Annotated in this window: 58 protein-coding genes and 1 pseudogene (1 of these 59 cut by a window edge); 43 read left to right on the top strand and 16 right to left on the bottom strand. The window is 62.1% G+C overall.

Going from position 1 to position 54,793, the window contains the following annotated elements:
* The 7 genes from ACYQ3M_RS09960 to gatC form a co-directional block, all read right to left on the bottom strand.
* Positions 1-1,541, bottom strand: the 5' portion of a protein-coding gene (locus ACYQ3M_RS09960) for an Hsp70 family protein (RefSeq protein ID WP_460035935.1). 175 nt of this gene lie to the left of the window's left edge; the window shows 1,541 of its 1,716 coding nt (coding positions 1-1,541); the start codon lies at positions 1,539-1,541; the stop codon falls past the left edge of the window.
* On the bottom strand, positions 1,534-2,121 hold the full coding sequence (locus ACYQ3M_RS09955; RefSeq protein WP_460035934.1) for a nucleotide exchange factor GrpE: 588 nt from the start codon (positions 2,119-2,121) through the stop codon (positions 1,534-1,536). The genes ACYQ3M_RS09960 and ACYQ3M_RS09955 overlap by 8 nt, the downstream gene beginning before the upstream one ends.
* Complete coding sequence (locus ACYQ3M_RS09950) at positions 2,108-2,425, bottom strand: J domain-containing protein (protein ID WP_460035933.1); 318 nt, start codon at positions 2,423-2,425, stop codon at positions 2,108-2,110. The genes ACYQ3M_RS09955 and ACYQ3M_RS09950 overlap by 14 nt, the downstream gene beginning before the upstream one ends.
* A gap of 9 nt (positions 2,426-2,434) precedes the next feature.
* A complete protein-coding gene (locus ACYQ3M_RS09945; protein WP_460035932.1) occupies positions 2,435-4,105 on the bottom strand; it encodes a tetratricopeptide repeat protein in 1,671 nt (556 codons plus the stop codon).
* Between the two features lies 1 nt (position 4,106).
* Entirely contained in the window at positions 4,107-5,543 is a 1,437-nt protein-coding gene (gatB, locus tag ACYQ3M_RS09940) for an Asp-tRNA(Asn)/Glu-tRNA(Gln) amidotransferase subunit GatB (protein ID WP_460035931.1), read from the bottom strand.
* Between the two features lie 86 nt (positions 5,544-5,629).
* Entirely contained in the window at positions 5,630-7,081 is a 1,452-nt protein-coding gene (gene gatA / locus ACYQ3M_RS09935) for an Asp-tRNA(Asn)/Glu-tRNA(Gln) amidotransferase subunit GatA (protein ID WP_460035930.1), read from the bottom strand.
* A gap of 4 nt (positions 7,082-7,085) precedes the next feature.
* Complete coding sequence (gatC, locus tag ACYQ3M_RS09930; RefSeq protein WP_460035929.1) at positions 7,086-7,373, bottom strand: Asp-tRNA(Asn)/Glu-tRNA(Gln) amidotransferase subunit GatC; 288 nt, start codon at positions 7,371-7,373, stop codon at positions 7,086-7,088.
* A 112-nt stretch (positions 7,374-7,485) separates the two neighbouring features.
* Here gatC and ACYQ3M_RS09925 point away from each other — a divergent pair, with 112 nt between their 5' ends.
* Genes ACYQ3M_RS09925 through ACYQ3M_RS09865 form a run of 13 tightly spaced genes read left to right on the top strand, consistent with a single transcriptional unit; the run spans position 7,486 to position 18,889 of the window.
* Positions 7,486-8,529: a rod shape-determining protein gene (locus ACYQ3M_RS09925; RefSeq protein ID WP_460035928.1), complete on the top strand. Its 1,044-nt coding sequence runs from the start codon at positions 7,486-7,488 to the stop codon at positions 8,527-8,529.
* Positions 8,526-9,416: a rod shape-determining protein MreC gene (gene mreC, locus ACYQ3M_RS09920; RefSeq protein ID WP_460035927.1), complete on the top strand. Its 891-nt coding sequence runs from the start codon at positions 8,526-8,528 to the stop codon at positions 9,414-9,416. Before ACYQ3M_RS09925 ends, mreC begins: the two co-directional genes overlap by 4 nt.
* Positions 9,406-9,891, top strand: a complete 486-nt coding sequence (gene mreD, locus ACYQ3M_RS09915) for a rod shape-determining protein MreD (RefSeq protein ID WP_460035926.1) — start codon at positions 9,406-9,408, stop codon at positions 9,889-9,891. The genes mreC and mreD overlap by 11 nt, the downstream gene beginning before the upstream one ends.
* 14 nt (positions 9,892-9,905) lie before the next feature.
* Entirely contained in the window at positions 9,906-11,744 is a 1,839-nt protein-coding gene (gene mrdA / locus ACYQ3M_RS09910; RefSeq protein ID WP_460035925.1) for a penicillin-binding protein 2, read from the top strand.
* Positions 11,741-12,856 (top strand): rod shape-determining protein RodA, encoded by a 1,116-nt coding sequence (gene rodA / locus ACYQ3M_RS09905; RefSeq protein WP_460035924.1) that lies wholly within the window; start codon positions 11,741-11,743, stop codon positions 12,854-12,856. Before mrdA ends, rodA begins: the two co-directional genes overlap by 4 nt.
* Positions 12,856-13,839 carry a lytic murein transglycosylase B gene (mltB, locus tag ACYQ3M_RS09900; protein WP_460035923.1) on the top strand — a complete coding sequence of 328 codons (984 nt, stop codon included), beginning with the start codon at positions 12,856-12,858 and terminating at the stop codon, positions 13,837-13,839. The genes rodA and mltB overlap by 1 nt, the downstream gene beginning before the upstream one ends.
* Positions 13,823-14,245: a septal ring lytic transglycosylase RlpA family protein gene (locus ACYQ3M_RS09895; RefSeq protein ID WP_460035922.1), complete on the top strand. Its 423-nt coding sequence runs from the start codon at positions 13,823-13,825 to the stop codon at positions 14,243-14,245. The genes mltB and ACYQ3M_RS09895 overlap by 17 nt, the downstream gene beginning before the upstream one ends.
* Positions 14,246-14,261: 16 nt before the next feature.
* Positions 14,262-15,410, top strand: a complete 1,149-nt coding sequence (locus ACYQ3M_RS09890; protein ID WP_460035921.1) for a D-alanyl-D-alanine carboxypeptidase family protein — start codon at positions 14,262-14,264, stop codon at positions 15,408-15,410.
* Positions 15,403-16,248 carry a D-amino acid aminotransferase gene (locus tag ACYQ3M_RS09885; protein WP_460035920.1) on the top strand — a complete coding sequence of 282 codons (846 nt, stop codon included), beginning with the start codon at positions 15,403-15,405 and terminating at the stop codon, positions 16,246-16,248. Before ACYQ3M_RS09890 ends, ACYQ3M_RS09885 begins: the two co-directional genes overlap by 8 nt.
* On the top strand, positions 16,245-16,502 hold the full coding sequence (locus ACYQ3M_RS09880; RefSeq protein WP_460035919.1) for a YbeD family protein: 258 nt from the start codon (positions 16,245-16,247) through the stop codon (positions 16,500-16,502). The genes ACYQ3M_RS09885 and ACYQ3M_RS09880 overlap by 4 nt, the downstream gene beginning before the upstream one ends.
* Positions 16,499-17,170, top strand: a complete 672-nt coding sequence (gene lipB, locus ACYQ3M_RS09875) for a lipoyl(octanoyl) transferase LipB (protein ID WP_460035918.1) — start codon at positions 16,499-16,501, stop codon at positions 17,168-17,170. Before ACYQ3M_RS09880 ends, lipB begins: the two co-directional genes overlap by 4 nt.
* On the top strand, positions 17,157-18,125 hold the full coding sequence (gene lipA, locus ACYQ3M_RS09870; RefSeq protein WP_460035917.1) for a lipoyl synthase: 969 nt from the start codon (positions 17,157-17,159) through the stop codon (positions 18,123-18,125). The genes lipB and lipA overlap by 14 nt, the downstream gene beginning before the upstream one ends.
* A complete protein-coding gene (locus ACYQ3M_RS09865; RefSeq protein WP_460035916.1) occupies positions 18,122-18,889 on the top strand; it encodes a YdcF family protein in 768 nt (255 codons plus the stop codon). The genes lipA and ACYQ3M_RS09865 overlap by 4 nt, the downstream gene beginning before the upstream one ends.
* On the opposite strand, the gene corA is transcribed toward ACYQ3M_RS09865, so the two are convergent.
* Entirely contained in the window at positions 18,856-19,803 is a 948-nt protein-coding gene (gene corA, locus ACYQ3M_RS09860; protein ID WP_460035915.1) for a magnesium/cobalt transporter CorA, read from the bottom strand. The genes ACYQ3M_RS09865 and corA overlap by 34 nt on opposite strands.
* Positions 19,804-19,943: 140 nt before the next feature.
* On the opposite strand from corA, the gene ACYQ3M_RS09855 reads away from it, so the two are divergent.
* From ACYQ3M_RS09855 to ACYQ3M_RS09815, 9 genes are all read left to right on the top strand, one after another.
* The gene (locus tag ACYQ3M_RS09855) at positions 19,944-20,654 is read left to right on the top strand and encodes a CPBP family intramembrane glutamic endopeptidase (RefSeq protein WP_460035914.1); all 711 of its coding nucleotides are present in this window, start codon (positions 19,944-19,946) and stop codon (positions 20,652-20,654) included.
* An 82-nt stretch (positions 20,655-20,736) separates the two neighbouring features.
* Positions 20,737-22,467 (top strand): acetolactate synthase 3 large subunit, encoded by a 1,731-nt coding sequence (locus tag ACYQ3M_RS09850; RefSeq protein WP_460035913.1) that lies wholly within the window; start codon positions 20,737-20,739, stop codon positions 22,465-22,467.
* Positions 22,467-22,958, top strand: coding sequence for an acetolactate synthase small subunit (ilvN, locus tag ACYQ3M_RS09845; protein ID WP_460035912.1), 492 nt, complete (start codon positions 22,467-22,469; stop codon positions 22,956-22,958). Before ACYQ3M_RS09850 ends, ilvN begins: the two co-directional genes overlap by 1 nt.
* Before the next feature lie 27 nt (positions 22,959-22,985).
* Entirely contained in the window at positions 22,986-24,002 is a 1,017-nt protein-coding gene (ilvC, locus tag ACYQ3M_RS09840; RefSeq protein WP_460035911.1) for a ketol-acid reductoisomerase, read from the top strand.
* 6 nt (positions 24,003-24,008) lie between these two features.
* Entirely contained in the window at positions 24,009-24,755 is a 747-nt protein-coding gene (gene pssA, locus ACYQ3M_RS09835; protein WP_460035910.1) for a CDP-diacylglycerol--serine O-phosphatidyltransferase, read from the top strand.
* A 229-nt stretch (positions 24,756-24,984) separates the two neighbouring features.
* Entirely contained in the window at positions 24,985-26,529 is a 1,545-nt protein-coding gene (locus ACYQ3M_RS09830) for a 2-isopropylmalate synthase (protein ID WP_460035909.1), read from the top strand.
* A gap of 4 nt (positions 26,530-26,533) precedes the next feature.
* Complete coding sequence (locus tag ACYQ3M_RS09825; protein ID WP_460035908.1) at positions 26,534-27,217, top strand: uracil-DNA glycosylase; 684 nt, start codon at positions 26,534-26,536, stop codon at positions 27,215-27,217.
* Complete coding sequence (locus ACYQ3M_RS09820; RefSeq protein WP_460035907.1) at positions 27,210-28,127, top strand: LysR family transcriptional regulator; 918 nt, start codon at positions 27,210-27,212, stop codon at positions 28,125-28,127. Before ACYQ3M_RS09825 ends, ACYQ3M_RS09820 begins: the two co-directional genes overlap by 8 nt.
* A gap of 6 nt (positions 28,128-28,133) precedes the next feature.
* Entirely contained in the window at positions 28,134-28,487 is a 354-nt protein-coding gene (locus tag ACYQ3M_RS09815) for a PilZ domain-containing protein (RefSeq protein WP_460035906.1), read from the top strand.
* Here the strand turns inward: ACYQ3M_RS09815 and glnD are convergent.
* Positions 28,484-31,063, bottom strand: a complete 2,580-nt coding sequence (glnD, locus tag ACYQ3M_RS09810) for a [protein-PII] uridylyltransferase (protein ID WP_460035905.1) — start codon at positions 31,061-31,063, stop codon at positions 28,484-28,486. The genes ACYQ3M_RS09815 and glnD overlap by 4 nt on opposite strands.
* 3 nt (positions 31,064-31,066) lie before the next feature.
* The gene (map, locus tag ACYQ3M_RS09805; protein WP_460035904.1) at positions 31,067-31,885 is read right to left on the bottom strand and encodes a type I methionyl aminopeptidase; all 819 of its coding nucleotides are present in this window, start codon (positions 31,883-31,885) and stop codon (positions 31,067-31,069) included.
* 186 nt (positions 31,886-32,071) lie between these two features.
* Here map and rpsB point away from each other — a divergent pair, with 186 nt between their 5' ends.
* From rpsB to ACYQ3M_RS09760, 9 genes are read left to right on the top strand one after another with little or no spacing between them, the layout of a single operon-like run.
* Positions 32,072-32,818, top strand: a complete 747-nt coding sequence (rpsB, locus tag ACYQ3M_RS09800; protein WP_460035903.1) for a 30S ribosomal protein S2 — start codon at positions 32,072-32,074, stop codon at positions 32,816-32,818.
* Positions 32,819-32,848: 30 nt separating this feature from the next.
* Complete coding sequence (tsf, locus tag ACYQ3M_RS09795) at positions 32,849-33,733, top strand: translation elongation factor Ts (RefSeq protein WP_460035902.1); 885 nt, start codon at positions 32,849-32,851, stop codon at positions 33,731-33,733.
* A gap of 2 nt (positions 33,734-33,735) precedes the next feature.
* Positions 33,736-34,464 (top strand): UMP kinase, encoded by a 729-nt coding sequence (pyrH, locus tag ACYQ3M_RS09790; RefSeq protein WP_460035901.1) that lies wholly within the window; start codon positions 33,736-33,738, stop codon positions 34,462-34,464.
* Positions 34,461-35,018 (top strand): ribosome recycling factor, encoded by a 558-nt coding sequence (frr, locus tag ACYQ3M_RS09785; RefSeq protein ID WP_460035900.1) that lies wholly within the window; start codon positions 34,461-34,463, stop codon positions 35,016-35,018. The genes pyrH and frr overlap by 4 nt, the downstream gene beginning before the upstream one ends.
* 3 nt (positions 35,019-35,021) lie before the next feature.
* Positions 35,022-35,777, top strand: coding sequence for an undecaprenyl pyrophosphate synthase (gene uppS, locus ACYQ3M_RS09780; protein ID WP_460035899.1), 756 nt, complete (start codon positions 35,022-35,024; stop codon positions 35,775-35,777).
* Positions 35,770-36,684, top strand: coding sequence for a phosphatidate cytidylyltransferase (locus ACYQ3M_RS09775; protein ID WP_460035898.1), 915 nt, complete (start codon positions 35,770-35,772; stop codon positions 36,682-36,684). The genes uppS and ACYQ3M_RS09775 overlap by 8 nt, the downstream gene beginning before the upstream one ends.
* On the top strand, positions 36,681-37,868 hold the full coding sequence (gene ispC / locus ACYQ3M_RS09770; protein WP_460035897.1) for a 1-deoxy-D-xylulose-5-phosphate reductoisomerase: 1,188 nt from the start codon (positions 36,681-36,683) through the stop codon (positions 37,866-37,868). The genes ACYQ3M_RS09775 and ispC overlap by 4 nt, the downstream gene beginning before the upstream one ends.
* On the top strand, positions 37,865-39,214 hold the full coding sequence (gene rseP, locus ACYQ3M_RS09765) for an RIP metalloprotease RseP (RefSeq protein ID WP_460035896.1): 1,350 nt from the start codon (positions 37,865-37,867) through the stop codon (positions 39,212-39,214). Before ispC ends, rseP begins: the two co-directional genes overlap by 4 nt.
* Before the next feature lie 9 nt (positions 39,215-39,223).
* Positions 39,224-39,931 (top strand): DsbC family protein, encoded by a 708-nt coding sequence (locus ACYQ3M_RS09760; protein WP_460035895.1) that lies wholly within the window; start codon positions 39,224-39,226, stop codon positions 39,929-39,931.
* On the opposite strand, the gene ACYQ3M_RS09755 is transcribed toward ACYQ3M_RS09760, so the two are convergent.
* Both ACYQ3M_RS09755 and ACYQ3M_RS09750 read right to left on the bottom strand, forming a co-directional pair.
* On the bottom strand, positions 39,911-41,449 hold the full coding sequence (locus tag ACYQ3M_RS09755) for a methyl-accepting chemotaxis protein (RefSeq protein ID WP_460035894.1): 1,539 nt from the start codon (positions 41,447-41,449) through the stop codon (positions 39,911-39,913). The genes ACYQ3M_RS09760 and ACYQ3M_RS09755 overlap by 21 nt on opposite strands.
* Complete coding sequence (locus tag ACYQ3M_RS09750; protein ID WP_460035893.1) at positions 41,446-41,982, bottom strand: PAS domain-containing protein; 537 nt, start codon at positions 41,980-41,982, stop codon at positions 41,446-41,448. Before ACYQ3M_RS09750 ends, ACYQ3M_RS09755 begins: the two co-directional genes overlap by 4 nt.
* Before the next feature lie 112 nt (positions 41,983-42,094).
* Here ACYQ3M_RS09750 and ACYQ3M_RS09745 point away from each other — a divergent pair, with 112 nt between their 5' ends.
* Entirely contained in the window at positions 42,095-42,637 is a 543-nt protein-coding gene (locus ACYQ3M_RS09745) for a hypothetical protein (RefSeq protein WP_460035892.1), read from the top strand.
* Between the two features lie 4 nt (positions 42,638-42,641).
* On the opposite strand, the gene mutS is transcribed toward ACYQ3M_RS09745, so the two are convergent.
* On the bottom strand, positions 42,642-45,185 hold the full coding sequence (gene mutS, locus ACYQ3M_RS09740) for a DNA mismatch repair protein MutS (protein ID WP_460035891.1): 2,544 nt from the start codon (positions 45,183-45,185) through the stop codon (positions 42,642-42,644).
* A 7-nt stretch (positions 45,186-45,192) separates the two neighbouring features.
* Entirely contained in the window at positions 45,193-45,540 is a 348-nt protein-coding gene (locus ACYQ3M_RS09735; protein ID WP_460035890.1) for a hypothetical protein, read from the bottom strand.
* Between the two features lie 100 nt (positions 45,541-45,640).
* Here ACYQ3M_RS09735 and ACYQ3M_RS09730 point away from each other — a divergent pair, with 100 nt between their 5' ends.
* The 3 genes from ACYQ3M_RS09730 to ACYQ3M_RS09720 are packed head-to-tail and all read left to right on the top strand — an operon-like array spanning position 45,641 to position 47,910.
* Positions 45,641-46,780 carry a glycosyltransferase gene (locus ACYQ3M_RS09730; RefSeq protein ID WP_460035889.1) on the top strand — a complete coding sequence of 380 codons (1,140 nt, stop codon included), beginning with the start codon at positions 45,641-45,643 and terminating at the stop codon, positions 46,778-46,780.
* Positions 46,781-46,789: 9 nt separating this feature from the next.
* Complete coding sequence (locus tag ACYQ3M_RS09725; protein ID WP_460035888.1) at positions 46,790-47,551, top strand: glycosyltransferase family 2 protein; 762 nt, start codon at positions 46,790-46,792, stop codon at positions 47,549-47,551.
* Complete coding sequence (locus ACYQ3M_RS09720) at positions 47,548-47,910, top strand: DUF2304 domain-containing protein (protein WP_460035887.1); 363 nt, start codon at positions 47,548-47,550, stop codon at positions 47,908-47,910. Before ACYQ3M_RS09725 ends, ACYQ3M_RS09720 begins: the two co-directional genes overlap by 4 nt.
* A 9-nt stretch (positions 47,911-47,919) precedes the next feature.
* On the opposite strand, the gene ACYQ3M_RS09715 is transcribed toward ACYQ3M_RS09720, so the two are convergent.
* A complete protein-coding gene (locus ACYQ3M_RS09715) occupies positions 47,920-48,729 on the bottom strand; it encodes a UDP-2,3-diacylglucosamine diphosphatase (protein WP_460035886.1) in 810 nt (269 codons plus the stop codon).
* A gap of 80 nt (positions 48,730-48,809) precedes the next feature.
* Entirely contained in the window at positions 48,810-49,544 is a 735-nt protein-coding gene (locus ACYQ3M_RS09710) for a pentapeptide repeat-containing protein (protein ID WP_460035885.1), read from the bottom strand.
* Between the two features lie 96 nt (positions 49,545-49,640).
* On the opposite strand from ACYQ3M_RS09710, the gene ACYQ3M_RS09705 reads away from it, so the two are divergent.
* The 8 genes and pseudogenes from ACYQ3M_RS09705 to ACYQ3M_RS09670 form a co-directional block, all read left to right on the top strand.
* Positions 49,641-50,387, top strand: coding sequence for a YebC/PmpR family DNA-binding transcriptional regulator (locus ACYQ3M_RS09705; protein WP_460035884.1), 747 nt, complete (start codon positions 49,641-49,643; stop codon positions 50,385-50,387).
* A gap of 4 nt (positions 50,388-50,391) precedes the next feature.
* Complete coding sequence (gene ruvC / locus ACYQ3M_RS09700) at positions 50,392-50,889, top strand: crossover junction endodeoxyribonuclease RuvC (RefSeq protein WP_460035883.1); 498 nt, start codon at positions 50,392-50,394, stop codon at positions 50,887-50,889.
* Positions 50,886-51,467: a Holliday junction branch migration protein RuvA gene (ruvA, locus tag ACYQ3M_RS09695; RefSeq protein WP_460035882.1), complete on the top strand. Its 582-nt coding sequence runs from the start codon at positions 50,886-50,888 to the stop codon at positions 51,465-51,467. The genes ruvC and ruvA overlap by 4 nt, the downstream gene beginning before the upstream one ends.
* Positions 51,464-52,489, top strand: coding sequence for a Holliday junction branch migration DNA helicase RuvB (ruvB, locus tag ACYQ3M_RS09690; protein WP_460035881.1), 1,026 nt, complete (start codon positions 51,464-51,466; stop codon positions 52,487-52,489). Before ruvA ends, ruvB begins: the two co-directional genes overlap by 4 nt.
* Positions 52,490-52,543: 54 nt before the next feature.
* Positions 52,544-52,951 (top strand): tol-pal system-associated acyl-CoA thioesterase, encoded by a 408-nt coding sequence (gene ybgC / locus ACYQ3M_RS09685; protein ID WP_460035880.1) that lies wholly within the window; start codon positions 52,544-52,546, stop codon positions 52,949-52,951.
* The gene (tolQ, locus tag ACYQ3M_RS09680; protein ID WP_460035879.1) at positions 52,948-53,616 is read left to right on the top strand and encodes a protein TolQ; all 669 of its coding nucleotides are present in this window, start codon (positions 52,948-52,950) and stop codon (positions 53,614-53,616) included. Before ybgC ends, tolQ begins: the two co-directional genes overlap by 4 nt.
* Entirely contained in the window at positions 53,613-54,041 is a 429-nt protein-coding gene (gene tolR, locus ACYQ3M_RS09675) for a protein TolR (RefSeq protein ID WP_460035878.1), read from the top strand. The genes tolQ and tolR overlap by 4 nt, the downstream gene beginning before the upstream one ends.
* Positions 54,038-54,793, top strand: a pseudogene (locus tag ACYQ3M_RS09670) (hypothetical protein); the annotation flags it as partial. The gene tolR and the pseudogene ACYQ3M_RS09670, both read left to right, overlap by 4 nt.

Here is a 54,793-nt window from a genome sequence, read left to right as displayed (position 1 = left end):
GCGGCGGCATGCGGTTCCTCCTCGCTGCCGAACCAGGCCGAGATCTTGGCGCGGGCGCTTGTGATAGCCTCTGGGCCCAACCGACAAGCCGCAGGTTCGATGCGGACGCTCTTTTCCAGGCCGGTGGCCTTCTCGGTGGCAGTGACTTTGAGGATCCCATCCAGGTCGAGGTCAAAGCGGACCACGATGGGGTCCCCCGCCGGCGCTTTGCGCAGCCCCTCGACCGTGAATGCGCCGATCAGCACGTTGTTCTGGGCGTCTTCGTCTTCGCCCTGATAGACCTTGATTTCGACCTGCTCCTGCGCGTCTGTTAAAGTATAAAAGACCTCGGCTTTGGAGGCCGGCAAGGGCGTGTTCTTGCGGAGGATAGGAGCGAACACCCAGGGATGCAAGGCGCCGTCTCGCCGTTTCCCTAAGTAGCTGATGCCGAAGGTATAAGGAGTGACGTCCACGAGCACCGAACCAACCTTCTCCCCGGTGAGCACCCCCGCCTGCACCGCCGCTCCCAGCGCCACGCCCAAATCTGGATCGACCGCCGCGCAGGGGAAGCGGCCTAGTTCTTCGGCTAGGCGCTCTTGAACCAAAGGGGTGCGGGTCGCGCCGCCGACCAGCAGCACTTCGTCGATGTCGGAGACGGTCAAAGCCGCACTGCGCAGGGCGATGTAAAGAGCGTCCAAGGTACGATCGAGATAAGGGGAAATCAGCGCCTCGTACTCCTGCCGCGACAGCTCCAAATCCAAATGGATCGGCACGCCGTCTTGCTCGGTCAAGAACTCTTCCCGAATCCGCGCGTAGGGGCGGTCCGACAAACTCAGCTTCGCCGCCACCGCCGCCCGCCACAGGCGGGCCATGGCCCGCCGGTCGGAGCCAACGTCTACTCCGTAGGTTTCTTCAAGCCGTTCGCGCAACAGCTCGACGATCTCACGGTCGAAGTCGTCCCCGCCCAGGTGGTTGTCGCCGTGGCTGGCGATGACTTCGACCACCCCGGCCTCGACCTGAACCACCGAAACGTCGAAGGTCCCGCCCCCCAGATCGTACACGAGGATTTTTCTAGGACGGGTAAGATCGGCTTGATACACCAGCGCCGCCGCGGTCGGTTCATGCAGCAGGCGCACCACCTCGAGGCCGGCGATCTGCCCCGCCTCCCGGGTAGCCTGGCGCTGGGCGTCGTTAAAATACGCCGGCACCGTGATCACCGCCTTGCCAAACGGCCGGCCCAGATGGCGCTCGGCGCGCTCCTTCAAAGTTCTAAGCAAAATGGCCGCGATCTCCTGCGGGCTAAACTCGCGCTCGCCCAGCCGGACGGTTTCGCCGCTTCCCATCTTGCGTTTGATCGAGCGCACCGTGCGTTCTGGATAAAGAAGATGCTGGTTGAGCGCCGCCTCGCCCACCAACAACCGTCCCGCCGGGTCTATGCCCACTACCGAAGGCAGGATCCGGTTGCCGGACTCATCCGGGATGACTTCAGGCCTGCCCGCTTTAAGAACCGCCACCTCGGAGTTGGTGGTTCCAAGATCGATGCCGAGGATCGGTTCAGCCACGCTTGTTGACCCTCACTTCCGCCACTTTAAGCACCTCGCCGCGCCAACGCCAACCCCGCCTGAGCACCCCCACCACCTGCGCTTCGGGCAGGCGGCGCAGACAGACCACCTCCACCGCGCGCATCGTCACCGGATCGAACGGCCGATCTTGAGCTTCGATCGCTTCGACCCCCAAGGCCGCCAGCTGCTGGTCGAGGCGCAGCAAGATTAATTTAAACCCCGCCAAGACCGCCTGGAATCGTAAGCCTTTGCGCCGGCACATCAGGCGCGTCAGCCAGGTGGGGCGCAGCCGCGCCAATGCCTCAATGCCAGCCTCGAGCCGATCGCGCAGCTCGATTAGGTCCAAAAGCACCGGCCGCAGCCGTTCGCGTTCGATGCTCTGGAGACGGGCGGCGCGATCGGCTTGTTCCCGTTCGAGCAGATCGTTTAAGGTCCGTCCCAATTTTTGGGTTTCAATCCGCAGCGCGGTGAGCTCAACCAACACCTGCGCCGGCCCCACCGCAGGTCCCGCCTCGACCTGCGGGTTTGCGGCCAGAAACCGCTCGAACGCCGCCAGCAAAGCTTCCTTATCGCTCGCCATCGAGGCACTCGAGGAGCAGCTTGTGAAACTGGGCAAGGCTTGGCCGGCGCGGACTCAGGCGCCAAACCAAGCGCTCGACCTCCTCCCGCGAAGGGCAGTGAAACAGCGCGTACTCGATCCTGGCCCTTGGGTCGCGGATTTGTTCGTAGGCGCGGCGAATCGCCTGAAATTCGGCCGGGGCGCGCTCGGGGGGAAAAGCCCGGACTTTGGCCAAATAAGCGCGGCGGATCGTTTGGTCGTCGGCATCCGGGGACACGCCAAGGACGACAAACGGCGAAAAAGTCGTTAGCCGGGTTTCAACCATCTTGCCCTATCATCCGCTCAACGCGCGGTCGTATCCTGCCAAAAACTCGGCAATCCGCGCGGCCAAACGGTGTCTTCCGCCGGCTTGGGCCGCCCCAAGCGCTTGCTCCAAGACAAGCCAATCGCGCCAGCCAAGCGCAGCCGCCGCTCCTTGGCATTTGGCCACCACGTCGAAATAATACAACGCCGGCAGTTTGCGTCGCCACAGAGGTCCGCGCGCGTAATCGCGCACCCACTGGTATTGCTCCAGCGCCAACAGCCGCTCGCAGACGGCTTCGAGCTCCTCTTCGCGCCACTTTAGAAACACCCCGCGGCGCAGGAGCGGCCGCGCGGCCTTAAGCAGCGGCTCCTTGGGCGCGCCGGAAGATACTGCCTCCTGCGCCAAGTCGAGTACTCCGATGAGGTGGTCCGGATAAACCGACAGCGCAGCGACTTTAAAAACCTCGCGCAGCCGGCTCAAATAAGGTTTGGCGCGCTCAGGCGCCAGGCACAAAACTTCCGCGGTAAGCCAAAATTCCCCGAGCGGCGCCGGCAAAAGCGAAGGGAAGTGAGGTTCGGGCTCTCCCCGGCGCAAGGCCAAGACGACTTCCAGCGCGTTGAGTTTGGCCTGCTCTTTAGCAGTGGACACCCATTCGGCCGCTTTCCCGAGCTCTTTGGCCGCAAGCTGCAGCCTGCCGGAAGCGATCTGCTTGCGCGCGAGGCTTAAGGTGGCGGCAAAAAGGCGCTGCCGCGCGGCTCGATCGCGCGGATCGAGCGTAAGGTGCTTGGCCGTCAGGCGCGCGGCGTATTGGCAAGCGCCGCGCGCGAGGGCCACCGTGGCCGCCATCTCTAATACGGCCGGGTCGTCGGGAAAGCGGCTCAAGGCGCCCTTGAGCAATTTGCTTAGGGCTTTGAGGTTTCCGAGCCTTTGATACCACTCGGCCAGCTCAAGCCAGCTTTCCCGATGATCCGGGTCGAGGCGCACGGCGCGTTGCAGCATCTTTTCAACTTCTGCCGCCTGCGGTCCGAATAATTTGGCCGCCAAAGCGGCGCGATGGCGCGCGACCGCCGCCTCCAAGCGCTTGCCTGCCTGCTCATACCCGCAGCCGACCTCACCCCAGAGCTTGAAAGCGGTTTTGAAGTCTTCAGCGCGTTCGGCCGCAAGCGCCGCCAGGCGCTGTTCTTCCACCGCGGGCAAGGGAAAGCGCTCACGATAAGCCGCTTTGCCCTCGGGATAGTCCACAAGCAAGGCTTTGAGCGCTTCCTGCACCACCGGCGCGTGCGGCCCTTGCACTTGCGCCAGCAAGGCGGCAAACAATTCTGGAAGCGAAAGCTTAGGTCCCAAGATCGCATCGGCGAATTCGCGCGCCGCCGGCCGCAAAGCGCGCCTGTCCCCGGCAAAAATCGCATCCACCGCTTCGGCCACAGGAGCCAACGGGGAATCCGGCCCGATGCGGGCGAGCCAGCGTTTGCCCTCCTCGATCCGCTCCGGGAAAGCGGTCAAAGCGCCGAGCAAAAAGCGCAAATCCCGGTACGGGGAACGGAAAGGGATCGCTTGCAAGGCCTCGTGCATGGCCGCATCGTCCCCTTGGCAATAGGCCGCAATCGCCGCCTGCGCGGCGAGCAAATGCTTTCGGTCCGGCGCGTCTTCGGTCAGATCCTCATCACCGGCCAAGGCCCTGAGAACCTGCGCGCTTTCCATTTTAGGAGCCTTGCAGCTTGGCCTTGAGCAGCTCGTTGACCTTCTCAGGATTGGCCTTGCCGGAAGTGGCCTGCATGACCTTGCCGACGAAAAAGCCAAACAGCTTCTCCTTGCCAGCGCGGTATTGCGCCACCTGCTCGGGATTCTGGGCGAGGACCTGGTCGATGATCTGTTCGATCGCCTTCGGGTCGGTGATCTGCCTCAAGCCTTGCTCGGCGATCAGGGTATCGGCGTCTTTGCCGGTCCGCCACATCTGCTCGAACACCTGCTTGCCGAGCTTGCCGGAAAGGGTGCCGTCGGCGATGCGCCGGATCAGTCCGGCCAAGCGCTCGGCGGTCACCGGGCTTTGAGCGATTTCCAGACCATCCCGATTGAGCGCCCCGCCAAGTTCTACCATCACCCAGTTGGCGCACAGTTTAGGGTCGCTCTTGGAGAGGGCGACCACGGCCTCGTAGTAATCGGCCAGCGCGCGGGTGGCGGTCAGCACCTCGGCATCGTAGGGGGTCAGGCTATATTGATCGAGAAAGCGCCGGTATTTGGCTTCGGGAAGTTCCGGCAGCTGGCTCCGGATTGCTTCGATGAAGCCTTCGTCGAGCACCAGCGGCAAAAGATCCGGATCGGGGAAGTAGCGGTAATCCATCGCCTCTTCCTTGGTGCGCATCGAGCGCGTCTGGTCGCGCTCGGCGTCGTACAGGCGGGTTTCTTGCACCACCCTTCCGCCGGCTTCCAAAATCTCGATCTGCCGGGCGATTTCGTAGCCGATCGCGCGCTCCACAAAGCGAAACGAGTTGACGTTTTTGATCTCGGTGCGGGTGCCAAATCGGCTCTCTCCCTTGGGGCGCACCGACACGTTGGCGTCGCAGCGGAAGCTGCCTTCCTGCAGGTTGCCGTCGCAGATCCCAAGGTACACCACCAACTGGTGGAGCGCCTTCATATAGGCGACCGCCTCTTGCGGCGAGCGCAGGTCCGGCTCGGAGACGATCTCGAGCAAAGGCACGCCGGCGCGGTTGAGATCGATGCCGGTCATCCCGTGAAAATCCTCGTGCAGCGATTTGCCGGCGTCTTCTTCCAGGTGGGCGCGGGTGATGCCGACCTGCTTCTCCTTGCCATCCACGCGGATCGTCAATCGTCCGCCGCGGACGATAGGCAGCTCGTACTGGCTGATTTGGTAGCCCTTGGGCAGGTCGGGGTAAAAGTAATTTTTGCGCGCGAACACCGAACGCCTAGCGATCTCAGCGCCGATCGCCAGCCCGAACTTGACCGCCAGCCGCACCGCCTCCCGGTTGAGCACCGGCAGCGTTCCGGGCAGCCCCAGGTCAATCGCACACGCTTGGGTATTGGGCGGCGCGCCATAAGCCGTGGAAGCGCCGGAGAAAATCTTCGATCGGGTCAACAGCTGGACGTGAATCTCCAGCCCAATCACGGGTTCCCATTGCATATCGGCTCCTAATCAAATACTCACCACACAGCCGCACTCATCGGCAGGCCGTTGACCTAGTTCATCGGCAGGCAGCAGGCGGTCGATCATGCAAATCCCTCGGGGAAGCGTTTGTGCCAGTCGGTCACCTGCTGATAGCGGTGGGCCAGATTCAACAGCCGCGCCTCGTCGAAGTAATTGCCGATGAGCTGCATCCCCACCGGTTTGCCGTCGATGAACCCTGCCGGCACCGACATCGCCGGCAGCCCGGCTAGGTTGACGGCGATCGTGAAAATGTCGGACAGGTACATCGCGATCGGGTCGCCTAGCTTTTCGCCCAAGCGGAACGCCGGGGTGGGGGTGGTGGGCCCCAAAAGCACGTCCACGGTCTCAAAAGCGCGCTTGAAATCCAAAGCGATCAGCGCGCGGATTTTCTGCGCCTTAAGGTAATAGGCATCGTAATAGCCGGCCGACAAGGCGTAGGTGCCGATCAGGATGCGCCGTTTGACCTCCGCGCCAAAACCTTCCGCACGCGTGCGCAGGTACAGGTCGTTGAGGTCCTTAGGATTTTGGCAGCGGTAGCCATAGCGCACCCCGTCGTAGCGCGCCAGATTCGAAGAGCATTCGCACGGGGCGATGACGTAATACGCCGGCACCGAAAGCTGGATGTTGGGGAGCGAGACCTCGACGAATTCCACCCCCAACCTGCGGTACTCCGCGATGGCCGCTTCCAGCGCTTGCGCCATGGCCGCATCCAAATCGGCGAAGAACTCCTTGGGCAAGCCGATGCGCAAACCGGCCAGGTCTTGGTCCAAGGCCGCGGCGTAATCGGGAACCGGCGCATCCACGCTGGTCGAATCCTTTTCGTCAAAGCCGGCCATCACCTGAAGGAGCAAGGCGCAGTCTTCGGCGCTTCTGGCCATCGGCCCGCCTTGATCCAGGCTGGAGGCAAACGCGACCATCCCCCAGCGCGAGACCCGTCCGTAGGTGGGCTTTAAGCCCGTGATCCCGCACAGCGCCGCCGGCTGGCGAATGGAGCCGCCGGTGTCGGTGCCGGTCGCCGCCGGTGTCAATCCTGCCGCCACCGCCGCCGCCGATCCGCCGGAGGAGCCGCCGGGAACGCAAGCAAGATCCCAGGGATTTCGCACCGGCCCGTAAAAGCTGGTCTCGTTGGACGAGCCCATGGCGAACTCGTCCATGTTGAGCTTGCCCAGAAGCGGCATGCCGGCCCGCTTGCATTTTTCCACCACGGTCGCATCGTAAGGGGCGATAAAGTTGTCCAGCATCTTCGAGCCGCACGAAGTGCGAATCCCCAAAGTGCAGAAAATGTCCTTGTGCGCCAGCGGCACCCCGGTCAGCGGCTCGCTCTCGCCCTTGGCCAGCTTGGCGTCGGCGGCAGCGGCGGCTTGCAAAGCGGCCTCTTCGGTCACGGTGATAAACGCGTTCAAGGCCGGGTTGTAGCGGGCGATGCGGTCGAGAAAATGCCGGACCAGTTCGCGGCTGGAAAATTCCCGGGCACGCAGGCCTTGGGCAAGCTCTTTTAGGGTTTTGGTGTGCATAAGGCTACTCGATCACTTTGGGCACCAGGTACAATCCGGCCTCTGCCTGGGGGGCAATGGCCTGGAACAGGTCGCGCTGATTCTTTTCGGTGACCTTGTCCTCCCGCAGCCTTTGGGGAAGATCCAAAGGATGGGCCATGGGCGCCACCGCCGCGGTGTCCACGGCGTTCATCTGCGCCACAAATTCCAGAATGCTCGATAGATCCCGCACGTAGCGCTCCGCTTCGCCCGGGTCGATCTGGATGCGGGCGAGATAAGCGATCTTGGTGACTTCTTCCACAGTCAATGTCATACTAATTTTCCGGTTTGTTATGTTCCCCTCCCGCCATTGCGGGAGAAAACTTTTGCTCAAATTTATATCATAACCAATCATTCGCTTCCCCATCGAATTTAACCGACATCCTATGTTCAAACGCCTGCGCGGACTTTTTTCCAACGACCTTTCCATCGACCTTGGCACGGCCAACACGCTGATCTACATCCCCGGCAAGGGGATCGTGCTGAACGAACCTTCCGTGGTGGCGATCCGCGAAGACCGCCTGCGCGGCACCAAGCACATCGCCGCCGTAGGTCACGCCGCCAAGCAGATGCTCGGCCGCACCCCGGCCAACATCGTCGCCATCCGTCCGCTGAAAGAAGGGGTAATCGCCGATTTCACCGTGACGGAGAAGATGCTTCAGTATTTTATTAACAAGGTGCACGAGAACAAACTGCTCAAGCCTAGCCCCAGGGTATTGGTCTGCGTCCCCTGCGGCTCCACTCAGGTGGAGCGCCGCGCGATCCGCGAATCGGCGATGGGCGCCGGCGCCCGCGAGGTCTACCTGATCGAGGAGCCGATGGCGGCAGCGGTGGGCGCCGGTCTGCCGGTTGGGGAGGCGTGCGGTTCCATGGTGCTCGACATCGGGGGCGGAACCTCGGAAGTTGCAATCATCTCGCTCAACGGCATCGTTTATTCTTCCTCGGTGCGGATCGGCGGCGACCGCTTTGACGAAGCCATTATCAATTACGTGCGCCGCAATTACGGAACCTTGATCGGCGAGACCACCGCCGAGCGGATCAAGCACACCATAGGCAGCGCCTATCCCAGCGCTGAAGTCACGGAAATCGAAGTCCGCGGCCGCAACCTCGCCGAGGGCGTGCCGCGCAGCTTCACCTTAAACAGCAACGAAATCTTGGAGGCCTTGCAAGAACCTTTGTCTGGAATCGTCGGTGCGGTCCGGTCGGCGCTGGAGCAAATCCCCCCGGATTTGGGCGCCGATGTCGCCGAGCGGGGAATCGTCCTGACCGGCGGCGGGGCCTTGCTCAAAGACCTAGACCGCTTGATCGCCGAAGAAACCGGGCTGCCGGTGAGGATTGCCGAAGATCCTTTGACCTGCGTCGCCCGCGGCGGCGGCAAGATTCTCGAGATGCTCGACGCCAAAGGCCCTTGCCCCTTCTCGCTGGAATGAGTTCCGGCAAGCGGATTTTCACTCGCGGCCCGTCGCTCAACCTGCGGCTGGCGCTGTGCCTGGCCACCGCTTGCGCGTTGATGGTCGCCGACCACGCGCGCCGGTTGGAGCCGCTGCGTTCGGCGCTTGCGGTTGCCGTTTATCCGATGCAGTGGCTAGCGCATGCGCCGCGCGCCCTCGGGGGGCAATTTCTAACCTACCTCCATGATTGGGCCAACTTGCTGGAAGAAAACCGGCGCCTTAAAGAGGAGATCGCCCGGCTCAAGCGCCACACTTTGAAATACGAGGCGCTTCGAAAAGAAAACGACCGGCTGCGGGCGTTTCTCGATAATTCCTTCACCTTAGGCGAACAGATGCTGGTAGCCGAGCTGTTGGCGGTGAACCTAGCGCCGTACGAACACGTGGTGCTGGTCAACAAGGGCAGCCGGTTTGGCGTGCACGTAGGGCAACCGGTGCTGAGCGTGGAGGGGATCGTGGGGCAGGTGATCCGGGTGACTCCAATCAACGCCGAAGTGCTCTTGATCACCGACCCCAGCCACGCCATCCCGGTGCAAGTCAACCGCACGGGGCTACGCGCCATCGCGGTGGGCAGCGGTCGGCTGGATCGGCTGGAAGTTCCTAACCTCCCCAACAACGTCGACGTTCAACCCGGCGACCTTTTGGTCTCTTCAGGCCTAGGCGGGGTATTCCCGCAAGGGTATCCGGTGGCGACCGTCACCGCAGTCGCTCCCCAACCGGACAAGCCCTTTGCCAAAATCGAGGCCAAACCGGCAGCCGCCTTGGATCGCATCCGGGAAGTCCTGATCGTCTTCGGGCATCCCGAACCGGTGCCGTTTCTCCCTCCGGATGCCGCTTCCGCTGCGCCTGAAGCCGCCCATGCACCTTGACCGCGAACTGGTAGGCATTTTTCTGAGCCTCGCAGGCGCTCTTTGGCTGCGTCTATTTGCTTGGCCCGAGCTGTTGCTGCCGTTTAACCCCGATTGGGTGCTCCTGGTCCTCATCTATTGGTGCCTGGCGGCGCCGGATCGGTTTGGCATCGTGGCCGCGTGGCTGACCGGCCTTTGGGTCGATGCCGCCACCGGCAGGCTTCTCGGTCAACACGCCTTCGTCTATGCCTTGATCGCTTACCCTTGCGTGCGTTTCCACGCCCGGCTGCAGATTTTTCCCTTGAATCACCAATTGACTTTCGTACTCTTATTCTTGCTCTCAGCCCAATTTCTCAGCTTTTGGATCGAAGCTTTGCGCGGCAGAGCGTTTCTCACCTGGGAGTACTGGTTGCCGTCGCTGACCGGAACCTTGGTCTGGCCACTTGTCCTTGCTGTATGTCGCACGCTCAGGCAACGCTATCTGATCTTGTCGTAAAGCCACAGGCGCCCTTGAGGCTAAAGGACGCCGTGGGGGAAAATCGGCTGTTTTTGAGCCGCATCCTGACCGCCGCCGGGGTAATCGCGTTGTTGACCTTGGCGCTGATCGCCCGCCTGATCTACCTTCAGGTCCTCGGTCACGAACGCTACGCCACCCTGGCGCACGACAACCAGGTCAAAATCGCGCCGCTCATACCCACCCGCGGGCTGATCTACGACCGGCGCGGCGTGGTGTTGGCCGAAAACGTTCCGGTCTACAGCTTGGAGATCGTTCCCGAACAAGTTCAGGACCTCGACGCCACCTTGGCGACCTTAGCTCAGCTCATCGAGCTCTCCCCCGAAGAGATCGAGCAATTCAAGCAGCAATTGCGCCGCCGCAGGCGCTTTGAGAGCGTTCCGGTAAAACTTCGCCTGAGCGAAGTCGAAGTCGCCAAACTCGCGGTCCGCCGTCCATTCCTGCGCGGCGTTGAGGTTCAGGCGCGGCTCATCCGTCACTACCCTTATGGGGAGCTGGTCTCCCACTTGGTCGGCTACGTCGGCAGGATCAACGAGCAAGAATTGAAGCGCTTAGACCCCGCCGAATACCGGGGCGCGACCCACATCGGCAAGGTGGGCGTGGAGCAATCCTACGAAGCGTTGCTGCACGGTCATACCGGTTACGTAGAGATCGAAACCAACGCCCGCGGCCGCGAGCTTCGAGCATTGCAGGAATCGCCGCCGCGGGGTGGGGCGGATCTGTACCTCTCTATCGACCTCGAACTGCAGAAAATCGCCTATGAAGCTTTAGGCGAGCACAACGGCGCGGTGGTGGCGCTCGACCCCAAAACCGGCGAGGTCCTGGCGCTGGTGAGCAAGCCCGGGTTTGACCCCAACCCCTTTGTCTTAGGAATTAACCGCCAGGATTACCAGGCGCTGCTTAGCTCGCCCGAGCGCCCGCTGTTCGATCGCGCCTTGCGCGGCATCTATCCCCCGGGATCGACGATCAAGCCGTTCGTGGGACTGGCGGGTCTTCATTATGGCGTGATCAATCCCCTGCGCCGGCTTTATTGCCCTGGATTTTACCAACTCCCCGGAGTCAGCCACCGCTACCGCGACTGGCGCAAAGGCGGCCACGGGGGGGTGGACCTGAAAGCCGCCATCGTCCAATCGTGCGACGTGTATTTTTACGACCTCGCCCACCATTTGGGAATCGATAAGATGCACGCCTTTTTGCGCCAGTTTGGCTTTGGTCGCCCAAGCGGGATCGACCTGCCCGGAGAAAACCGCGGGATTTTGCCATCGAGCAAGTGGAAGCGCGAAACCTTAGGAAAACCTTGGTATCCAGGGGAAACGGTGATTGCCGGCATCGGCCAAGGCTACGTCAAGGTCACAGCGGTGCAACTGGCCAAAGCGGTTGCCATCTTGGCCAACCGGGGGACCGTGGTGACGCCGCACGTTGCGGCCCTTGAACGCTCGCCCGGAACGGAGCCGAAGCGCTTGTTCACGGACCCAGTGGAAGGCAAGCTCGAGATCGACGCGCGCTTTTTGGACAAAGTCATCGACGCCATGGTCGGCGTAGTCCACAGCCGCTCGGGCACCGCCTGGCGCATCAGCCTGGGGGCCGATTACACCATTGCCGGCAAGACCGGTACCGCCCAAGTGTTTAGCGTCAAGCAAAACCAAGACCACCGCAACCTCAAACTCAAAGACAAGAAATTGCAAGACCACGCCTTGTTCATCGCCTTTGCTCCGGCCGACGACCCGCGCATCGCGGTGGCGGTGATCGCTGAAAACGCCGGCCACGGCGGCTCGGAAGCGGCTCCCGTGGCGCGCCAGGTCATCGACTATTATTTAAAGCACAGCCTGCCATGAGCTTTATTGTCGTCCCTCCCCCTCACGCCAAAAGTCTCTGGCAACGCCTGCATTTAGATTCCTTTTTGGTGTCGAGCCTCGCGCTGCTTTCCGGGGTCGGGCTATTGATCTTGTACAGCGCCACCGGCGGAAATTGGTCCCTAGTCTATAAGCAACTGGTGCGTTTGGGCCTGGCGTTTGCCGCCATGCTCGGCCTGGCCCAGGTTCACCCGCGCACCCTGTACCGCTTAAGCCCGCTCTTGTACGGCCTCAGCCTATTTCTCCTGGTGGCGGTATTGCTGAAAGGAGATGTCGGCAAGGGCGCGCAACGCTGGCTGGATTTAGGCGTGCTGAGGTTCCAACCGTCTGAGTTCGTTAAGATCTTTACCCCGATGCTGTTGGCCTGGTTCCTGGCCAGGCACCCGCTTCCGCCCCGCCCAGGCGCAATCGCTCTGGGCGTTTTGTGGATCTTTTTGCCGGTAGGCCTTATCGCCAAACAGCCGGATCTGGGCACCGCGCTCTTGGTGCTGAGCTCTGGCTGCGCGGTGTTGTTCTTCGCCGGGATTTCTTGGCGCCTGTTGGCCGGTCTTGCCGGAAGCGCTGCCGCCGCCTTGCCGGTGATTTGGTCGTTTCTGCGCGATTATCAAAGAGACCGGATTTTGATGTTCTTGAATCCAGAAGCCGACCCCTTAGGGCGCGGCTACCACACCATTCAGGCCAAGATCGCGATCGGCTCGGGGGGGTTGACCGGCAAAGGCTGGCTGATGGGGACCCAGGCGCATCTTGAGTATCTGCCCGAACCGCATACCGATTTTATTTTCGCCGTGCTGGCCGAGGACTTCGGCTTCTTAGGCTGCCTTGGCCTCATCGCCCTGTACTTGACTATCATCGGTCGCGGCCTATATTTGGCGCTTAAGTGCCAGGACACGTTCAGCCGCCTGCTCACCGGCAGCCTGGCGTTTACTTTTTTCGTCTACGTGTTCGTCAACATCGGCATGGTGGTCGGCCTTTTGCCGGTGGTGGGGGTGCCGCTGCCGCTTATCAGCTACGGCGGCACTTCGGTGGTCACACTGCTCGCCGGCTTTGGTATCATGATGTCTTTAGCCACCCATCGCAAGCTGGTGTCGTCCTAATGCGCAAAACCTTGACCTTTTGCCTGCTGCTCGGGTGGGGCGCAAGCGCCTTCGGCCTGGCTCTAGACCAGCACCCTGAGGCCGCTCGCTTCATCGAGCGCATGGCCGCACGCTACCGTTTCGATCCGGCCAGCTTGCGCTCTTTGTTTGCCGAAGCGCAGATCAAGCCGACCATCCTCGAGGTCATGGAGCGCCCCGCCGAAGCCAAACCTTGGTACCAATACCGGCGGATTTTCTTGACCGAGCGCCGCATCCAAGATGGGGTCCGGTTCTTCGAGCGCTACCGGCGCTTGCTCAAACAGGCAGAACGGGTCTATGGCGTGGACCCGGCGATCGTCGTCGCGATCCTAGGCGTGGAGACCCTGTACGGCGCCAACACCGGCTCCTTCCGGGTATTGGACGCGCTTTCCACCCTGGCTTTCGCCTATCCGCGCCGGGCCGAATACTTCGCCCGCGAACTGGAGCAATTTCTGCTCCTTACCCGCGAGGAAAGGCTAGACCCGCGCTGGCCTCAAGGTTCCTACGCCGGCGCCATGGGTTGGCCCCAGTTCATGCCGTCGAGCTTCCGTCGGTATGCAACTGACTTCGACGGCGACGGCCGCCGCGATCTCTTTGGGAACCCAGCCGACGTAATCGGAAGCGTCGCCAATTACTTCGCCCAAAACGGCTGGCAAGGCCGGCGTCCGGTGGCGGCGAGAATCGCGCGGCAAGCCGAAAATCTAGCCAACGCCGAGTTCACGCCCAAATTCACCGTAGCCGAGCTTAAAGCTTTAGGGATCCCGGTAGCGCCTTACCCGGACGACCTGAGCGCCAACGTGATCAAATTGGACGGCGAAGACGGCCCTGAAATTTGGCTGGGGTTTCACAATTTCTACGTCATCACGCGCTACAATCGCAGCTTGCTGTACGCCATGGCGGTCTATCAACTGGCCGAAACGATCCAATCCCGATTGGAGGAGAGGCACCATGCGCAAAAAAACTAGCCTAGCCCTGACCCTTCCTTTGCTCTTGGGGAGCGTCGCCGTGCCGGCGAAACCCAAGGGGATCGAGGTTCGACCCAACGACCATAAGCCACACGCCCACAACCATTCTCCGTACCGCAAGCGCGGGATCGCTTCCTGGTACGGTAGGCGCTTTCACGGCCGCCCCACCGCCAGCGGCGAGGCCTTCGACCGCAACGGCTTGACCGCCGCGCACCCGAGCCTGCCCTTGGGGACTTACCTCAAAGTCACCAACTTAAACAACGGCCGCAGCGTCGTGGTCAAAGTCAACGACCGCTTGCCCTGTTACCGGCGGCGGATCATCGACCTGTCGTACTCGGCCGCTTACCGCTTAGGGTTGCACAAGACCGGCGTCGCGCCCGTGGAAATTCAGATTCTCGGTTCGTAACCAACAAACGCTGTCCATGAAATTACTCCGTGTCTATGTAAGCCTGGTTTGGCTGACCGTGCTTTTTGGCGCAGCGGCGGCCGAAATCCCGCCTCCGCCTACTTTCGAAGCCAAAAGCTTTCTGTTGACTGACTACCACACGGGCAAAGAGCTGGCCGGGTTCGAACCCGACAAACGCTTGCCGCCGGCCAGCCTGACCAAGATCATGACGGTGTACGTGGTATTGCATGAAATCGCCCAAGGCAAGCTCAAGCTGGACGATCTGGTCACGATCAGCGAAAAAGCGTGGCGGGCGGAAGGCTCGCGCACCTTTGTCGAGGTCAACAAGCAGGTGCCCGTAGAAATCCTGCTCAAAGGGGTCATCGTCCAGTCGGGCAACGACGCCACCATCGCCCTAGCCGAGCACGTCGCCGGCGACGAGCGCACCTTCGCCGAACTGATGAACCAGCACGCGCGCCGCTTGGGGATGAGCAACACCCATTTCACCAACAGCACCGGTCTGCCCGACCCCGACCACTACACCAGCGCGCGCGATCTAAATACCTTAACGCGCGCCTTGATCCACGATTTCCCCCAATATTATCCGTGGTTCAAAATCAAAGAATTCAGTTACAACAACATCACCCAACACAACCGCAACCTCTTGCTCTGGCGCGATCCTTCGGTGGACGGGGTCAAGACCGGCCACACTTCCGAAGCCGGTTACTGCTTGGTCGCCTCCGCCGAGCGCGAAGGGATGCGCCTGATCGCCTCGGTTTTGGGAATGCCGAGCGAGAAAGCCCGCGCCAATGCCGTGCAGGCGCTGTTGGGCTACGGCTTCCGCTTCTTCGCTACGCGCAAGCTGCAAGATTCAGGGAAACTCGCCGAAGCGCGCGTTTATAAGGGGAAACAAAACCGCCTGGAGTTGGGGATCACCGATCCCATCTACGCCACCGTCCCCAAAGGCGAGGAGGGCAAACTCACCACGACCCTAGAAATCGCCCCCAAGATCATCGCTCCCGTCGAGCGCGGGCAGACCCTAGGCAAGATCAAGGTGCAGCTGGGCGAAGAAACCGTGGCGGAGTACCCCCTAGTCGCCTTGAAAGAGGTCCCGGAAGCGGGCTTTTTAGGCAAGTGGATCGACGAAGGTCTGCTCAAACTACAGGAGTGGTGGCAAAGTGAGTGAGCCTATCGTTTACCTCAACGGCGAATTTTTGCCTTTGAGTCAGGCTAGGGTGTCGGTGCTGGACCGCGGGTTTTTGTTCGGCGACGGGGTCTACGAGGTCATTCCGGCTTACGGCGGCAAATTGTTCCGGCTCGAACAGCACCTTGCGCGCTTGGAACAGAGCCTTAACGGCATCCGCTTAGAGTCGCCGCTTGCGCGCGCGGAGTGGCAGCCGATCTTAAGCCGGTTACTTCAGGGCGAGCGGGACCAAGCCGTCTATTTGCAAATTACCCGTGGCGCTTATCCCAAGCGCGACCACGCGTTTCCTGAATCCATCCGGCCCACCGTGTTCGCCATGGCCACCCCTTATCCCGAAGGCCGCCCCCAACCGGCCAAGGCGATCACCTGCGAGGACATCCGCTGGCAGTGGTGCCACTTAAAGACCATCAACCTGCTCGCCAACGTGCTGCTTCGCCAGGAGGCGATCGAGCGCGGCGCTCAGGAGGCCATCCTCGTGCGCGAGGGCCAGGTGACCGAAGGGGCCGCGAGCAATATCTTTATCGTCTCAGGCGGCGTCTTGGCTACCCCGCCCAAGGGGCCCAAACTTCTGCCCGGCATCACCCGCGACCTGATCTTGGAGTTGGCCGCCGCTCACGGCATCCCTTGCCAAGAACGCGAGATCGAAGCGGACGAGCTCGCCCGCGCCGAAGAGATCTGGTACACGAGCTCCACCCGCGAACTGGTCCCGATCGTGGAACTTAACGGCCAACCGGTCGGTCTTGGACGGCCAGGAGCCGTATTCGAACGGATGTACGAATTGTTTCAAGACTACAAGCGCGCTTTCCGCGCAACTCGATGAACGAGCTGCTCAAATTCCCCTGCGCCTGGGAAGTCAAGGCGTTTGGCCCGAGCACCGAGCAGTTTGAACTGGAAGTGGTCCAGATCGTCCGGCGCCATGTCCCTGATCTTAGCGAAACCGCGGTCACGACCCGAGCAAGCCGGAGCGGAAAATACCTGGCCGTAAGCGTCGCTATCCGCGCCCGCAGCCGCGCGCAGCTTAAAGCCATCTACGCCGAGCTCAAAGCCCATCCAGCCGTTTTGATGACCTTGTGAGCGCGCTTATCGTCCGCTGGCTTGGAAGTTGCGACTACCTGCCGATCTGGCAGGCGATGCGGCGTTTTACGGCGGCCCGCCAGGGCGACACCCTAGACGAACTCTGGCTGCTCGAGCACCTGCCGGTGTATACCACCGGGGCGCGCCGTCGCGTCGACTTCCAGCGCCCGCCCAACGCGATTCCAGTAATCGAGACCGATCGCGGCGGCTTGATCACTTACCATGGCCCAGGCCAACTGGTCGCCTACGCGCTGCTCGATTTGAAGCGCCTAAAAATAGGCGTCCGCGGGCTGGTGACCGCCCTGGAGCAAGCCACGTGCAAGCTTCTTAGGCAGTACGGCCTGTTAGCTCAGGCGCGCCCCGAGGCCCCGGGAGTGTACGTAGACGGCGCGAAGATCGCTTTCCTGGGACTGCGGGTTAGGCAAGGATTGAGCTATCATGGGCTGAGCTTGAACGTGGACTTGGACTTGAGCCCTTTTGCAGCCATCGTCCCGTGCGGGATCGCGGGGCTTAAAGTGACGCGCCTTTTAGACCTTGGGGTCGGCGCCAAGGTGCACGAAGTCGCCGTTCCTTGGCTGGCGTGCTTCATGGAGCAGCTCAATTTTTCCAGCTTCTCGGTCGCCTACGCTCTCCCTACCCTTAAGGAGGCTTGTCATGCCCACGCCTGAAGACTTGAGTGCGCCTTCGCGCCGGCAACCCGCCACCCACCGGCGCGGCGCGGCCAAACTCGCGCGCTTTAAGATCGAGGCACAAGACGCGCCGCCCAAGCCGACCTGGCTCAAGGTCCGCTTAAGCGCCGACCCGAACGTGGCCCAAGTCAAGCGCCTGCTGCGGGAGTTGAAACTGGCGAGCGTGTGTGAGGAGGCCGCCTGCCCGAACCTCCCCGAGTGCTTCAGCCACAAGACCGCGACCTTCATGATCCTGGGCGATCTGTGTACCCGGCGCTGCCCGTTCTGCGACGTGGCCCACGGCCGGCCCGCCCCGCCCGACCCGGAAGAACCGGAAAACCTCGCCCGCGCCGTGGCCAAGCTCGAGCTGCGCTACGTGGTCATCACCTCGGTCAACCGCGACGACCTCAAAGACGGCGGGGCCTTGCAGTTTGCGCGCTGCATCGAGGCGGTGCGGCGCCAATCGCCTGCGACGGCGATCGAAATCTTGACCCCGGATTTTCGCAAACGCCAACGAGTGGCGCTGGACCTCCTCGTCCAGCACCCCCCGGAGGTCTTCAACCACAACCTAGAAACCGTCCCGCGCCTGTATCCTACGGTCCGCCCAGGCGCCGACTATTCCACCTCGCTCGCCCTGTTGGCCGAGGTCAAGCGCCGCCTGCCCCAGGTGGCGACCAAGTCCGGGCTGATGCTGGGTCTAGGCGAGACCGAGGCGGAGGTCGTCGAAGTGATGGAGGATCTACGCCGTCACGGCTGCGATATGCTCACCTTGGGGCAATACTTGCAGCCCAGCCGCCATCACCTCAAAGTCGCGCGCTACGTGCCGCCGGAGGAGTTTGCCCGCCTCGCCGAGATCGCCAGGCGCCTGGGTTTTGCGCAGGTGGCGGCCGGCCCCTTGGTGCGCTCCTCCTACCACGCCGACCGTCAGGCTCGCGCCGTGCTCGAGCGCAAGTGAGCGGGTATGCCGGCTTGCGCTTGCTCGAGACCTTGGTCTTGCCCCCGGCCTCTCTGCTCTTCCTGGCGGGGATCGGATTGGGGCTCAGGCGGCGCGTGCTCACCCTGATCGCTTTGACACTCTTGTACCTAGCGGCCACCCCTTGGGTGAGCCGGTGGCTCGCCGCGAAACTCGAGGTTTACCCGCCGTTGGACCCAAACCGCCTGCCGACGGCGCAGGCGATCGTGGTCTTGGGAGCGATGCGCTACCACCAGGCGCCCGAATACGGCGGGGATACGGTCGCCGGCCTCGGCCTGGAGCGGCTGCGCTACGCCGCCTGGCTCAAGCGCCGCACCGGCCTGCCGATCCTGGCCAGCGGCGGCCGGCCTTTAGGCGAGTCAAAAGCCGAGGCGGAACTGATGCAGGAAGTATTGCAGGAATTTGGCACCCCGGCCACTTGGCTCGAGACCCAAAGCCGCAACACCTTCGAGAACGCCAAACACAGCGCGGTCATCCTCAAGCGCCAGGGAATCAAGACGATCTTTCTGGTCACCTCGGCCTTCCACCTGCCGCGGGCGGTGGAAGCCTTCACCTACCAGGGCCTTGGCGTGATCCCCGCCGGCACCCGCTTTACCCGTCCAGGGCCTTTAGAGTCTGGCCTGTGGGCTTGGCTTCCGTCGCCTTCTGCGCTGTGCCGCACCCACCTGGCCTTGCACGAAATCTTCGGGCGCCTCTGGTATAGGCTGCGTTACTACAGCCAGCCTTTGCGCTTGAAGTACCAATAGGGCGCGATTCCGGCCACCAGCATCAAACCCAGGGCCATCGGATACCCCCACGGCCAGTGGAGTTCGGGCATGAGATCGAAGTTCATCCCATAGATGCTCGCCACCAGAGTAGGCGGCAGAAACACCACCGCGGCGATGGAAAAGATCTTGATGATCTGGTTTTGTTCGATGTTGATAAAACCTTGCGCCGCGCTCATCAAAAAGTTGATCTTGTCGAACACGAAGTTGTTGTGGGACAGGAGCGAATCGATATCGCGGAGCAGATTGCGCGCCCGATTGAGCTTTTCGGTATCCAAGCGACCCCAGCGGAGCAAAAAGGACAGGGCGCGCTGGGTATCCATCAGGCACAAGCGCACCTTGCCGTTGAGGTCTTCGCTGCGCGCCAGGGCGTCTAGGGATTTTTCTAAGCCGGCGTCGCTGTTTTCCAGCACTTGGGCGCTTACCCCCTCCAGCGCCTGATAAAGCTCTTCCAGCGCGTCGGCCAAACTCTCGATCTTGATCTCGAACAGGCTCAGCAGCATGTGCGCCGGGCTTTGGATCAGCTGTGGCTGGTGGCGGGCGCGCATGCGCAGCAGGCGAAACGCGGGAATCTCCCGCTCGCGTAAAGTGATCAAGCGCTCGTCGGTCAGGGTGAAAGCCACCGAGGTGTTGCGCGGTTTGCCTTCGACCTCGTGCAAGAACAGCGAGTGGATGTGTAAACCGGCCTCGTCCTCGTAAAAGCGCGAACTGGCCTCGATTTCTTCCACGTCTTCCGGATCCGGCAGCGCCTGCCTAAGCAAGGCGCCAATGGCGGCCAGCTCGTCGTCGTCGGGATCGATCAGGTCCAACCACACCGCGCGCTCGAACGCCGTAGGATCGGCGTGCAGATCGGCCAGCACGAGGCGGCCGGCTTCGGCGAGATACGCGTTGAGCATACCCGTCTTTTAAGCTTTAAAGGCGGCGGATGATAGCATATTCATCCGGACCGCAATACGACACTTGGATAAAATCTTTCTGCGGTCGTAAAAAAACTCACCTTTATCCCACGTGCCTTAACGTCGGTCCGGCCCTATTTTTGATCGCTTGCTATGCGTTGGGGGTGCAGCTGGCAGCAAGCGCCCTTCTCGCCTGGCTCGGCCCAGATTGGCTCTGGCGTGCAACTTTAGGCGCGGAAGCCGGATTTCTGACCGGCCTGGTCTTTTATCTTAGGCGCCTGGATCCCTACATCTTGGGACTTAAGGCGGTGGACTGGGGCGAAGCCGTGCTGGTGGTGCTTTGGTTGCAGGCGATCGCCTTTGCCAGCGACGCGGCGATCCTTTGGCTTGCGCCTGCGGCGCTGCTGGACCGTTACCTGCAACTGTTTCAACCTCACTCGCCGGCCGAATGGTTCGCCTTGGCTGCTCTGGCCGTGGGGGTGGCGCCGGTGATCGAGGAAGTGTTGTTCCGCGGGCTGTTGCTTGCCGCTTTGCGTTATCGGCTTGGGACGGCGGCGGCAATCGTCGCCAGCGCTTTGTTGTTTTCCGCAATCCACCTGGAATGGGTGCAAATCGCAGCCGCCCTGCCCGTGGGGTTGATGCTTGGGGCGTATGTGGCGCGCGGCGGCAGCCTTTACGTCACCGCCGCCGCTCATATCTTGGGCAACGGGTTTTCCTTTCTCGGTCTGATTTGTCCTGGGCTTCCCTGGCTCTCCGCCGACTGGCGTCCAACCGATAGCGAAGGGGCGTTGGCTTTGCTCGTGGCCGCCGGCTTGTTGGGCAAGTTTCTGCGCCGCTACCCCATCGCTTAAAGCCGCACCTTGACGTAAAAACAAGGTTTGCGTTAATTTAGCTTACTATTTTCTTCAGAAGGCGGCCAGTTAGGGGGGCGCGGTGGAGCTGAGCGGTGCCGAAATCGTAGTTCAGGCGTTAAAAGACGAAGGGGTCGAATTCATCTTCGGCTATCCCGGCGGGGCCGTGCTGCACATCTACGATGCGCTTTTTGGCCAAGAGGAAATCAAACACGTGCTGGTCCGTCACGAGCAAGGCGCCGCCCACATGGCCGACGGCTACGCCCGCGCCACCGGCAAGCCGGGGGTGGTTTTGGCCACCTCGGGACCGGGGGCCACCAACCTGGTCACCGGCATCGCCACCGCGTACATGGATTCGATTCCCTTGGTGGTCCTCACCGGCCAGGTGCCGACCCCGGTGATCGGCAGCGACGCCTTCCAAGAATGCGACACGGTGGGGATCACCCGCCCGTGCGTCAAGCACAATTTCTTGGTCAAGGACCGCCACAAGCTCGCCGAAACGATCAAAAAAGCCTTCTATATCGCCACCACCGGAAGACCTGGGCCGGTGTTGGTGGACATCCCCAAGGACATCACCGACCCCAGGATCAAAATTCCCTACTTTTACCCCCAGACCGTGCACCTTCGCTCTTACAACCCGACGGTCAAGGGCAACCCGCGCCAGATCAAGAAAGCCGCCGAGCTGATCCTAGAGGCCAAGCGGCCGGTTGTTTACTCAGGCGGCGGGGTGATCTTAGGCGAGGCTGCGGCCGAACTGACCGAGCTGACCCGCTGGCTCGGGTTTCCGATCACCAGCACCCTGATGGGCCTAGGGGGCTATCCCGGCACCGACCGCCAGTTTTTAGGGATGCTGGGGATGCACGGCACCTACGAAGCCAACATGGCGATGCACGAGTGCGACGTATTGATCGCCATCGGCGCCCGCTTCGACGACCGCGTCACCGGCAAGCTGGATGCGTTCTGCCCGTACGCCAAAATCATCCACATCGACATAGACCCCTCTTCGATCTCCAAGAACGTGCCGGTGGACATCCCCATCGTCGGCCACGTCAAATCGGTATTAATCGACTTGCTCGCGCAGCTTAAAGCGATTGGCAGACGCCCCGACCCAGAGGCTCTTGCCGCCTGGTGGCAACAGATCGAGCGCTGGCGGGCGATCGACTGCCTACGCTATGACCGGAACAGTCCTTTGATCAAACCGCAGTACGTCATCGAGCAGCTATGGCAGGTCACCGGCGGCAAGGCGTACGTGACCTCCGACGTCGGCCAACACCAGATGTGGGTAGCCCAGTACTACAAGTTCGATTACCCCAGGCGGTGGATCAACTCCGGGGGGCTTGGCACGATGGGGTTTGGGCTGCCGGCGGCGATCGGGGTCAAGCTCGCCTTTCCAGAAGAAGACGTAGTCTGCGTCACCGGCGAGGCCAGCATCCAGATGTGCATCCAGGAGCTGTCCACCGCTTTGCAATACAAGACGCCGATCAAGATCGTCAACCTCAACAACCGGTACATGGGCATGGTGCGCCAGTGGCAGGAATTCACCTACGAGAGCCGCTACTCCCACTCTTACATGGATGCCCTGCCGGATTTCGTAAAACTGGCCGAAGCCTACGGGCACGTGGGAATGCTCATCGAAAAACCCCAAGACGTGCGCCCGGCGCTGGAAGAAGCTTTCCGGATGAAGGACCGGTTGGTGTTTTTGGACTTCATCACCGACCGCACGGAAAACGTCTATCCGATGGTGGAGGCAGGCAAGGCCCAGCACGAAATGCGCCTGCCGCCTTGGATCTCACCGGAGCGGGAGTTAGCCTGATGCGGCACATCCTCTCTTTGCTGCTAGAAAACGAATCCGGCGCCCTGTCGCGGGTCGCCGGACTGTTCTCGGCCCGCGGTTACAACATCGAAGCGCTGACCGTGGCCCCCACCGAGGACCCTTCGGTGGCGCGGATGACCATCGTCACCCGCGGCGACGAGCGCGTCATCGAACAGATCACCAAACAGCTTAACAAATTGATCGACGTGATCCGCGTGCAGGACATCTCCGAAGCCGATCACATCGAGCGCGAGCTGATGTTGCTCAAAGTCCGCGCCAAAGGCGAAGAGCGCGAGGAAATCAAGCGTCTGGCCGACATCTTCCGCGCCCGCATCCTCGACGTCACGGCCTCTTCGTACGTGATCGAGATGACCGGCGCCGGCTCCAAGCTCGATGCGTTCTTGCGCAATTTGACCCGAGACCAGATCATCGAGGTGGTCCGCTCGGGGCCGACTGGGATCCTACGCGGAGAGCGCGGTTTACACGTTTGAACGGTAACCAGCCTAAAGGGGAAATCCATGCAGGTTTATTACGACCACGACGCCGACCTTTCCATTATCCGCTCCAAGCGGGTGACTATCGTAGGCTACGGCTCCCAGGGCCACGCCCACGCCAATAACTTAAGAGACTCCGGGGTGGAGGTGACCGTGGGGCTGCGCCCAGGTTCTGCCTCTTGGACTAAGGCCGAAAGAGCCGGGTTTGCCGTCAAACCGGTGGCGGAAGCGGTCCAAGGGGCCGACGTGGTGATGGTGCTGGCGCCGGACGAGCACCAACCCAAGCTTTACCGGGAAGCGATCGAGCCGAACTTAAAGCCCAAGGCCGCGCTCGCTTTCGCCCACGGCTTTAACATCCACTTCCAGCAGATCGAGCCGCGCGCCGACCTGGACGTGATCATGATCGCGCCCAAGGGGCCAGGCCACCTGGTGCGCTCCACCTACGTCCAAGGCGGTGGGGTGCCGTCTTTGATCGCGGTCTATCAGGACGCCACCTCCCAGGCCAAGGCGATCGCGCTGTCTTACGCCTGCGCCAACGGCGCTGGGCGCGCCGGCATCATCGAGACCAGCTTCCGCGAGGAGACCGAAACCGATCTGTTCGGCGAGCAAGCGGTGCTGTGCGGCGGGGTGACCGCCCTGGTCCAAGCGGGCTTTGAAGTATTGACCGAGGCCGGCTACGCCCCCGAGATGGCGTATTTCGAGTGTTTGCACGAGCTCAAGCTCATCGTCGATCTGATGTACGAGGGCGGCATCGCCAACATGCGCTACTCCATCTCCAACACCGCCGAATACGGCGACCTAACGCGCGGGCCCCGGGTGATCGACGCGCGCGTCAAAGACGAGATGCGCAAGATCCTCAAGGAAATCCAAACCGGCGAATTCGCGCGCGAGTTCATCCTCGAAAACCAGGCCGGTTGTCCCACGCTCAAAGCCAAGCGCCGGATCGCGCGCGAGCACCCGATCGAGCAAGTGGGGGCCAAGTTGCGCGCGATGATGCCTTGGATCCGCGCCAACCGGCTGGTCGACCAGGAGAAGAACTGATCTCCAATGGCCGTCCCTCTGCCTCCGAAGCGTCGCCGCGGCATTTATCTGCTTCCCAACCTGTTTACCACCGGGTGCCTGTTTTGTGGCTTCTACGCGGTTACCGCGGCGATGAACGGGCAGTTCGACAAGGCGGCGTTTTCGATCTTCGCCGCCATGGTCATGGACGGCCTAGACGGACGAGTGGCGCGCCTGACCCATACCCAGACCGCCTTCGGCGCCGAATACGACAGCCTCTCGGACATGATTTCCTTTGGCCTGGCGCCGGCCTTGGTCATGTACCTGTGGTCGCTGTCTTTCTTGGCCAAGCTGGGCTGGTTCGCCTCGTTTGTCTATACGGCCGCCACCGCGCTGCGCCTGGCGCGCTTCAACACCCAGCTCAGTGTCGAGGACAAGCGTTATTTCCAGGGGCTGCCCAGCCCTTCGGCCGCGGCCATCGTCGCCGGCATGGTCTGGCTGGGGGAAAGCTACGGTCTGGAAGGAAACGCGATGCGGTACGTGGCCATAGTGACTACCACGCTGGCGGCGCTGCTCATGGTGAGCAACTTCCGCTATTACAGCTTCAAGAGCCTAAACATCCGCGGTAAGGTGCCGTTCGTGGTCATCATCGCCGTGATGCTGGCCTTGGCCGTGATCCTGACCGACCCCCAGCTCATGCTGTTTTTGCTTTTCTCCGCCTATGCCGCCTCCGGCCCGCTGTTGACCTTGCTCCTGCGCCGGCAGAAAAAAGCCAAGCGGCGCAAGGCCGGCTAAAGTTTGCCAACCTTGGCAAATCCGAGCGGGCGGGTGTATATTTCTGCAAAAAACATTCGTTCTGCCTCATGGACAATCGCGCCCGGTGCAAAAAAGCAGCGCTCTTCGATTTAAGCTGCAGACCTTCATTCTCCGTCCTTGCGCTGCAGTGGCTGCCCCATCTGGGGCGGATAAGCGCATTGGTTTAAGTTTCTAAAGTCAATTGCAGCCCAAGCACGGAGTTTCCAACATGAAAGACAAGCTCATCATTTTCGACACCACGTTGCGCGACGGCGAGCAAAGCCCCGGCGCGTCCATGAATAAGGAAGAGAAGGTCCGCATCGCCAAGGCCTTGGAACGCCTCAAGGTGGACGTCATCGAAGCCGGTTTTCCCGCCGCCAGTCCCGGAGATTTCGAGGCGGTGCAAGCGGTTTCTCAGGCGATCGCAGGCAGCGTCGTCTGCGCGCTGGCGCGCGCCTTGGAAAGCGACATCGACCGCGCGGGCGCGGCGCTCCAAGGGGCAAAGCGGCCTCGAATTCACACTTTCATCGCCACTTCCCCCATCCACATGCAGCGCAAACTTCGCCTGACTCCCGATCAGGTGGTCGAGCGCGCGGTGGCGGCGGTCAAGCGGGCGCGCCGCTACACCGACGACGTCGAGTTTTCGCCCGAAGACGCCGGTCGCTCGGAGGAAGATTTCCTGTGCCGGATCATCGAAGCGGTGATCGCGGCCGGGGCCACCACCATCAACATCCCCGACACCGTAGGCTACAGTCTCCCCCACGAGTTCGGCGCACTGATCCGCCGGCTCAAAGAGCGCATTCCTAACGCCGACAAGGCGATCTTCTCGGTCCACTGCCACAACGATTTGGGGCTGGCGGTGGCCAACTCTTTGGCCGCGGTGCTAAACGGCGCGCGTCAGGTGGAATGCACCATCAATGGTCTGGGCGAGCGCGCCGGCAACGCCGCCCTGGAAGAAATCGTGATGGCGGTGAAAACCCGCCAGGACGTTTTCCCCTGCGACACCCAGATCAATACGCGCGAGATCGTGCCTTGCTCGAAGCTCGTCTCCTCCATCACCGGCTTTCCCGTCCAGCCCAACAAGGCCATCGTGGGGGCCAACGCTTTCGCCCACGAGTCCGGCATCCACCAGGACGGGGTGTTAAAGCACCGCGAGACTTATGAAATCATGCGCGCCGAGGACGTAGGCTGGAGCGCCAACCGCATGGTGCTGGGCAAGCATTCGGGGCGCAACGCCTTCCGCACGCGGATGCGGGAACTGGGGATAGAGTTCGAATCCGAAGAGGCGCTCAACGAAGCGTTTGCCCGTTTTAAAGAGCTGGCGGACAAAAAGCACGAGATCTTCGACGAAGACCTGCAGGCGCTGATCTCTGAGCAGATTTACGAAGCCGAGGCCGAGCGAGTGAAACTGCTCGCCCTGCACGTGTGCGCCGACACCGGCGAGGTACCGCGGGCGCAGGTGGTGCTCAAGATCGACGGCGAAGAAAAGCGCGGCGAGGCCGAAGGCAGCGGCGTGGTCGACGCCAGCCTGAAGGCGATCGAATCCTTAGTCAACACTGGCGCCACGCTGCTTTTGTACTCGGTCAACAGCATCACCACCGGCACCGACGCGCAGGGCGAGGTGACCGTGCGGCTGGAAAAATCGGGCCGCATCGTCAACGGCCAAGGCGCCGATACCGACATCGTCATCGCCTCCGCCAAAGCCTATTTGAATGCGGTCAACAAGCTGCTCAGCCCGTCCTTACGCAAACACCCCCAAGGAGCAGACGTCTAAGCGCGTGGATTTAAAACAATTGGCCTATTTGCGCGCGCTGGGGATCCAGGTATGGGTCGACCGATCCGGCAGAGACCGCGCCGCGCCGGAAACGGAAACGATGAAAGCGGAGCTTTGCGCGGAGGAATGGGAGCGCCTCGCCCAGGCCGTGGCCGAATGCACCGCCTGCCCCCTGCACCAGACCCGGACCCGGCCGGTGTTCGGAGTCGGCAACCGGCGCGCCGCCTGGATGCTGATCGGGGAAGCCCCGGGCGAGCAGGAAGACCTCAAAGGCGAACCGTTCGTCGGGCCGGCCGGTCAATTGTTGAACGAGATGCTAAGGGCCTTGCGACTCAAGCGCGAAGAAGTCTACATCACCAACCTTCTCAAAAGTCGCCCCCCCGGCAACCGCGACCCCAGGCCCGAAGAGGTGGCCGCGTGCGCGCCGTTTTTAATGCGCCAAATCGATTTGGTGCGCCCGCAGATCATCCTCGCGGTGGGCCGGATCGCCGCTCAAAACCTGCTGCAGACCGAGGCGCCGTTGTCTAGGCTGCGGGGCAAGGTGCATTACTACAAAGCCATTCCAGTGATCGTGATCTACCATCCCGCCTACCTGCTCCGCAATCCGGCCGCCAAGCGGCAGGCGTGGGAGGATTTAAAGTTCGCTTGGCAAGTTTATTCCGCGCGCTCACAGCAAACCCATGGATAAGCTCACCAGCATGAAAGTCTTCGCCAAGGTGGCCCAAAGCGGAAGCTACGCCGCCGCCGCCAAAGAACTGGGAATTTCCCGGGCGATGGCGACCAAGCACGTCATCTATCTGGAAAACACCCTAGGGGTGCGGCTGCTCAACCGCACGACGCGCAAGCTCAGCCTGACCGAGGCGGGGACAGCCTATCTGGCTCGTTGCCTACAGATCCTCGAAGAGATCGAAGAGGCCGAATCGGCGGTCACCAGCCTCCACGCCGAGCCGCAGGGCTTGCTGCGGGTGTCGGCGCCGCCGTTTTTTGGCACCTTTCACCTGGCGCCCACCATCGCCGATTATGTCAAACAATACCCTAAAGTCCGGGTGGACTTGATCATCCGCGGCGGGGCGGTGGATATGTTGGCCGAAGGCTTGGACCTGGCGATCCGCCTCGGGGAACTGCCCGACTCCAGCCTGATCGCGCGCAAGCTGGCGAGCTCCCCTAGAGTGGTGTGCGGGGCAGCCAGTTACTTTGAAAAATACGGCCGGCCCAAGACGCCGCAGGACCTGCGGGAGCACAACTGCTTGATCAATTTTGGATTTGAGCCGCACGACGTATGGCGATTTACTGCGCCGAACGGGGAACAAATCGCGGTGCGGGTGTCTGGGACGCTGCGCGCTAATACCGCCGATCCTTTGCGCCTGGCCGCCATCCACGGGGCCGGCTTGGTGGTGCTGCCTACCTACATCGCCGGTCAGGACTTGAGCAAAGGACGGCTGGAGGCGGTGCTGCAGGAGTACGAACTGCCTTCCATGGACATCTACGCGGTCTATCCCCACCGCCGCCACTTATCGGCCAAGGTGCGAACGTTCTTGGATTTCCTCACCGAACGCCTGTACCCTATTCCGTACTGGGAGAAATGGCGCGGGACTTAATAGAACGTGGAGCGCAGGAGCTTTATCCGGATCGAAGTGGAGCTTGAGGCTCTGGCCACTTTAGACAGCGGCAGCCGCGTTCCGGTAAGGATCGTAGACCTCTCCGAGGCCGGCGCCCAGATCGAATGCGACGCCCTCAGCGCGGCCATCCTCGCCCCCGACGCCGATTGCCTAGACTCCGACGGCAGGCCGATCGAGCTGGATTTAAGCTGCAACTTGCAAGAATCCCAGGTTCGGGTGCGCTGTCGGGTGATCTTCGTCCGCCGCCTCGCCCACGACGCCTACCGCATCGGCCTGCGCTACGCTGATCCGTTGCAACCTGAGCTGATCGCGCTCAGGCGCTACTTGCACGGCCGTTAAGCGATCGCCTCGGCAAGCGCCTGCGCCAGCGCTGTCCGGCTTTCCTCGCAGGTCAACGGCTGGCCTTGGCAGTCGGTCAGAAAGAAGATGTCTTCGGCCCGATTCCCTAAGGTAGCGATGCGCGCCTCGTGCAAACGCAGCCTGAAGCGCTCGAAGACCTCGCCCACGCGGGCCAAGAGGCCGGGCCGGTCGGCGGCGATGAGTTCGAGCATGGTGCGGCCGTGCTTGGCGTCGGGATAAAAGTGGACTTGGGTGGGAATGGAAAAGTGCCTGAGGCGCCGATTCGGGCGCCGCTCAATGGCAAAGCACGAGGGCCTAGGGTCTTTTAGGCAGCGCTGGAGGCGGGTTACGATTTGGTACTGGCGGCTCAGGTCCAAAATCGGCTGACCGTCGCGCTCGAGCACCAAGAAACTGTTGACCACGTAGCCGTCCTGGGTCGTTTCCAGACGCGCCGCGAGCACCGTCAGCCCGAGCTGCTCTAAAAGCGCTGCCGTCTGGGCAAAAATCGCGTCGCGGTCGCGCATGTACACGAACACCTCGGCGCTGCCGCGCCGGTTTTGCGGCCGTAAAAGCACCAAAGGCAAGGCGTGCTCTGGAGTCTGGGCGATCGCCAAAGCCTGCCAGGCGCACTCTTCCGGCTGGCCGCGGAGAAAATAAGCGGCGCTGAAATGGGCAAAAACCCGCTCGACGGTGGCCGCGTCTAGGCCCAAGCGCAACAGCAGGGCGCGGGTGTCGCGTTGGGTTTCCGCGGCGCGCGCGGCCGCGTCCGGCGCCTCCAGCCCGTAGCGCAGTCGGTCGCGGGTGGCCAGGTACAGCTCGCGCAGCAGCGAATCGCGCCAGGCGTTCCAGAGCGTGGGGTGGGTGCCGCGGATGTCGGCCACGGTCAAAAGATACAGGTAGTTGAGCCGCTCCTCGCTGCCGACCTGGCAGGCGAATTCGCGGATCACTTCCGGATCGCTTAAGTCTTTGCGCTGGGCGGTGAGCGACATGAGCAGATGGTGGCGCACCAGCCAGCAGACCAGCCGGGTGTCGTGCTCGGCCAGCCCGTGGCGGCGGCAAAACTCGCGCACGAGCTGTTCGCCGACGACCGAATGGTCCCCGCCGCGTCCCTTGCCTATGTCGTGGTAAAGGCCGGCGAGGTACAACAACTCCGGCTTGGCGACGAGCGCGAAGACGTCGCTGGCTAAGGGAAGTTCGTGGCGGAATTCGGCCTGCCCCAAGCGGCGCAGGTTGCGGACCACGAACAGGACGTGCTCGTCCACCGTATAGGCGTGGAACAGATCGTACTGCATCCTGCCGACGATGGGCGCAAACTCGGGCAAGTACGCCCCGAGCACGCCGTACCGGTTCATCCGGCGCAGTTGCTGGGTGACCCCGCTGGGCCCGCGCAGGATTTCCAGAAAAATCCGGCAAGCGCGGGGGTCGTTACGAAAGTTCTGATCGATGCGGTGAAGATTTTGGCGGATGGCGCGGACGGTGTGGGCGCGGAGGCCTTTGAGCTCGGGATGGCGATTGAGGTGCAGGAAAACCTCGAGCAGCCCTAAAGGATAGTCGGCGAACACGTTGGGGTGGCGGATTTCCAAGTGCTGGTTGACCACTTGGAAGTGCGCGTCGAGGATTTCAGGCTCGGCGTTGAAATCGGGACACAAGGTCTCTTCCAAGAGTTGCAGCAGCATTTCCGAGAGCCGCTGCACGCTCTGCACAGTACGAAAGTAATCCTGCATGAAAGCCTCTACCGGCGCGTTGCCCTGGCCGGCATAGCCCAAGGCCTGGGCCAAAGGGCGCTGATAGTCAAACAGGATCCGCTCCTCTGCCCGTCCGGCCAAGAGATGCAAGGCAAACCGAATCCGCCACAGCATGTTGCGCGCCTGTTCCAGCTCTTGGTATTCATCCTCGCTCAAGCAGCCCTGAGCGACCAGTTCGTGCAGAGTGGCCGTTGGAAAGTGGCGCTTGACCACCCAGGCGATGGTCTGGATGTCCCGCAAGCCCCCCGGTCCTTCCTTCAGATTCGGTTCCAGCTTATAGGCGGTGTCGTGATATTTGCGGTAGCGCGCCGCTTGTTCCTCGAGCTTGGCCTTAAAGAAAGCCGGCGAGGGCCAAATCCGATCCGGCCCGATGCGCGCCTGCATGGCCGCAAACAACGCGCGATCCCCAAAGATCCAGCGCGCGTCCATCAGGTTGGTGACCACAGTTTGGTCTTTGATCGCCTCCTCCTCGCACTGGGCCACGGTGCGGACGCTGTGTCCAGGCTTTAGGCCGATGTCCCAAAGCGCGGCAAACAAGGCGCTTAAGGCGGACTCCAGGCGCGGGGGAACGTGGTCCGGCACCAGCACCAACAAGTCGATGTCGGAATAGGGATGCAACTCGCGCCGGCCATAGCCCCCCACCGCCACCAGACAGGCCTTATCCGCCGCCGCGCCCAGGCAGCGCCTAAAGCTGCCGGCCAAGAGCGCGTCCATAAACGCCGCGCGGGCGCAAAGCAGCTCAGATACCGCCGTCCCGGCGCGAAAGCGCCGTTCGAGCTCAGCGCCAAAAGCTTGCAAGGATTCCTTGGAAGGGAAAAGGGTATAGCGCAAAGCTCAGTCCCAACGCAAAACGCGCGGAAACTCTTCTTCCTCCCGCAGGGTTAGGACCTCGACCCCGTCCTCGGTGAGGGCCAAGGTGTGCTCCCATTGGGCCGACAAACTGTGGTCCTTGGTGACCACCGTCCAGCCGTCCGGCAGCAGTTTGACGTGGCGCTTGCCGGCATTGACCATAGGCTCGATGGTGAAAGTCATCCCCGGTTCGAGGATAATCCCCGTGTTGGGTTTGCCGTAATGGAGCACCTGCGGCTCCTCGTGAAAGCCGCGGCCGATACCGTGGCCGCAGAATTCGCGCACTACCGAATACCCTTGCGCCTCGACGTACTGCTGGATCGCTTGGCCTATCTTGCCCAGATCGACGCCCGCCTTGACTTCGCGGATTCCTACGTACAAGGCCTCTTGGGCCACCTGCACCAAGCGTTTGGCTTTGATCGAAGGCTCGCCCACGCAAAACATCTTGCTGGTGTCGCCGTGGAACCCGTCTTTGATCACGGTGACGTCGATGTTGACGATGTCGCCGTTTTTGAGCTGGCGGTTGCCAGGGATGCCGTGGCATACTTGATGGTTGACCGAGGTGCAGATCGACTTGGGAAACCCCTTGTAATTCAAGGGCGCGGGGACAGCCCCTTGGACGTTGACGATGTAGTCGTGGCAGAGGCGGTCCAGCTCCTCGGTAGTCACCCCCGGTTGGACGTAAGGGGAGATGAACTCCAAAACCTCCGCCGCCAGCCGCCCGGCGACGCGCATTTTTTCCAGTTCCTCAGGGGTCTTCAACGGAATTCCCCAACGCGTCATGCGCTGATAGGCTTGCTTCATGGCGATGACCCCTTAGGCATTAGCCCCGTTGTTTGACCATAGTCGTTTATGGTATAAAACGATGCTATTTTAGCAAAAATCCACACACCTATCGACACGCCCTAGGGGGTGCTTGTTCCTTTACGGGAACGGTTCTAGGACGGGATGGGTGGAGGTCTAACCCCAAACTTTTAAGGAGTAATCCAAATGGCAGATGTCTCCATGCGCGAACTGCTCGAGGCGGGCGTGCATTTTGGTCATCAGACCCGCTATTGGAACCCGAAAATGGCTCCGTTTATCTACGGCGTCCGCAGCGGGATCCATATTATCAATCTGGAAAAGACCTTGCCGTACCTACGCGAGGCTTTGCATTTCCTAGAGCAGACCGCAGCCAATCGCGGCGTGGTTTTGTTCGCCGGGACCAAAAAAACCGCCCAAAAAGCGGTTCAGGAGGAGGCGGTGCGCTGCGGCATGCCGTACGTCAATTATCGTTGGCTAGGCGGAACCTTGACCAACTTCAGAACCATCCGGCAGTCGGTCAAACGCCTCAAAGAGCTGGAAACCATGCGCGACGACGGCACTTTGCAGCGCTTTAGCAAACGCGAGGCGCTCGAGCTGATGCGGGAGCTCGAGAAACTCGAGCGCAGCTTAGGCGGAATCAAGGACATGGAAGAACTGCCCGACGCCCTCTTCGTGCTGGACGTGGGCCATGAATACATCGCCGTCCGCGAGGCGCAGAAGCTAGGTATCCCCATCGTCGGCGTGGTCGATACCAACAACAGCCCCGACGGCATCGATTACCCCATTCCCGGCAACGACGACTCCATCCGCGCCATCCAGCTTTATTGCCGGGCGGCGGCCACGGCGATTCTGGAAGGCAAAGCCAGCCGGGTGGAGCTGATGGCGGCGGGGGACGAATTCGTAGAGGCGCCGGAAACCCCGGCGAGTTCCTAAGCGTCTTGAACGGCAACACGAGGTGAAGCGATGACGAACATAACTGCGGCGTTGGTCAAAGAACTGCGCGAGCGCACCGGTTCGGGGATGATGGAGTGCAAAAAAGCGCTTGCCGAAGCCGGCGGCGACCTGGAAGCTGCGGTGGAAATCTTGCGCAAGGCTGGGTTGGCCAAGGCCGACAAGAAACGCGACCGCACCGCCGCCGAAGGTCGGATCGCCATCCAGATAAGCCAGGACGGCAAGCAGGCGGTGATGCTCGAGGTCAACAGCGAAACCGATTTCGTGGCCAAAAACGAAGATTTCCTGAAATTCGTGGACCGGGTAAGCGCAAGAGCGCTACAGAGCGGGGCGGCGACGGTAGAAGAGCTGCTCGCCGTGCCCCTCGACCAGGAGGGACCGACGATCGAAGAAGCGCGGCGCGAACTGGTCGCCAAGCTGGGGGAAAACATCAACGTCCGCCGCCTGGCCCGGCTTGAGACCGAGACCGCGACGCTCGCCTCCTATCTCCACGGGAGCCGCATCGGCGTGCTGGTCGAAGTGCAAGGAGGAGGCGCCGAGCTGGCCCGAGACATCGCCATGCACATCGCCGCCTGCAAGCCTTTATGGATACGCGCGCAGGACGCTCCGCCCGAGGTCCTTGCCAAAGAGCGGGAAATCTTCCTTGCCCAGGCGGAGGCGAGCGGCAAACCCCAAAACGTCATCGACAAGATGGTCGAAGGCAGGGTGCGTAAATACTTGCAGGAAGTCACCTTGCTCGAACAGCCGTTCATCAAAGACCCCGAGCGGAGCGTCGCCGAGCTCTTAAAAGAGGCGGGGGCCGAGGTGATCCGCTTTGTTCGCTTCGAGGTGGGCGAGGGGTTGGAAAAAACCCGCGCTGATTTTGCCGAGGAAGTGATGGCGCAGGTGCGCGCTTGAAAATGGCGACTCCGCGCTACCGGAGAATCCTGCTCAAGCTCAGCGGCGAAGCCTTGATGGGGCGGCGCGAGTTCGGGCTCGATGCCGAGCCCATCCGCCGCCTTGCGGCCGAGATCGTGGAGTTGCGCCGGCTCGGCGTCGAGGTCGGAATGGTGATCGGCGGCGGCAACATCGTGCGGGGCGCGGAGAAAGCCGCAGAAGGTCTGGATCGGGTCACCAGCGACCACATGGGCATGCTGGCGACGGTCATCAACGCCTTGGCCATGCAGGATGCGATCGAGCATCTGGGACAACCGGTGCGGGTCATGTCGGCGCTCAAGATCAACCAGGTCTGTGAAGACTACATTCGCCGGCGGGCGATTCGCCACCTGGAAAAGGGGCGGGTGGTGATCTTCGCCGCCGGTCTGGGCAATCCGTTCTTCACTACCGATTCGGCCGCCAGCCTACGCGCGATCGAGATCAACGCCGACCTCCTGATCAAGGCGACCAAGGTCGACGGCGTCTATACCGCCGATCCGTTCAAAGACCCCACCGCCGAACGCATCCCCTATTTGACCTACGATGAGGCGATCAAGCTCAAGCTGGCGGTGATGGATACCACGGCCCTCGTGTTGTGCCGCGATCACGAGCTGCCTTTGCGGGTCATGAACGTGTTCGAGCCGGGCGCGATCGCGCGCGTAGTCCAGGGCGAGGAGATCGGTTCACTGATTGAGACGGGCAAGAAACGATGATCGACAGCATCTATCAAGCGACCCAAGCCAAGATGGAGAAAACCCTCCAGGCGGTCAAGCAGGAGCTTGCCAAAATCCGCACGGGACGCGCGCATCCAAGCCTGTTGGACCACATCAAGGTGCCTTACTACGGCAGCGAAGTCCCGATGAGCCAGGTGGCCAACATCGCGGTGGAGGACGCGCGCACCTTGACCATCACGCCGTGGGAGCGGGCGATGGTTCCGGTGATCGAGAAGGCGATCCGCGAGTCGGACCTGGGCATCAACCCGCAAACCGCCGGGAACGTGATCCGCGTGCCGCTGCCTGCCTTGACCGAGGAGCGCCGCCGCGACCTGATCAAGGTGGTCCGGCACGAGGCCGAACAGGGCCGCGTCGCGATCCGCAACGTGCGCCGCGAAGCCAACGCCGAACTCAAAGACGCATTGAAAGCCAAGCAGATCTCGGAGGACGAAGAGCGCAAGGCCGAAGAGCGCATCCAACAGCTGACCGACCAATACATCAAAAAGATCGATCAGCTCCTGGCGGACAAAGAACAGGACCTGTTGTCCTTATAACGCATGAGCGATCCACACCCCCAGACCGCGCCGCTTCCCCGCCACGTCGCCATCATCATGGACGGCAACGGCCGCTGGGCGAGGCGCCGCAAGCTCCCCCGGACTGCAGGGCATCAGGCGGGCGTGGCCGCGGTCCGCAGGACGGTAGAGCACTGCGCCAAGCGCGGCATTGAGGTGCTGACCTTGTTCGCTTTCAGCAGCGAAAACTGGCGTCGCCCGCCCGAGGAAGTGGCGGTGTTGATGCGGCTGTTTCAGCTGACTTTGGAGCGCGAGACCGCCAAACTCCACGAAAACGGCATCCGCATCCGCGTCATCGGCGACCGGTGCGCCTTCCCCCCCGAGCTGCAGCACCGCATCTTGGAGGCCGAACGGCTCACCTTTGCCAACCGGCGGATGACTTTGGTGATCGCCGCCAACTACGGCGGCCGCTGGGACATCGTGCAGGCGGCAAGAGCCTTGGCGCGCCGGGTCGAGCAAGGGGAGCTCAAGAGCCAGGACATCGACGAAACCTTGTTTGCCGCGCATCTGGCAGGCGCCGAGCTGCCTGAACCGGATCTGTTCATCCGCACCGGTGGGGAAGTGCGCATCAGCAACTTCCTGCTCTGGCAGCTGGCCTATACCGAGCTGTACTTCTCCGAGGTGCTGTGGCCGGATTTCGACGCCGCCGAATTGGACCGAGCGCTGGCCGAGTACGCGCGTCGCGAGCGGCGTTTCGGCCACACCAGCGAACAATTGGAGCTAAAAAAATCCTATGGCTGAAATCCCTGTTTTCCGTCCTTTATTGCAGGACCGAGCCTTGAAGCTGCGCATCGCCACCGCCGCGGTCTTGCTTCCCATCGTCCTGTGGGCGGTCTATACGCTGTCGGTCAAAAGCTTTCTCATCGCCTGGGGCGCAGTCGTCCTGGCGGCCGCCTGGGAGTGGAGCGCGCTTGTGGGGATTCGGGCTTTGACCTGGCGCCTCGGTTTCGTCTTGGGCTTGTTGGCCTTGCAGATATCGGCCTGGTACTGGCCCAAATTCATCACCCACCTAGCCGATTTGACCCACTTCGACGGCTTGACCGCGCTGGTGACCTGGGGGCTGGATTACATCGCTTTTCCCACAGTGCTCGCCTGGCTGGCGTTGGGGGTCGCCTTGCGCAGCTGGCCAGACAAGCTGGTCGCCAGGCCTTGGCCTAAAGCTGTCCAGGTCCTGGTCGCCTGGTTCGTGCTGTTCTCGGCGTGGTTGTTGATGGCAAGATTACGGGCCAACTTCGGCAACGCGGCGATCTTCTATCTTTTGTTCTTAGTCTGGCTCGCCGACACCGGCGCCTTCTTCGTCGGCAAAAAATGGGGCCGTACCCCTTTGGCTGCGGCCATCAGTCCGGGAAAAACGCTCGAGGGAGTCTACGGGGCGATGCTGGTCTGCGCCCTGTACACCGCCGCCGTAGGCTATTTTCTGGAGTTTAACTTTAAGCGGATCGCAGACTTCGTGATCCTGGCGTTGATCGCCGTGCTGGTCTCGATCTGCGGCGACCTCTTAGTCAGCCTTTACAAGCGCTGGGCGGGGGTGAAGGATGCAGGAAGATTGCTGCCTGGGCACGGAGGGCTGCTCGACCGAATCGACAGCCTCCTGGCCGCCTGCGCGGTCGTCTATGCCGGGTTCCTGGGACGGGAGCTGTTCGGGTGAAGGGCTTGTGCATCCTCGGAGCCACTGGCTCGATCGGGGTCAACACCCTGGACGTGGTGGCCCGCCATCCCGACCGATTTCAAGTCGTCGCCCTGACCGGCAATTGCCGCACCGAGACGCTGCTTAAGCAGTGCCTTAAGCATCGGCCTGCCTATGCGGTGATGGTGGACGCTCGGGCCGCCTCGGAGCTGCGCCGGCAGCTTAAGGCAGAAGGTCTAACCACCGAAGTGCTGGCCGGCGCCGAGGCCCTGGTCGAAGTCGCCAAGCTCCCCGAGGTCGATTACGTCATGGCGGCGATCGTGGGCGCCGCCGGCCTGCTTCCCACCTTGGCGGCGGCGCGCGCCGGCAAACGCATCCTGCTCGCCAACAAAGAGGCGCTGGTGATCTCCGGTCCGCTGTTCATGGATGCCGTGCGCGCCTCCGGCGCCGAACTCCTGCCGATAGACAGCGAGCACAACGCGATCTTCCAGTGCCTGCCGCCCGGTTTTCGAGCCGGCATCGCTCCGCCGGCGGTGCGCCGGATCTTATTGACGGCCTCGGGCGGGCCGTTTCTCACCACCCCGCTCGAGGATTTAGCCAAGGTCACACCGGAGCAGGCGATCGCCCACCCCAAGTGGGAGATGGGCAAGAAGATCTCGGTGGACTCGGCTACCATGATGAACAAGGGCTTGGAAGTCATCGAGGCGAGCCTGTTGTTCGCCGTTCCGCCCGAGCGCATCGAAGTCGTCATTCACCCCCAGAGCGTGATCCATTCGCTGGTCGATTATCAAGACGGCTCGGTGTTGGCGCAGCTCGGCAACCCCGACATGCGGATCCCGATCGCCTACGGGCTGGCCTGGCCGGAGCGGATCGACTCGGGAGCGGACGCGCTGGACCTGTTCGAGGTGGCGCGGCTGGACTTTCAGCCGCCGGATTTTAAGCGCTTTCCTTGCCTGCGCTTGGCGTTTGAAGCGGCGCGCGCAGGCGGCACCGCGCCGGCGCTGCTCAACGCCGCCAACGAAGTGGCGGTGGCTGCGTTCTTGGAGCGCAAGATCCCTTTTACCGGCATCGCCGGGCTGATCGAACACACGCTAAACGCGATCCCTGCCGCCGCGGCAAAAGACCTGGAGGCGGTGCTGGCGGCAGATACCTCGGCGCGCCGATTCGCCGCCGCTCAGTTGGCTGCCTTCGAGGAAAAGCGATGAGCGCCTTGCACAACCTGTTTTTTTTCATCCTCGCCCTCGGGGTGCTGATCACCTTTCACGAGTTCGGCCACTTTTGGGTCGCCCGCCGGCTCGGGGTAAAAGTGCTGCGCTTCTCCATAGGATTTGGCGCCCCCTTATGGCGCTACCGGAAATCTCCGGAGGATACCGAGTTCGTGGTCGGCGCGCTGCCGCTTGGGGGCTACGTCAAAATGGTGGACGAGCGCGAAGGCGAGGTCGCCGCAGCCGACCTTCCTTACGCCTTCAACCGGCAGCCGCTTCTTGTCCGGGCGGCGATCGTGGCGGCCGGCCCGCTCTTCAATCTGCTGCTCGCGGTCCTGTTGTACTGGATCGTCGGGGTCGGCGGCGAAACCGGGCTCAAACCGATCGTGGGCCAAGTAGAACCGAATTCTTTAGCCGCCCAGGCCGGGTTCCAAAAAGGCGACGAGATCGTCGCGATCGGCGGCGAAGAAGCGCCTACTTGGACTCAGGTCATCACCCTCTTGTTCGCCGAAGTCGTCGAGCGCCAAACGATCCCGGTCGAGGTCCTCACCCCCGCCGGCGACAGGCGCGTTTTGATCCTGGAAATCCCAAAGGAATTGGCCGAAAACCCCAATCTCTTGGGCCAGAAGCTGGGACTCAAGCCTTTCGAGCCGCCGCTGCCTCCCGTCCTCGCCCAGGTCGAGCCGGGCAGTCCGGCTAAAGCTTCTGGGTTACGACCCGGCGATCGGATCGTGGCGGTCGACGATGTTCCGATCGAGGACTGGCGCCAGCTGGTGGAAATCGTCCGCAAGCGTCCCAAGCAGCCGCTCAAGCTTAAAGTCGAGCGCCAAAACCAGATCCTAACGCTCACCCTCACCCCAGAGGAAACCCCAAACCACGAAGGTCGGATCGGCGCTGGGGTAAAAGTCGCGCCCGAGCTCTATGCGCCCTACCGGGTCACTTACCGGCTGGGGCCGGTGGAAGCGTTGGTTGCAGCCGTAGGCAAAACCTTCGAGTTTTCCTGGCTGACTTTGAAGATGCTGGGCAAGATGCTGATCGGCGAGGCGAGCGTGCAGAACCTCTCCGGCCCCATCAGCATCGCCCAGTACGCCGGCCAGTCGGCTGCCTTAGGGATAAGTTATTTTCTTAAATTTCTGGCCGTAGTGAGCATCAGCTTAGGCGTGGTCAACCTCTTGCCCATCCCCGTGCTCGACGGCGGCCACCTGACGTTCTATCTGGTCGAGGCGGTGCGCGGCAAGCCTTTGTCCGAGCAAGCTATGGCCCGCTTCCAGCAAATCGGGATGGCGATCCTCATCGCCTTGATGGCGCTGGCCATGTTTTTAGATATTCAACGTCTATTCGAGTAGGTCGCGATCATGCGCAAATTTCTCTGCCCTGCCTTACTGGTGCTGCCGACGGTGATTGCCGCCGCCGAACCCAAACAGCTTCGGCAAGCCTTAGCGCAACATCTGCCTGAAGCCAAGGTCGATGCCATCCGCGAATCCGAGATCCAAGGCCTGTACGAGGTCACGATCGGCCCGCGCCTGTATTACGTCTCCCCGGACGGACGGTTTCTGATCGACGGTCATCTGTTCGACCTCAAAAACCGCACCGACCTGACCGAAGCCAAGCTCGCCAACGCTAGAAAAGCGGCTTTGGATAAAATCGGCGAAGAGGCGATGATCGTGTTTGCGCCGGCCGAGCCCAAGGCCACCGTCACCGTATTCACCGACATCGATTGCGGCTACTGCCGCAAGTTTCACTCCCAGATCCAAGAGTATTTGAACCTGGGGATCAAAGTGCGTTACCTGTTTTACCCCCGCGCCGGCAAGGGCTCGGAGTCTTACCACAAGGCGGTGGCGGTCTGGTGCGCCAAGGACCGCCAGGCGGCCTTGACCGAAGCCAAACAGGGCAAGGCAATCGAGAGGCGCGCCTGCGACCATCCGGTGGACCGGCACCTCGCGCTGGCCGAGGAATTCGGCGTCCAGGGCACGCCTACCCTCATCACCGACCGCGGCGAGCTGCTCCCCGGGTATGTGCCGCCGCCGCAGCTTTCTGCCTATTTAAGCCGCGGCCGCAACTGATCCCAGCTTGGCCGCTTGAGAACGGGAGGTAGCGGCTTGCCGCCTGGCGATTGATTCCTGCGTCAGGCCGGTCAAGACCTGCATGACTTCCTGGCTGCCTTGCTCCATGTTGCCCATCTGCGCCACGATGGCCTCGATTCGCTTAGGATCGGTCTTAATATCCTGCCGGGAGAGCGCGAGCGCCTGCTGGGCCGAGTTGTGCACTTGGGCATGCGGCGCCTCGAGCCGCCGGTAACTAGGCAGGCTCGCAAAGCGCTCCTTGCCCACCCCCTCGTAGTACCACTTGCCCAGCCGGCAGCTGTGGTGATCGACGGCGATGGCCTTGGCCTCGGCGGTCTTTTGCGCATCGGCCACCGCCAGATACGCGTTCTGCTTGTAGATAATGTGGTCGATCTTGACCAGGGTGGAAAACGCGGTCTCCTGGGCGTCGGTGGCGCGGAGTTTGGTCTGGTTGGCGGCGGCTTCGAATTCGCCAAAACGCGCGCTGAAGGTCTCGACGATAGGCTGCATGCGATCGGCCAGCTCCACCGAGGCGTTCGCTTCCGCGGCAATGGCCGCCACGCTGTCGCCAAATCCTTTAAGGATGCGCGAGATCTCCACCGCCGCTTCCTTGGTGCGATTGGACAAGGCCTTGACCTCGTCGGCCACCACCGCAAACCCGCGGCCGTATTCGCCGGCGCGGGCGGCCTCGATGGAGGCGTTCAAGGCCAAAAGCCCGGTTTGGTCGGCGATGTCGGTGATGATCGACAGCGCCTTGATCACCTGTTTGCTGGTGTCGCTTAGACTGGTGATGATCTGAGCGGCGCCGGCCACCTTGGCGGCGATCGCGCTTACGGCTTGCCGCACCTCGTCCACTCCGTGTTTGCTGGAACTGGCCGCTTGAGCGTTGGCGTCGGCGATGGCGACCACCTCGGCCAAGGTTTGGGTGACGGTCTGCATATCCTGCTGACACAGCCTCAGATTGGCGATCAGATTGCCGCTGTTGAGCTTATAGAGACTGGCGCCAAGCCGGGTCGCAAGCTGCTGCTCGTAGTTTTGACGCATCTCGGCCAAGGCGCGGTTGACGTACTCCATGCCGGTCTTAAACTGCCCTGGAAGTCCTTGCGCGAGACCCGGGCGGCCAAAGTCGCGGCGACCGGCGCGGGCGAAAACGGTATTCATTTCGCGGAAATACGCCTCGCACATATCCAAAAGCTCGTTGAGCTCCCACGCGACTTTGCCGACTTCGCCCAAGGCGTGCACGCCGGTGATCCGATGGTGCAGCTCGCCAGAGCGGCATTTCTGCAAGGTTTGGTAAATCTTTTCGAGCGCGTCCAGATAAGGCGTCATCTGCCGCCGCCCCAACCAACTCAAGGCCAGCATCAACGCCGGCAAGAGCAGGAAATCAAGATGCCAGCCGTGGCGGGCGATGAGCCAAAGCGCGGCCAGGACGCCGAAGCCGGCGCCAAGATAGGCGGCGTAATCGAGCTTGGCGCTGAGCAGAGGTCGACCCGGATAGCGGGCGGGATTGGGTTTCATGGCTTGTCTCCGTAAAGATCCAAAACCAAGCGTTCGTAGCTTGTGCCTTTGCTCTGTAAGAAATCGTGCAGGTACGCCACCGATTGCTGCATGCCTTGCTTGACCGAAGACGCCCTCTGTTCGATCGCCAGCATCTCGCGGTAGATCGGCTCGATGGCGCGGATCGCCGAGGTCGGCGCCTGCCGCCGCACCGAATAGTACCCGGCGACCTGGCCGCGGCGGTCCAGGTCGGGAGTGACGTTGGCAAACACCCAATAGAAACTGCCGTCTTTGGCCAGGTTTTTGACGAAGGCAAAAAATTCTTGCTTTTTTTGGATGGTGTCCCAAAGCAGCCAGAAGGCCCCGCGGGGCATGTCTGGATGGCGGATGATATTGTGCTGCACGCCTAAGAGCTCTTTTTCCGCATACCCGGAAATCTCCATAAAGACGCGGTTGGCGTAGGTGATCTTGCCGCTCGGGTCGGTCTTGGAGACGATGAAATCGTCTTCTCCTAGCCGGCGTTCTTGGTTTTTGGGCACAGGACGTTGGCGCATGGCGTCTTCCCTCAAATTTCCCCCTTGAAAGCATAGACCAATTTTGAGCGATTGCGCGGGCGCCTTAAGCGGCTTATTCTGGAATAAGGTTTTAACAAATAAAGGAGGGTTTATGGACTCTGCTTTGCTGCGCGTGGGGCTTTTGGCGCTGATCTTGGCTTCGTTTAAGGCTCAAGCCGAAGTCGAATATCCGGCGGCCGACTTTCAGCCTCAAGTTATCTATTCGGCGCCAACGGAAGAAGGCAAATATCCTGCCGCCAGTTTTACCCCCCAAGTCGTTTTCCAGGACCCAGAGCTTATCGAGAAACTGGCCGCCCCCCCCAAAGCGCCGGCGCCGCAGGCGGCCGCCCCTAAAGAGCCTTCGCGCCCCCGCTCAAGCGTTGCGTTTGATGCCGCTCCGCCGTACGGGGCCGCGGGGCTGGCGCTAGCGGCGATCGCGCTGACCTTCTTTTGGGCGCGTAGGAGCAAAGCGCCCGCGCTCTACGCGGGCGCCGAATCGAACCCAGCCGCCGCAACCAAAGCCGGCGAGGCGAGCCAAGAAAGCGTGGAAGCGGTCCGCGAAGACTTGGAAGAGCTGGCGGTGGAGGTCGAGCAGACCTTGGCCACGACCAACCGCCAGCGCGCCGGCAAGAGCAAGCGCACCCGCAGGCGCTAAAGTTTCAGTCGAGCAAGCCTTTGAGCTCGTAAAGAATGGCCAGCGCTTGGCGGGGAGTAAGATCGTCGGGGTCGATTTGCTCAAGCCGCGCGCGCAACCGGGATTCGCTCGTTGATGCGGCAAACAGATCGAGCTGGGCGGGCAACGGGGAGCGGTCCTCCAGTTCTTTGAGCTTGGCGCGGGCACGGGCGATGACTTCTTTCGGAATCCCGGCGAGCGCGGCCACTTTCAGACCGTAGCTTTGACTGGCTGGGCCGTCCCGCACCGCGTGCAGAAACACGATCTGATCGCCGTACTCGGCCGCCTCGAGGTGCACGTTGGCCACCTCCGGCAAAACCTCGGCCAAGGCGGTGAGTTCAAAATAGTGGGTGGCAAACAAGGTGAGCGCGCGGTTCTGGCGCGCCAGGAATTCGGCCACCGCCCAAGCCAAAGAGAGGCCGTCGAAGGTCGAGGTGCCGCGCCCGATCTCGTCCACCAGCACCAGACTGTGCGCGGTGGCGTTGTGGAGGATGCAGGCGGTCTCGCTCATCTCCACCATGAAGGTCGAGCGGCCTGAGGCCAAATCGTCCGAGGCGCCGATGCGGGTAAAGATGCGGTCTATAGGGCCAAGGGTAGCCTGCTCTGCCGGCACAAAGCTGCCCAAGTGCGCCAAGAGGGCGATCAGGGCGGTCTGGCGCATGTAGGTGCTCTTGCCGCCCATGTTCGGGCCGGTGACGATCAGCATGCGCCGGCTCGGGGTCAGCTCCAAGTCGTTGGGGACAAAGTGTTCCACCTGGCTTTCCACCACCGGATGGCGGCCGCCGCGGATGCAAATCCCAGGGGTTTCGGTGAGCACGGGCCGCGTCCAACGGCAGCTCACCGCGCGCTCGGCGAAATCGGCCAGAACGTCCAGCTCGGCCAGCGCCTCAGCGCGGGCTTGAATGGCCGAAACTTTGGGGGTCAGCTCTTCCAAAAGCGCCTCATAAAGCGCCTTTTCCAAGGCCAAAGCGCGCTCGCGGGCGGATAGGACTTGTTCCTCGAACGCCTTAAGCTCCGGGGTGAGAAAGCGTTCGGCATGCTTGACGGTCTGGCGGCGGAGATAATCGGCCGGCACCCGCGCGCTCTGCCCGCGGGGGACCTCCAGATAGTAGCCGTGGACCTTGTTGTAGCGGAGTTTGAGGCCCGCGATTCCGGTCCGCTCCCGCTCGCGCTGCTCCAGGGCCACCAAGTAGTCGTCGCGGTGGCGGCTCAACGCGCGCAACCGGTCCAGCTCCGGGTGAAAGCCTGCGGCCAGCACGCCGCCGTCGCGCAGCAGCGGCGGAGGATCCTGGACGATCGCGCGTTGAAGAAGATCCAAGACCTCGGGCAAGTCGTCCAGGCGCGCGCTCAATTCCCGCAGCCTAGGGCTTACAAGATCGCCAAGCTGTTCGCGCAGGCCCGGCAGCACGGTCAAGGTCTGACGGATCAAGGCCAGATCGCGCGGACGAGCGGTCTTTAGCGCGATGCGGGTGGCGGCCCGACCGAGGTCGGCGGTAGCGCGGAGCCGCTCGCGCACAGGCCTAAACCTTTGCGTCTGGATAAGCTCTTCTACCGCCTCGAGCCGGGCCGTGATCTCGCCGCGGTCGCGCAAGGGGCGGTGCAGCCAGCGCCTGAGCAGACGGGAGCCGGCGGCGGTGACGGTGCGATCCAGCACCCCGAGCAGGGTAAACTCCGACCGGCCCGAAGGGTGGCGGTCCAGTTCCAGGTTGCGGCGCGTTGCCGCATCGAGGGCGATGGTCTCATTCCCGGTTTCCACCCGCAGCGCGGTCAAGTGCGGCAAGGCGCGCTTTTGCGTCTCGCGCACGTACTGGAGTAGGCTGCCGGCGGCGGCCACGGCGGCGTCTAAGCCTTCGCAGCCGAACCCGGCCAAATCCTGGACCTGAAACTGCTCGAGCAAGGCGCGGCGGGCGCTTTGCGGGTCGAAATGCCAGCTCGGCCTCAAGGTAACGGCGAGGCGCCGGCGTATCCACGCCGGCGCCGGCCAATCCTCGGGGAGCAGGATTTCGGCCGGGTCCAAGCGTTCCAGTTCGGCGGCGAGCGCGGTCTCGTCGGCCACCTCCTGAACCGTGAACTTAGCGCAGCTCAATTCCAGGTAGGCCAGGCCGAACCGGCCTTGCAGCGGCGCCAGGGCGAGCAGCAGGTTGTCGCGCCGCTCCTCGAGCAGGGCCTCGTCGGTGACGGTGCCCGGGGTGAGGACCCGCACCACCTTGCGCTCCATCGGCCCTTTGCCCTTAGGATCGCCGATCTGCTCGCAGATCGCCACCGCTTCGCCGGCTTTCAACAAGCGCGCCAAATAAGTATCCAGGGCGTGGTAAGGAATCCCGGCCATGGGCACCCGCTCGCCCCCCGATTCCCCGCGCGAGGTCAGGGTCAGATCCAAAAGGCGGGCCGCCTTGACCGCATCGTCGAAGAACAATTCGTAGAAGTCCCCCATGCGATACAGCAGCAGGACGTCCTTATACTCCGCTTTCAGGCGGAGATACTGCTGCATCATGGGGGTGTGGTGGCTCCAGGGAAGGTTGGGAGTCATGCGATCTTCAGGGATCGCCGACGAAGCGTATCGGTTTGCGCCCGGCCAGATGCTCAGGGGTAATGATGTAGGTGCCTCCCAGGCTCGTGTTCCAAATCCTTTGCGCGGTTTCGGTATCCCCGCCGGTAAAAATCCAGGTCAGGCCGCCGGTAAGCGCGCCAAGTCCGGCAAAGGCGAGCTTGAACGCGCCATACACGGGGGTGACGAGAAAACAGGCCGCTCCCGTGGCGAGATCGTAACCGGGGTCGCTCGCCTCCTCGTAAGATTGGGCCTGAAGCGGCACCGTCCAAACAAGCCAGCCGGTCAACAGTCCCACCAAGCATCGGCGCCGTAACCAAGGCAATTTTGCCTGCATAAGCTTTCCTCTTAGGTTATTCAACCAGACTTTGCATCAAATAGGGTATCATGTTGCGGTCCTTAGCGATAACCCGACCCGGCCGCGCAGCAGGCTTTCAATGCGCGTGCTTCACCTCGGCAAATACTACCCTCCTTATCGCGGCGGGATCGAGCAGTTCCTAGGGGATCTCCTGCCCGCTTTGCAGCGCGAAGGCATCGAGCCGGCGGCGTTGGTTCATGCCCACACCGGCGCGGAACGAAGCCAAAAGCCGTTTCCGGTGTGGCGAGCGCCAAGCCGTGGGCGGCTGCTTTACGCCCCGCTCAGCCCGTCCTTTCCGGTCTGGCTCGAGGCGATGATCCGCGCGTTTGAGCCAGACGTGCTGCACCTGCACCTGCCCAATCTTTCGGCCTGCTGGAGCCTGGTGGTCCCGGCCGCGCGCCGCCTGCCGTGGGTGGTCCACTGGCACGCCGACGTGGCCTCGCGCGACCCCCGCCTGCGTTTAGCGTACCGGTTTTACCGCCCGTTGGAGCAGGCGCTGCTGCGCAAGGCGCGCGCGATAATCGCCACCTCCCCGCCGTATCTGCGCACCAGCTCGAGCTTGCGGCCGTGGCGGGAGAAGACCCAGGTGGTGCCCTTAGGGCTAGACCCAGCCCGCTTGCCGCCGCCGGATCCGGAAGCCCGCCGCTGGGCGGAAAGCCGGTGGGGGAAGACGGAGGAACTGCGCTTGTTGTGCGTAGGCCGGCTGACTTACTACAAAGGCCACCGCGTGCTGCTTGAGGCTTTGGCGCAAGTTAAAGGCGTGCGCTTGCTGTGCGTCGGCAGCGGCGAGCGGGCCGCCAAGCTGAATGGGCAGATTCACCAGCTCGGCTTGCAAACGCGCGCGGCGCTGCTCGGTGAGGTGAGCGACTCCTGCCGCAACGCTCTGCTCGCCACCTGCGACGCGCTCGTGCTGCCTTCCCTGGAACGCACCGAGGCATTCGGGCTGGCCCTGCTGGAAGCGATGGCCTACGCCAAGCCGGTGATCGCCACGCGCGTTCCAGGCTCAGGGATGGGCTGGGTGGTGGTCGAGGGCGAAACCGGCTGGTTGGTGCCCCCGGGGGACGCGGCGGCGTTGGCGCAGCGGATCAGGTTTGTGCAACAATACCCGAGTTTAAGGCGCCAGGCGGGGGAAAAGGGACGGCTTAAGTTTAGAGAGAAATTCCAGATCCAAGCCTGTGCGCGGCGGTTGGCTGAAATCTATCGGCTTTGCAGCGAGTAAGCTTTGTCCTTGAAAGATCACGCAGCGCCGGGCAAAACGCCACGCCTTGACCAAACCGCGCGCGCGAGCGCGGTAGAGACGCGCGTACCCGATTCAAAGCTTGCGATATTGATGCCGGCCAAAGACGAGGCGGCGGCGATCGGCGAGGTGATCGCCCAGGTCAAGCGGCATTTCCCTAAGGCGCGGCTCGTAGTCATCGACGACGCCAGCCAAGATGCCACCGCAGAGGTAGCGGCTCAGGCGGGGGTGACGGTTTTGCCTCTGGCGGTTCCTCTAGGCGCTTGGGGGGCGATCCAGACCGGAATGCGCTATGCCCTCAAGCAAAACATCGCAGTTTGTGTAACGATGGACGCCGACGGCCAACACTTGGCCGCCGAGATTCCCAAACTCCTCAACGCCTTGGAACGCGAGCGCGCTGAGGTGGCCATCGGCGCGTATCCCGAGCGGGGCAGCCGCGCCCGCCGGATCGCTTGGCGGCTTTTCCGCACCTTGACCGGCTTTGAGTTCGCCGACCTCACTTCGGGGTTTCGCGCCTACCGCGGCCGGGCTTTGGCTTTGCTGGCCTCGCCCCGGGCGACCTTGCTCGAATATCAGGACCTTGGAGTCCTGCTTTTGCTGCGCGCCCACGGCGTCAAGATCGCCGAGACGGCGGTGGTCATGCGCCCGCGCGCGCACGGGAAATCGCGCGTGTTTTCCAGCTGGTGGCGGGTGGGCGCCTACCTAGGCCAAACCTTGGTGCTGTGTCTGGCCAACTTAAGGGTTAAGAAATGATTTCTTATCGCTTGACCTCCACCGCGTTGGGACTGATCATCGCCGGCGCGATTTTGTGGCTGATCGCCAAAGACCGCCTCCACGCCCGGCATGCGTTGTGGTGGGCCGGGGTGGCGCTGGCGGTGATGGGTTTGGGGGCATTCCCACAAGTCGTGGACTGGCTGGCGCAGCGGTTAGGAATAGCCTATCCTCCGGTGTTGGGAGTGGTTGCCGCCCTCGGTGTGATGCTAATAAAGATGCTGGCGCAGGACCTCGAGCACGCGCAGCAAGAGCGCATGTTAAGGCGCCTCGCCCAACGCCTGGCGATCTTGGAGGCCGAGCTGAAAAGCCTAACCCGCCACGAAGACGACCCGCGCTAAGCTAAGCGCTTAGAATTTCGGCAACGCCCAAGATTTCGGTACGACTTCGGCCGGTTGGCGTTCGGTAAGCAGGCGAACGCTGTCTTCCACCCAGGCGAGCAAGGACCACCGACCCCCCTCGTCTTCCACCAAAGCCGTGCAGTGCTCTACCCAGTCGCCGCAGTTGCCGTACAGCACGCCGTCTTCACAGCGCAGCGCAGGGCGGTGAATATGACCGCAGATCACCCCGTCGACTTGATCGCGGCCGGCGCTGTAGATAAGGGCTTGCTCGAAGGCGGCGATGTAATGCTCCACATTCTTGAGCCTGGCTTTGAGATCGCTCGCAAACGACCAATACGGCAACCCAAGCCGGCGACGGCCAAGGTTGATCACATGATTCAATCCCAAAAGCGTGTCGTAGCTCAAACTCCCCAAAGCGCTCAGCCAAGGATTGGAGCAGACCACCACATCGAACTCGTCCCCGTGAAGGAGCATCAGGCGACGGCCGTCGGCGGTTTGGTGGATGCAGCGCGTGGCGATCTCAATACCGTTGAACTGGGTGCCGGCGTAATCGCGCAGCAATTCGTCGTGGTTGCCGGGAATATAAATCACCCTTGTTCCCCGCTGAGCTAGGGTGAGGAGTTGGCGCACGACCTCATTGTGCATGGACGGCCAGTACCAGCCGGAACGCTTCAGGCGCCACAGATCGATCACATCGCCTATCAGATACAGCCAAGAGCAACGCAGATGGCGGAGAAAATCGACCAAGTATTCGGCCTTGCAGCTTTTGGTGCCGAGGTGGATGTCGGACAGGCAGACAGTACGGTAACAAAGTTCCATAACTTCCCCGCGATTGAATTGCGCAGGGATAAAATGGCAGGGCGGTGTGACAAAAATAGGACGCGGGGATGAAATTTCCGTTACTGCGCAAGGCCCCGCGCCGAGGCAAGACCCTCTGCGCCGTCCAGTTTGGCTCCGCGCAAGTCGGCTCCGGTGAAATCGGCCGCGTCGAGTTTGGCCTCGCGTAAGTCCGCGCCTTGCAAATTCGCGCCGCTAAGATCGGCGCCGGAAAGATCGGCGCGGTACAGGACGGCCCCTTCCAGGTTGGCGTTGGCTAGTTTAGCAAAGCGCAACCGCACCCGGTTGAAATCGGCGTTTTTGAGATTGGCACCGGTGAAATCGGCCCGGTCGCAGGTGGCGCGCATCAGTCCCATGCTTTGGTTTTTCATGTCCGCTCCCCAAAACGCCCCCTCCAGATCGGCGCCGACCAGCTTGGCCCGCTCTAGGATGGCCATCACCCGGCTGCGCCTGAGGTTGGCGTGGCTTAAATCGGCGTCGATCATGGTCACGCCGAAAATGCTGGCGCCTTCCAGATTGGCGTAGGCGAGATGGGTGCCGCGCATGACCGTAAGATCCAGGTTCTGGCCGGCGAGGTCGGCGCGGCTTAGATCGGCGTAGCGCAGATCCGCCCCCCAAAGATCGGCGCGGCGCAAGTCCAACCCCGAAAGATCGACCCGCTTTAAGTCCTTACGCCGAAGGTCCACCGGCCGGTCGGAAGTGGCGCGCTGCAACAATTCGATGACCTGCTCCCGGCTCAGATCGGCGGCCAAGAGCGCCCAAGGGAATACCAGCAAGGCAAGCAAGAAACGTTTCATGACGACCACCCTCCCAAGCTCTTAAAGAGTGCGTCTGGCAAGGGAAAATTTGCTTTATAATAAGCGGATTTTCCACGACTTGCTTTACAAAAGCGTATGGCAGGACACAGCAAATGGGCCAACATCCGCTATCGCAAGAGCGCGCAGGACGCCAAACGCGGCAAGATCTTCACCAAGCTGATTCGGGAGATCACGGTCGCGGCCAGGATGGGAGGCGGGGATCCTGCCGCCAACCCGCGCCTGCGCGCTGCCATCGACAAAGCGCTCTCCCAGAACATGCCTAAGGATACCATCCAGCGGGCCATCAACAAAGGCATTGGCGCCCAGGAAGGGGAGTCTTACGAGGAGGTGCGCTACGAAGGCTACGGCCCGGGAGGGGTCGCGGTGATGGTGGATTGCCTGACCGACAACCGCAACCGTACCGTGGCCGAAGTGCGGCACGCCTTTACCAAAGCCGGCGGCAGTCTGGCGACCGCGGGCGCGGTGGCGTATCTGTTTACCCAAATGGGCGTGATCAACTATCCGGCCGGCAGCAACGAGGACGCGATCATGGAGGTAGCCTTGGAAGCCGGCGCCGAAGACGTAGTCGGCCACGAAGACGGAAGCCTTGAGGTACTCACCTCGCCGGACGATTTCGCCAAGGTCAAACAGGCCTTGATCGCTGCCGGGCTAGAACCTGAGTCGGCGGAGATCACCATGCGCGCCAGCACCTCGGTGCGGCTTTCGGCGGAAGACGCCGAAAAAATGGTCCGCTTGCTGGAGCGCTTGGAAGACCTCGACGACGTGCAGCAGGTCTATTCCAACGCCGACATCAGCGAGGAAGTGTTGGCGGGGATTACTTAAAGGTATGGCCCGAATCTTGGGTATCGATCCCGGCTCCCGAATCACCGGGTTTGGGGTCATCGACGCGGACCGCTCGAGCCTGCGCTTGGTGGCGGCCGGTTGCGTGCGCAGCGCGGTGGGGGATTTTCCCGCGCGGCTCAAGGTCGTCTACGATGGCGTGCTGGCCGTGGTCCGCCAATACTTGCCGGAGGCGATCGCGATCGAACAGGTGTTCGTGCAGAAGAACGCCGACTCGGCCTTAAAACTGGGACAAGCGCGGGGAGCGGCGATCTGCGCTGCGCTGGCCGAGGATTTGCCCGTCTACGAATACGCCACCCGCCAGGTCAAGCAGGCGGTCGTGGGCAACGGCGGGGCCGACAAGGCCCAGGTGCAACACATGGTCAAAATTCTCCTCAATTTCCGCGGCGAGCTCCCCCTAGACGCCAGCGACGCTCTGGCGGTGGCGGTCTGCCACGCGCATTATCAGCAGACGCTCCAGCGCCAAGCGCAAGGGCTGGCATGATCGGTTTCTTGCGCGGTATCCTGGTGGTCAAGCAACCGCCTAGGCTGATCGTCGAAGTCGGTGGAGTCGGTTATGAAGTGGATGCGCCCATGTCCACGTTTTACCGCTTGCCTAAGATCGGCAGCGAGGTGACCCTTTACACCCATTTGGTGGTGCGCGAGGACGCCCACGTTTTGTTCGGGTTTGCCACCGAGGCCGAACGCGGCTTGTTTCGAACCCTGATTCGGGTCAACGGCGTCGGCACGCGGCTGGCGTTGGCGATCCTCTCGGGCTTAAGCGCCGAGGAATTCCAACGCTGCGTGCAACAGGGGGATGCTTTGAGGCTGCAAAGGCTGCCGGGCATCGGCAAAAAGACCGCCGAACGCCTGATCGTCGAGCTGCGCGACCGCTTGCCGCCATCTTCCCCAGAGCTCGTACCCGCCGCGCCAGCCGATCCAGTGCGCGAGGCCCAAGAAGCCCTGCTGGCCTTGGGGTATAAGCCGCACGAGGCGCAGCGCCTGCTCGATAAGGTGGCAGGCAAAGCCACGGCGGTCGAGGAACTGATCCGCCTGGCGCTGAAGTCCGCAGGCAGCCCATGATCGAAGAGCGCATCGTAAGTCCTACCAAGCTCGGCGAGGAGGACCTTCTCGATCGGGCCATTCGCCCGCGCCGGCTTGCCGACTACATCGGTCAGACCCAGCTCAAAGAGCAGCTTGCCATCTTCATCGAGGCGGCCCGAGCGCGAAGGGAGCCTTTGGATCACGTGCTGATCTTCGGCCCGCCCGGCCTGGGCAAGACCACCTTGGCCCACATCGTCGCTGCCGAGATGGGGGTGGGCTTGCGCCAGACCTCAGGACCTGCGCTCGAAAAACCGGGCGATCTGGCGGCCATTTTGACCAACTTGGAGCGCGGCGAGGTGCTGTTCATCGACGAGATCCACCGCTTGAGCCCGGTGGTGGAGGAAATCCTGTATCCGGCGATGGAGGACTTCCAACTCGACATCGTCATCGGCGAGGGGCCGGCGGCGCGTTCGATCAAACTGGACCTGCCGCCCTTCACCTTGGTGGGGGCGACCACGCGCGCCGGCCTTCTGACCTCGCCGCTGCGCGACCGCTTCGGTATCGTCCATCGGCTGGAATTTTATTCGGTGGCGGAACTGACCCAGATCGTCACCCGCTCGGCGCGGATTTTGAACCTCGAGATCGAGCCCGAAGGCGCCCAGGAAATCGCCCGGCGCGCCCGCGGCACCCCCAGGATCGCCAACCGCCTGCTTAGGCGGGTGCGCGATTACGCGCAGGTCAAGGGCGACGGGAAGGTAACGCGGGCGATTGCTCAAAGCGCCCTGGAAATGCTCAAGGTCGACCCCAACGGCTTCGATCAGCTCGACCGCCAGCTCCTTACCACCTTGATCGAGAAATTCGGCGGCGGGCCGGTGGGACTGGACAGCCTGGCGGCGGCCATAGGCGAGGAGCGCGGCACCATCGAAGACGTGCTCGAGCCTTATCTGATCCAACAGGGGTTTATGGTGCGGACCCCGCGCGGGCGGATGGCCACGCCGCAAACCTATAGGCATTTTGGCCTCCAGCCGCCTCGCGGCGCCAGCGAGGATCTGTTTGGCTGAGCTTTCAAGCTAGCCAAACCGGCGGCAAAAGTGGAAAATATCAGGCTTTCCAAGATGCAAGAACCTCAGTTTCGCTGGCCAGTCCGGGTCTATTACGAGGACACCGACGCCGGCGGCGTTGTTTACCATGCCAATTACCTTAAGTTCTTTGAGCGGGCGCGGACCGAGTTTTTGCGCACGTTGGGGTTTGAACAAGACGAACTCAAGACCCAAGAAGGAGTAATCTTTGCGGTCAAATCGCTCCGGGCTGAGTATTTGCGCCCGGCTTATTTCAACGATCTGCTTACGATTACCTGTACGGTGACGGCTTGGAAACCGGCCAGCTTGGAATTTTCCCAAACGGTCTTGAAAGACAGTCAGACTCTGTGTGCCGGCTGGGTGCGCGTTGCTTGTCTTAACGCCCTAACCTTACGGCCGTGTCCTATGCCCGAAGCGTTGAAGAGAGCACTCCCTGCCCTATGAATCACTCTTTGCTCGATCTGATCACCAACGCCAGCCTCCTGGTGCAAATCGTGATGGCGATTCTCGCCACCGCCTCGGTGTTCTCCTGGACGGTGATTTTGCAAAAAGCGCGCGAGCTCAAACAAGCCGAAATCGAGGCGGATGACTTTGAGGATCGCTTTTGGTCTGGGATCGACCTGGCCGATCTGTACAAGCAGTTGGTCAAGGCCGAAGCCGAAGGGCTGGAGGCGGTGTTCGTCGCCGGGTATCAAGAATTCGTGCGGATGTTTAAGCGCAAGGCGCCCTTGGCGCTTCTCACCGAAAGCACCGAACGCACCATGCGGGTAGCGATCGACCGCAGCCTGGAGGAGCTAGAATACCGGCTGCCGTGGTTGGCGACGGTAGGCTCCACCAGCCCGTACATCGGTCTGTTCGGGACGGTTTGGGGAATCATGAATTCCTTTAGGTCTTTGGAAAACGTGCAGCAAGCCACCTTGGCCGTGGTCGCCCCGGGGATCGCCGAAGCCCTAATCGCCACCGCCATCGGTCTGTTTGCCGCGATCCCGGCGGTGATCGCGTACAATCGCTACGCCGTCCGCATTGAGCGTTTAGCGCGGCGATACGGGAATTTCTCCGAAGAATTGCTTTGCCTTCTGCAACAGCGCGCGCTGGAGCTGGAAAAATGATTCAACCCTCGCGTCCTCGCCGCCGGCCGATGGCCGATATCAACGTCGTGCCTTACATCGACGTCACCTTGGTGCTGCTCATCATCTTCATGGTGACTGCGCCCTTGCTCCAGAACGGGGTGGACGTGGACCTGCCGCAAGCCGAGGCCAATCCGGTCGCGGTCGAGCCGGAGACCCCGCCGGTCATCGTGACGGTGACCGCCGACGGCAGCTGCCACCTGGATTGGGAAGGCGCGCCGGAGGTGGTCTCGCCCGAGTCTTTGCTGGTGAAGGTAACGGCGATCTTGCGCCACAAACCAAAAACGCAAGTGTTGGTCGCCGGGGACAGCACTGTGGCTTACGGCAAAGTGGTCGAAATCATGGCGGCGTTGCGGCAAGCCGGCGTGAGCAAAGTCGGGTTGCTTACGCGCCCTCCGACGCCATGAGCGGACGTCCTTCCTGGGCAGTTTCTTTCATCCAGGCGCTTTTGCTTCACGCCTTGTTGGCGCTGGTGCTGTTCCTGCGCCTGGGCGATGCCCCACCGAAAGCGCAGGTTCAGACCCAACCCGCCGAGATAGTGCAAGCGGTCGCGGTAAACGAAGCCGAGGTGGAGGCTGAGCTCCAGCGCTTGAAAATGGAGGAGGAGGCCAAACGTCAGCAAGAGGAGGCCAGACAACGCGCCTTGGAACAGGCCAGGCTCCAGGAGGAGCAAAGGCTGCTGGAAATCCAACGCAAGCAGCAGGAAGAAAAACGGCGCCTTCAAGAGCTCGCCGAGGCTAAGCGCCGCCAAGCGGAAGAAGAAGCCAAACGGCTCGCCGAATTAGAGCAACGCCAGCGTGAGGAAAAAGAACGCCTGGCCAAGCTGGAGCAAGCCCGAATTGAGGCTAAGCGCCGCCAAGCGGAAGAAGAAGCCAAACGGCTCGCCGAATTAGAGCAACGCCAGCGTGAGGAAAAAGAACGCCTGGCCAAGCTGGAGCAAGCCCGAATTGAGGCTGAGCGCCGCCGGCAACAAGAAGAAGCGCGCCGGCAGGCGGCTGAGGAAGCCCGCCGCAAGGCCGAGGAAGAAGCGCGCCGCAAGCTCGAAGAGGCCAAACGCAAGGCCGAAGAGGCCAAACGCAAAGCCGAAGAAGAAGCGCGCCGACTCGCCGAAGAAGCGCGCAAAAAAGCCGAAGAGGAAGCCCGCCGCAAAGCCGCCGAA

Source organism: Methylothermus subterraneus (assembly GCF_054656915.1).
The sequence above is the reverse complement of the archived record's forward strand: the minus strand, read 5'-3'. Positions and strand labels throughout refer to the sequence as shown.

What these genes read in the sequence shown, in the direction of transcription:
- ACYQ3M_RS09895 (WP_460035922.1), top strand. Translation starts at nt 13,823, where the DNA reads ATGCGCAAAAAAACTAGCCTAGCCCTGACCCTTCCTTTGCTCTTGGGG.
- mltB (WP_460035923.1), top strand. Translation starts at nt 12,856, where the DNA reads ATGCGCAAAACCTTGACCTTTTGCCTGCTGCTCGGGTGGGGCGCAAGC.
- lipA (WP_460035917.1), top strand. Translation starts at nt 17,157, where the DNA reads ATGCCCACGCCTGAAGACTTGAGTGCGCCTTCGCGCCGGCAACCCGCC.
- ACYQ3M_RS09715 (WP_460035886.1), bottom strand. Translation starts at nt 48,729, where the DNA reads ATGGAACTTTGTTACCGTACTGTCTGCCTGTCCGACATCCACCTCGGC.
- tolR (WP_460035878.1), top strand. Translation starts at nt 53,613, where the DNA reads ATGATTCAACCCTCGCGTCCTCGCCGCCGGCCGATGGCCGATATCAAC.
- ACYQ3M_RS09710 (WP_460035885.1), bottom strand. Translation starts at nt 49,544, where the DNA reads ATGAAACGTTTCTTGCTTGCCTTGCTGGTATTCCCTTGGGCGCTCTTG.
- pyrH (WP_460035901.1), top strand. Translation starts at nt 33,736, where the DNA reads ATGGCGACTCCGCGCTACCGGAGAATCCTGCTCAAGCTCAGCGGCGAA.
- rodA (WP_460035924.1), top strand. Translation starts at nt 11,741, where the DNA reads ATGAGCTTTATTGTCGTCCCTCCCCCTCACGCCAAAAGTCTCTGGCAA.
- ACYQ3M_RS09745 (WP_460035892.1), top strand. Translation starts at nt 42,095, where the DNA reads ATGGACTCTGCTTTGCTGCGCGTGGGGCTTTTGGCGCTGATCTTGGCT.
- rpsB (WP_460035903.1), top strand. Translation starts at nt 32,072, where the DNA reads ATGGCAGATGTCTCCATGCGCGAACTGCTCGAGGCGGGCGTGCATTTT.
- corA (WP_460035915.1), bottom strand. Translation starts at nt 19,803, where the DNA reads ATGCTCAACGCGTATCTCGCCGAAGCCGGCCGCCTCGTGCTGGCCGAT.
- ybgC (WP_460035880.1), top strand. Translation starts at nt 52,544, where the DNA reads ATGCAAGAACCTCAGTTTCGCTGGCCAGTCCGGGTCTATTACGAGGAC.
- ruvA (WP_460035882.1), top strand. Translation starts at nt 50,886, where the DNA reads ATGATCGGTTTCTTGCGCGGTATCCTGGTGGTCAAGCAACCGCCTAGG.
- frr (WP_460035900.1), top strand. Translation starts at nt 34,461, where the DNA reads ATGATCGACAGCATCTATCAAGCGACCCAAGCCAAGATGGAGAAAACC.
- tsf (WP_460035902.1), top strand. Translation starts at nt 32,849, where the DNA reads ATGACGAACATAACTGCGGCGTTGGTCAAAGAACTGCGCGAGCGCACC.
- map (WP_460035904.1), bottom strand. Translation starts at nt 31,885, where the DNA reads ATGAAGCAAGCCTATCAGCGCATGACGCGTTGGGGAATTCCGTTGAAG.
- ACYQ3M_RS09890 (WP_460035921.1), top strand. Translation starts at nt 14,262, where the DNA reads ATGAAATTACTCCGTGTCTATGTAAGCCTGGTTTGGCTGACCGTGCTT.
- mreD (WP_460035926.1), top strand. Translation starts at nt 9,406, where the DNA reads ATGCACCTTGACCGCGAACTGGTAGGCATTTTTCTGAGCCTCGCAGGC.
- ACYQ3M_RS09925 (WP_460035928.1), top strand. Translation starts at nt 7,486, where the DNA reads ATGTTCAAACGCCTGCGCGGACTTTTTTCCAACGACCTTTCCATCGAC.
- ACYQ3M_RS09755 (WP_460035894.1), bottom strand. Translation starts at nt 41,449, where the DNA reads ATGAAACCCAATCCCGCCCGCTATCCGGGTCGACCTCTGCTCAGCGCC.
- ACYQ3M_RS09945 (WP_460035932.1), bottom strand. Translation starts at nt 4,105, where the DNA reads ATGGAAAGCGCGCAGGTTCTCAGGGCCTTGGCCGGTGATGAGGATCTG.
- gatC (WP_460035929.1), bottom strand. Translation starts at nt 7,373, where the DNA reads ATGACATTGACTGTGGAAGAAGTCACCAAGATCGCTTATCTCGCCCGC.
- ruvB (WP_460035881.1), top strand. Translation starts at nt 51,464, where the DNA reads ATGATCGAAGAGCGCATCGTAAGTCCTACCAAGCTCGGCGAGGAGGAC.
- ruvC (WP_460035883.1), top strand. Translation starts at nt 50,392, where the DNA reads ATGGCCCGAATCTTGGGTATCGATCCCGGCTCCCGAATCACCGGGTTT.
- rseP (WP_460035896.1), top strand. Translation starts at nt 37,865, where the DNA reads ATGAGCGCCTTGCACAACCTGTTTTTTTTCATCCTCGCCCTCGGGGTG.
- ACYQ3M_RS09730 (WP_460035889.1), top strand. Translation starts at nt 45,641, where the DNA reads ATGCGCGTGCTTCACCTCGGCAAATACTACCCTCCTTATCGCGGCGGG.
- mutS (WP_460035891.1), bottom strand. Translation starts at nt 45,185, where the DNA reads ATGACTCCCAACCTTCCCTGGAGCCACCACACCCCCATGATGCAGCAG.
- uppS (WP_460035899.1), top strand. Translation starts at nt 35,022, where the DNA reads ATGAGCGATCCACACCCCCAGACCGCGCCGCTTCCCCGCCACGTCGCC.
- ACYQ3M_RS09880 (WP_460035919.1), top strand. Translation starts at nt 16,245, where the DNA reads ATGAACGAGCTGCTCAAATTCCCCTGCGCCTGGGAAGTCAAGGCGTTT.
- ilvC (WP_460035911.1), top strand. Translation starts at nt 22,986, where the DNA reads ATGCAGGTTTATTACGACCACGACGCCGACCTTTCCATTATCCGCTCC.
- gatB (WP_460035931.1), bottom strand. Translation starts at nt 5,543, where the DNA reads ATGCAATGGGAACCCGTGATTGGGCTGGAGATTCACGTCCAGCTGTTG.
- gatA (WP_460035930.1), bottom strand. Translation starts at nt 7,081, where the DNA reads ATGCACACCAAAACCCTAAAAGAGCTTGCCCAAGGCCTGCGTGCCCGG.
- ACYQ3M_RS09950 (WP_460035933.1), bottom strand. Translation starts at nt 2,425, where the DNA reads ATGGTTGAAACCCGGCTAACGACTTTTTCGCCGTTTGTCGTCCTTGGC.
- ACYQ3M_RS09750 (WP_460035893.1), bottom strand. Translation starts at nt 41,982, where the DNA reads ATGCGCCAACGTCCTGTGCCCAAAAACCAAGAACGCCGGCTAGGAGAA.
- ACYQ3M_RS09705 (WP_460035884.1), top strand. Translation starts at nt 49,641, where the DNA reads ATGGCAGGACACAGCAAATGGGCCAACATCCGCTATCGCAAGAGCGCG.
- ACYQ3M_RS09955 (WP_460035934.1), bottom strand. Translation starts at nt 2,121, where the DNA reads ATGGCGAGCGATAAGGAAGCTTTGCTGGCGGCGTTCGAGCGGTTTCTG.
- ACYQ3M_RS09720 (WP_460035887.1), top strand. Translation starts at nt 47,548, where the DNA reads ATGATTTCTTATCGCTTGACCTCCACCGCGTTGGGACTGATCATCGCC.
- ACYQ3M_RS09820 (WP_460035907.1), top strand. Translation starts at nt 27,210, where the DNA reads ATGGATAAGCTCACCAGCATGAAAGTCTTCGCCAAGGTGGCCCAAAGC.
- mreC (WP_460035927.1), top strand. Translation starts at nt 8,526, where the DNA reads ATGAGTTCCGGCAAGCGGATTTTCACTCGCGGCCCGTCGCTCAACCTG.
- ACYQ3M_RS09735 (WP_460035890.1), bottom strand. Translation starts at nt 45,540, where the DNA reads ATGCAGGCAAAATTGCCTTGGTTACGGCGCCGATGCTTGGTGGGACTG.
- pssA (WP_460035910.1), top strand. Translation starts at nt 24,009, where the DNA reads ATGGCCGTCCCTCTGCCTCCGAAGCGTCGCCGCGGCATTTATCTGCTT.
- ilvN (WP_460035912.1), top strand. Translation starts at nt 22,467, where the DNA reads ATGCGGCACATCCTCTCTTTGCTGCTAGAAAACGAATCCGGCGCCCTG.
- ACYQ3M_RS09830 (WP_460035909.1), top strand. Translation starts at nt 24,985, where the DNA reads ATGAAAGACAAGCTCATCATTTTCGACACCACGTTGCGCGACGGCGAG.
- ACYQ3M_RS09775 (WP_460035898.1), top strand. Translation starts at nt 35,770, where the DNA reads ATGGCTGAAATCCCTGTTTTCCGTCCTTTATTGCAGGACCGAGCCTTG.
- ACYQ3M_RS09760 (WP_460035895.1), top strand. Translation starts at nt 39,224, where the DNA reads ATGCGCAAATTTCTCTGCCCTGCCTTACTGGTGCTGCCGACGGTGATT.
- tolQ (WP_460035879.1), top strand. Translation starts at nt 52,948, where the DNA reads ATGAATCACTCTTTGCTCGATCTGATCACCAACGCCAGCCTCCTGGTG.